Here is a 56,861-nt window from a genome sequence, read left to right as displayed (position 1 = left end):
GACACGCGATGCCACTCGGTCAACTCCTTCATCTCGCCGGAGGACTTGTCCTTGTAACGGTCGGTCGTTGCCAGTCGGATATTGGCCACCGCGTCGCCGCTCGGCAGGTAGCGCGTTTCGGGATCAGCCCCGAGGTTGCCCACGAGAATGACCTTGTTTACTGATGCCATGAGAGGCTCCTTAAGATTTTTTGATGGACCACAGCCACTTGTCCCACAGCACTTGCGCGCCGCTGGAATCGAGCTTCGGTCTTCCACGTTTATCAACAGCGGGCACCTTGGTTTTGCCAACGCGCCTGACTTCTACACGATCACCGACTCTGCAATTCGCTTCCGCGATCGCGTCGCGAAGGCCCTCGCCTTGCACGACATCAGTTCCGCCGCGGTGCTGAAGCGTGATGCAGAACGACTCGTAGGTTTTCCCGGGGCGCTTGCCATCGGGAAACTCCTTTTCGCCCCACTCTTTCAACACGCCGTATCGGGGGCGCTCGGTCCGTTTAGGTGCTCCGCTGTGTGCTTCGCTTGCCTGGGCGGCTGGAGCCGATACGACAGCGTCCACGATCGCATCGTCGCGCTGGCGTAATTGTTGGGACGCCGGCTCGGACCGCTTGCGCGCAGACAAGGCTGCCCCCGCTTCAAACTCAGTTGGCTGAGCTTCCCTGATCGCTGTGGCGATCGCATCCGTCAGCGTGCCGGTGTGCTCACGCAGTACTTCCCAGTGCGGCGCGAGTGATGGCATCAACTTCATGCCGACGGCGGTTTGCTTGAGTTCGAAGTCGAATGCCGGGAGGAACTGGACAACCACGCCTCCCTCATCGCGAAAGAGCATGGCTTGGCCGGCAACGTTGACGTGACGCTCATTGCGCGCACCTTGCCCAACGACAACGGGAGCCGGTTGCGCACTCGAGCGTGCATCCGGTCGTGGTTGCGCCGGGGACGCGGTGCCGAAGAGACTGCCGAGCATCCGCCCGAAGGTAAATGTGCTCATGCTGGTCTCCTACAACAGGGTGCCGAAACTGTCGCGACGAACCTCTTCCATGTCGCGCTTGAGCAGCGGGTTACTCAATATTACGTCTTGCAGGATTTCAGGATCGACGCCGTTGATCTGGCAGACGAATCGGTACGGCACTGCGCCGTTCCAGAACTCCATGACCCACCCGAGCGTCGCCCGGTAGTCTTCGAGATCGAGTTTCTTTCTGTTTTTGAGTCGCTCGCTGAACAATGCGGCGCAGTCCATCAGCGACTCGGGCATGTTGTCGCCGCGCCGGCTGTCGGTCGCCAGACTGATCAGCGCGTCGACCATCTTGTTTGTCACCGCCTCACTCCAGAACTGCGGATCGGGCAAGGGATCTGGCTTGGCCTGAACACGGGTGACCGGCGCCGGGGGCGCGTCGAACATGTCCAGTTGCCATGCTGCGACTTCCGTATGCATGGGAATCTCCGAATGAACGGGAAACCCATGCCCGCAACGGGAGGATTTCCCGTTGGGGGTGAGGATCAAGACCGCCCGTGAGGGGCGGTCTTGACGTTCAGGCGTAGCGACTAGTCGTCGGTGCCTGTCTTGAGTGGAATGACCACTGCGGATTTCGCGTACTGACGCTTGATAGGCGTGACCTTCTCTTCTGCCGGAACCGGCGAAGCAGTAGCAGTCGGTGACGCTTTCGCTTCTTCCACTCTGTCTTCCTTCAACGAGGCCTTGATGAATCGGTTGATCCATGTGGCAACGGCGAAGGAGACGAACAGAAACGCAAAGAAGGAGTGCGCCGCGAACCACAACGCAAAACACACAGCGACCAACCAAGCGGGCGATTTGATCGCCTTGAAGACCAACTGCTTCGGCATTTTTCTCTCCAGAAAAACTGACGCACAAGGGGGATGTCCAGCCAGTAAAGCGCTGGATGGTTTTCGATGCTCGATTGAGCAGGGAAAAACGGCGCGCGGAGAGACGCTTTCGTCACGGCTCGATAAAGCGTGGCGGGAGCAGCTCTATGCGGAAGAAAGGGAGATTGAGCGGTCGCAATACCTATCGCGATGCTTTTCGTCGATGCGTCCAGGACGCGGGGATGAAATTGAATGTACGCGAAGCGGGCAAGCCCGTGCAGGCGAAAGCTCGCAAAAACAGACCGCCTTTCGAGACGGCATTCTGTTTATCGCGCTTTTTCGCGCCTTGACAATGCGATGCGGGTGTCATGCTGGTTACAGATCAACCCAACCGAGCAACCATGCTTGTCGAAATCACCGTCGCCATCGGGGCCTATTGTGTCGACCGAGGCCGCGAGAAAATCCGTAAGCAAGATGCCGTCTCGCGCCCCCACCTCTTCAATCGACGTTCCGACGCGATCGGAGCAGCCGGTGAATCTGCGGCGCAGGCAGAGCTCCGAAAAACGCTGTACAGGCTTTGCGGCAACGAGTTCTATCTCCATGACGGGCCGCTCGTGATCGAGCATGCGCCGGGCACAGACTATCCGACCGCCGAGATCGACCACCTCGCCGTGACGCCCTTTGGCATCTTCATCTTCGAGACGAAACACTGGCCGGGCCACGTCGCCCCGTCCACTCGCGCGGGAAAGCTGACGCGTTCAGCGTCGAGCGGGCAGACGGACGAGCGGCGCTCGCCCATTGAGCAGCACCGCAGCAAGCTGCGATTTCTCCGCGACCAATTGCCCCCGATCTGGCCCGTGCGCGGCGCTGGGTTATTCACATCGGCCGAGGCCGTGCTCGATCCCGATCTACCAACCGATCTGCTGGCTCCGGCCGACTTGCGACAGTGGCTCCGCATGCAACGAGACGCCTTCGCAGGTGCCAAGCCCATCTGCGTGGAAGTGGCGAAAAAAGCAGTGCTCCTGCTGGCGGACGACTCTCAAATGGCACTGCAAAAGCACAAAGCGATGACAATTAGGGCCGGATTGAGGATGTCCCATTGGTCATAAGATTTCATTAGACGCAAGCTTCGAATTACATTTCTTGTGTCCAATTGTTACTAAAGTGTTTCACGAATGGACCGTTAAACGTTTGCGAACACGCAGCAGCGACGCCCCTCTTCCATATCTGGATTGAAAGAGGGGGTGAAAAGAGCGTCTTTCGGTCAAAAACTCCCGAAGGCGGTCGTTACGATTGGTTACTTGCACGAAATACGAGGTTGAGATGTACGAATCGGAGAACAAAAAGTTCTTGGATGTGGCGCAAGAGGTGATGGGTGAAGCGCACACCCCCGAGACAATCACGGCACTGGCTAAACACGCTGCTGAACTGGTTGCGCTCAGGGGTTCATCCGCAGGTGCGCCTGACCTGGTGTCGATCGGGACGCGCATTTCCGAATGCCTCTACCTGATTAAAGACGCGGTGGTGGCGACCGCCGGCGACACGTTGGAATCACGCAAGGAAGCCGCCGCCATGTGCTTCTCTTTCCTTGCGAAAGCAGTTGAGATGCCTCGCTCCGTCGCGCGGCAGTACATGCGCATCGCAGAACGATTCAAGGACACCGACCTCGACCTGAGCGCCATGACCGTCCTTGACCTGTTGTCCCGCCCCTAACTAAATAGCTTAACTGCGAGCGCGTCGAAAGAGCCCTTGCGGTGTGATGAGCAGCGCCGGGTGGTGCTGCTGCAAAATCTGGAGAGAAGAAATGCCGAACGGCGAGACGTCCAAGAACACCCAACTGAGCAAAGTCCAGCACCCGCTCCTCAATCCCCCCGGGGAATTCAATGATGCGCTGGACGACATCTTCACGAAGCACGATCCCAAGTGGTCCTATCGCGACACTATCGCACGTGCCGTCAAGAAGGCACTAGGCGACGATCCAGCATTCGAAGAACTGGCGGTACAGATTATTGAAAGCCTGATGGCCGTTGCGGAAGCGCGGGCTCGCATTAAGGCCGACCTGGAAACGATCGGCGCCCATCTGCTCAATACGATGTACTCGCTCAAGAATGTGATGATCGCGAAGGCCGGTGACACCATCGCAATCAAGCGCAAAGCTGCGTCACTGGGTTTCGTGATTTTCGATAGTGCGCTTGGGCTTAAGCGCTCCGTGGCGCGTCAATACATGCGCTGCTACGAAGCGTTCGCAGACAACGCCGAAGCCATCCGCACGTTCAATGTCGGCGAACTGGACATCCTTGCAGCGGAACACGTCACAGACGAGCAGGTTGCGGAGATTCTTGCTAAGAAGAAAGAGGATCCAGACATGACCCGCATGGACGTCAAGCGAATGCTCGTCGAACTGCAGAAGAAGGACGCGGCGCTCGAGGACGGACGCATCCAACTCTTGAACGTTCACTCGCAACTCCAGGACGCAAAAACAGCGCTCTCAGTGTCCGAAAGCGAGGCCAAGCACCTACGCACTGAACTGGCTGCGAGCGCTCGTAAGATCTCCGACCGCGAGGCAGACCTTGCGCGAATGGACGATCACTACAAGCGCAAGCAAGCCGGTCTGAGCAACATGGAAAAGGACCTTGCCGACAAGGACAAGGAAATCGGGCGGCTCACCCGCGAAGCCAACGAGTTGCGCAATCGCAAGCCCGATGTGCAGTACGTCGACAAGCCGACGGCCCCCGCTGGCTACACAAGCATCGCCGAATCCATTCAGAAGAGCAATGACGAGCTCGCTGAAATCGAGAAAAGGATCGCCGCGGAACAAGCCGCCCTCGAGGCGCTCGAGGCGGAACGCAAAAAACAGGCGGCAGCAATCGAGGCGGCGAACAAGGTTCAAGCCTCCCTGCAGGACGTCTCAGCCTCCTTCGAAGTTTTTGCCGCAAAACTCATGGGCGCCCAACTCGCGGTACAGGCGTGTGAGACGCCCGCGCAGCATGAGCCGCTTCTGGAAGCACTGGCCGCGATGCTGCGCAAGACCGTGTCTGAGCTGGACGCTGCGCTCGGCAGGTAAGGTAAGAATCAACGAGAAAAGCTACGGGCCGGGCGCGCTCTATCGCGTCCGACGAAGCTAAAAAAAGCCACAAACAAGAACTATGTCAACGAACACCCTAGATGCTGTCGAGACCACGATCTCGCTTCCGAAATTCATCGCCGAAAAGATTCAGCGAGCCAACTACGCACTGACGGATGTCATTCACAACGTGCTCGTCCGTTATCGGGACGCTGAAAACTTCTTCGGCGTCTCCCGCGACAACATGGACACGTTCAAAGCCCGCGCGCTCCCGAAGGCGATGCTGATGAACATGCCGTTTCTCGCACTTGCTCCCGCTTTGCAAGATCCTCGCGACTGGGAAACGTTCGTCGATGGTGTTCTCCTCTCCCCCACTGTCGAAGAGTTGACCAAAGCGATGCCCGCTGTCGACGCCCTGACCGCGCGCGATATCTTTCACTACAACTGTACCTACGTTTCCCTGCTCAAAGACGTACTCCACATGAGCGTCCTGGCCGCGCCCTTGCTTGGCATTTCCTTCAAGCTCGCCGAGTACCTTATGGAATTGCCGATCGGCCGGCTCGAAGCGGCGATTGGCGCGATCACCTTCCCGCTTTTCAGATGGCGGTTCGACGAGCAACTTTTTTGGACCGAATACAGTGCCGGATGGCTCACACACGAATCTGTCGCCCATTACCTGATGAGCACGTCGAACCTCAAATCGACCGCTCTGCCCTACACGCATCTCTGGTCGGACCTCCGTTTGGATCGCGCCCAGCGAGATGTCTACGCTCGCATGCTGATGACGCAAGGCGTTCGCGCATCGACCGCGACCAATCTGTTTGGCCTGAACCAGACGAGAGCGCGTAACACATACAAGCAGATCCACGGTGTGAGCTCGCCCTGCGGCTGCAACCCTAGCTCGCTCACGTGGTACGTTGACTATCCGGCGCATCGCTTGCAAGGCACGCTGTTGGTCTGGCTGTACCGATGCGCGCTCGAAAATAAGGCGAGCATTCCTGAGGCGCTGATCGCAGCCAACGACATCGTCGCGAAAATGTTCGGTGAAAAGCTCGTCATCACGGCCGATCGTGCAAATCACCTGACGCGCTCGATGGCGATGGACTCGCGCCTGACAATGGCGCCCTGCCGAAGCTGCGGCACGGACTACATCCTGTCCAACGGTGAAGGAAAGATCGAGTTGGCCAAGGACTTCGTCTGTCCCGGCTGCAGCTACGCCTTCAAACCCCGCTTCGATCTGAAGAAGAAAAAAGGTCGATCGAAAGCCTAATTTAACGGATCTGGAGGTCCAATCGATGTCGCATGAATTTACCGTTGACGCCGGACTGGTCATCTTCTCGCGTGACGGACGCGCTCAGTTCGGTTGGCACGATCGGGAGACCGGCGCGTTCTATGCCGAGGCCGATGGTCGCTGCATTCCCGACGCGGTAGGTGCAGTCGAGTTTCAGTCGGACGTGATGCACTAGATCATGCAGGACTTCGCCTTCCTCTTTTCCGATAGCGTCTCCGCGTGGCTTCGGGGCCGCGGCGACGGGCGGTTTCAACGATACGAACGGCACTATCGCAGCGATCGCGCCAGTGCCCCCTCTCCCGACGCCTTTGATCTCGAAAAGAGCAACGTGCTCTTCTCTCGACGGTCTCGTCGCGGAAAAGGGCGAATCGCTTCGGTTCTGAAGAGTAAGCCATTCGCCGCCCTCGCCACATTCCTTATTTTCCTGTGGGGCGGCTCGTTGCTGCTTTCAACGATCGGCACATCACAGCCCGTGACCGCCGGCGTCGCGCTTTGCGTCGCATTCGTTGTCTTGCGCGCGAGCAAGCTCAGGAAGCGCGCGCAGCGTTGATGGCAAACGGTTGCGAGGCCGCAACGGTGGCAGATCCGCATTTCTTACGAAGTATTAAAATGCCTGCGCCGCCCATTGGCCAAAGGCACTTTCCAACGAGGATCGCGGTAACGGGGCGGATTCCGGGACGACTTGACTTCGAACACCGCTCGATAACATGAAAGTAAGCAGATCGCACGGGCGACTGCATCAACTAGGTCGGAACAACAAATGACGATTAAAAGCAACTTCAAACTTCCGATGGCCGCGATCGCTGCTTCGCTCTTGGTGGGCGCGTGTGGTGGCGGCGGTGGCGGCGACAATGCAAGCTCCGGCGCAGCGCCTGCCTCTGGCGCAAGCGCACCAACCGGCAGCCAAACGACCTCGGGCGTCGCTCCGCGCACGTCGGTGGCAACGCCGACCTATGCGGCCGGCTCGTTCCAGATCGTGGCGTTCAATCAGATCAACGCCTATCGCAATGCGATGGGCGTCGGCATGCTCAGCCAAGATCCAATTCTTGATACGTCCGCGCAGGCACACTCGCTGTATCTCTCCGGCAACCTAAGCACCGGTGCCATCAACTCCCTGCCGCACGATGAAATTACTGGCAATGCGAATTATTATGCCGATACGCCTCTTGCCCGGGCGCGCAAAACAGGCGCTCCGACAACTGAATACGTCGGGGAGAACGTAGCGGCGGGATTCGCTACGACCGCAATTGCCGATGCAGCCGACTGCGTTGGTCAGGCATTGGCATCCGTCTATCACTTGGTCAGCTTGACCTACACGCAGGAGACTATCGGACTCGGCTACGGTCCGGGGTCTACGGGGTACCCAAACTACACCTGCGTGAGCGATTTCGGAACGTCGACTGGCGTCACCGGCACGCCGACAGGTAACAGCTTGACATCCGTTGGAGGCCAGCAGATCGCTTCGACAGCGGTTGTGCACTCCCCGTATGCGAGTGAAATCGGTGTTGCCCTGTCGATGCGTCCCGAGGCGTCCAATCCGGCTCCGGACGTTTCTGCCCCGGGCCGTCCAATCCTGGTTCGCGTTAGTGCTGCTCAAGGTATCGACACATTGACGGTAAGCCAGTATGCGTTGACAGACAGCAGCGGCTCCTTGGTAGCGACGCGTATCCTGGTTCCGTCGGCCGCCGTTGCCGGGTCGACCGCCACCACTATTGCAGATCCGAACAATCTCCTGCCGAGTGGGACAGCTGTTCTGCTCCCACTGTCCGCCCTAAAGGCGAACACCACCTACACCGTGGCGTTTGTGGGTGCCCGGGACGGCGCGCCGGTTTCCGCTACTTGGAGCTTCACAACGGCTTCCAAGTAAGACCGTAGAGGCTAACGGCAGTTTTCTCTCCATCGAAAGGCGCCCCGATCCGTACAATCGAGGCGTTTTTCAGTCTCAACGTGTCGTAGGTCGATTAGGTTCCGCCGCCGCAGGCCGTACCACCGCAATCGCCGTATTCACCGGATTTGAAGTATGCCTGATTGACATTCGCCCAAGACCCGTCATCCATCGTCGCGCAGGCTACAGTCCATAAGTTGCTCGTATAACCACTCGACAAGTCGTAGGCCGGGCCGGGCGAATGATCGTAGTAGGTCGACCAGTACCAGACTCCGTTGGACTTGAGGTGATACTGCCGCGTCTGTGGTCCAATCGTGATTCCATCTTGCAGAGCTCGCGCCGCGCAATTGGCCTTCGCCTGATCAGCCGGATTCACCGGTGGATCATTCTGCGGCGGCGGGGGCGGCGGTGCGTTGCATGAATAGATCCACGTAGCGCCGCTCCACGCCGGACCGCTTGCGAAGCCGTATGCGCACGTCGGTTGGGGCGTCGCGCACTGATAGCGCACACCCAACTTCTGCCATGAGTAACCCGGATCGCAACTTGGGGCACGCGGCACGCCAATAGGATTCTGCACCCACTCCGCGTTCGACCGTGTCGGGACAGTCAGCACCGCACCAAGCGTCGCCAACATCGTCAGCGAAAGCGCTGCCCTTATTTTCATAGTTTTCCTTATTGATTGGCGTAGGTGCAACCGACGTCGATCTGCGCTTGCAGTCCCAGTTGATCTGGGACGAGCGTGTTCGCGCCATCCGCTAGCACGTTGTAGATCTGAAGGATCCACTGAGACCCGTTCCAACCCATCGTATAGCGCGCGCCTGAAAGAGGTGGATTGCGGTTTGCGTAATCGGTTGTGATCGACTGTGTGTGATCCTGTACCATGCCGAGCCACCAGGTCCGCAGGTGGGAGGGTAGACGCCCCATCCGTTGTACCACCCGCTGTATTGAGCATCGGCGGACTGATTGCTGACCAAGGTGCTCGCGCCGATCCAGTTGCCCCATTTGTTGCAAACAAATAATTGGTTGTTTCGGATCGTGACACCATTCCATGAGCAGTTTGAGGCCACCGAGTTGATGTTCGCTACGGTGGCGTTTACCGTAGTCCCGGATACCGTAACCGCGCTCACCGTTCCGCTCGAGGACACATTTCCCACGCTGATTGGAGCCGGACCCGAGCCCGCGTAGTTCTGGATATAGAGCGTGCCTTTGGTGCGAATCGCGGCGTTTGTGTCGTCACCGTAGTAGATCGTTCCGTTCGCCATCTGCAAACTATTTCCGGCTTGCAACTTGAGCGTCTTCCCGGACATGTTTCCGATGTTCTGGATGTCCTGGTCGTTCGCGTTCATCGTCCCAGTAAGCGGCAACGCGCCGTCGCGTCGGTAATACGGGGAATTCCCGTCTGCCCCGAATCCATTGATTGCGAGGACGATCCCTGCCTTGTTGCCCGCGGGGTTCGGCAGCGTCCATTGCCCCTGATTGCCCGTGATGACAGTCGGCGTGCGGTTGCTCGAGAACCCGAACTGACTGCCCCCCGTTGCAATCAAAGTTCCAGCGCCCGCGATGTCCGTCGTGCCCTTTTTAAGCAAGGGCTGCGACGGATAGATTTGCGACGCAATATGGCAGTTCCCCAAAGCGGTCGAGCAGTTGTCCGGCACGATCGACAAGCTAATCTGGTAGGCGCCCCCCCAGAACGGACCGCTCTTGAATGCGATCTTGCTATTGCTTTGCGCGCTCAACTGCGCAAGCGTCGGTACATTGCCCGGAGCGACCAGACTGGCCGTCGTTTGCGAGTAGCCCGCCGGAACGAGCGTCGCATAGTTGTTGGTGATATAGCTGCCAAGCGCCGCGTTGATCGAAGCCATGTTCTGGCCTTCGATCTGCAACAGGTTCTGCCGCTTGGCCGCAATGTCCTCCGTGATCCCTTGCGCAGTCAGCAAGGCCGCGCCGACCAGGACGATCAACATCTCCAATATGCTTCCCATGTCGGCGTCCCTGCTTTATGTACGCGTGGTCCACAAGGCCAACGACGCGGTCGCGCCCGCCGATGCGCATGCAGTCGCCGCTGCCGAGGCGCTGAACGGCGTGGTCGGTGCCGAAATCGTAGTGCCGTTCACGACGACTTGCGTGTAGACCGTCGACAGCGCCGCGATGCTCATCGAACACACCGAGGCCGTCACCGGATAGGTCAACACAAGCGAGTCGTTCGCCGTGACGAGCGTGCTCACCGTCGTCGTCAACGTGCCGTTGAACATGCCCTTCACCGACGAGTAGTCGGTCGCCACGCGTGCGCCTGCCGAGTCGAACGCATGGTTTTGCGCGAGGATCTTCAGCGTCTCTGCGGAGAAGTCCGCATCAGCCTGGGTGGCGTTCAGAATGCCCGTGTGGAACATCTGCGCTTCGCTCTTGAACTGCGACGAGCGGATCAAGTCGAGCACATATTTGCCGCCGGCATACACCGCCAGCGCGAGCAGCGCCGCACCGGCCATCACCGCGCCGGCTTCGATCATCGAGAGCTCGCCCGACTGGCGCTTGGCGCGAGCGATTTTCAGGATACGTGCGCGGCGCGTCTTCACATCGTCCGCGTGCACAGCCTGAGTTTGATCCTTGGTCATTTGAAGTCCTTTTAGTAGGTGGAAACCGCGGGATTGCCCGAAGTCAGGTTGACGGCGCCGGTCACGATGTACGAACCAATTCCGAGAGTCAGAAAGAACGCGGCAGCGATGCCGAGCAGCATGAAGTGCGTCAGCCGCGCGTTACGCTTGACTGCCTCAACCACGCGATCAAGCGATTCACGCCCGAGGCTCTTGATCGCCAGTTCGAATTGATCGCGCCCTGCCGCATCGGTGATCGTGTCGACGATCGTCGTGGAGAAGATTCCGGTGTCGAGCGCACGCATCGGCTCATCCGCCCGCGCGGTAAGCCGCCGGTTCATCGTCATCAGGTGCCAACGCATCCACGGGTCGGCGGTCTTCAACAGCCTCTCCAGCGCGGCGCGCAGTGTGAGGTTCGAATCGAACAGGCCTGCCAACGAGACGATCAGTAGCGCGGCACGCAAGTCGCGTCGATTGCGCCAGAGCAGCGGCATGCGATCGAATTTGTCCCGCAGCGGTCCCGCCCAGCGCTTCAGGCTTGAGAAGTAAGCGAAGACAAGACCGATCACGACCGTAAGCGTGAGCCACCAGTACTCAAAGCAGAACGTGTCGACGTGATAGAGGAAGCGCCCGAGGTCGGGCCACTGTTCCAATGGCCGAACATCCTTGACCTGTGGAAAGATGACGCCACCAAACAGCATGCAGTACGCGTACATATAGACGAGCAGCAGGGCTGGATAAGCCATCTGGACCGACGTCGTCGACGACAAGACGCGTTTCGCCTTCGCGGCCATCTCGGCGAGCTCGAAGCCGCGCACGACCGCATCCTCGCGCGCCGACTCATCCGCGATGTCGAGCAACGCGTACTCATCGCCGGGAATGAATGGCTTTATCGCGTGCGCGAAGCTCTCGCCGCGCTGCATGGTCTCGCGAATACGGGCGAACACATGCCACTCAATGCGGCCGCGTGCGCGATTGCGCTTCTCGTAGGTCTCCAGCCGGTCGAATAGCGTCTCGGTGTTACGCAGGCCTTTGGCTGCGATATCGAGCCGTGTCTCGCGGTAGAAGTCCTCGCGCACTTTCTGGAAACGCCAGCGCGCAGTGGCGACTTGCTGCCGCTTGGGAAGCATTTTTGCAAAGGTATTGAGCATGACCGACCCGGTTTAGAGCATCCGACCGTCGACGCCCGGCATCACGCGGTATTGCGCGAACGACTGCATCGACCGATTGATGAATTGTGGGTCAATCAAACCGCGCGAAGACTTGAAAAGAGCGTGTTCATAGAGCGTCTTTCCAGTCATGTCGGCATTATCGAATCCTGTACGGCGCTCGCCGCGCCAGATTCGACGCGCACCGGCCCAGTCACGCTCTCCTACACGCTCGAGGAATTCGGGGGTCGGACGGTAGAGTTCCGCCGCAACGGAAGGACGTTTGGTGCCGCCGGCGACCTTGCCATTGCGCGTGAACAGGCCGTCCAGACGACAGTGCTGGCAACCGTCGTAGTTGCGACAAGCCATCCGAGTGGTGTCGACGCCGAATTTGTTCCGCAGGATTTCCAGATCCATCGCAGGCATCACATCTTCAGCCGGGAGCTTGCAGTGATCGCACAGCGCCGGGATGAGCTTCTGGTTGCCCACCGCGTTGATGAAGCCCTCGGACGCGAGTTCGTCAATCGGCAACTGAAGGCGACCACCGGCCATACGCATCACCGCGGCAATCACGTCACTCGCGTGAAGCGAGAAGCGAACCGGGTGACCCGTCAGCGCGAGTTCGGCAACCAGCCCCATCACCACACGATCTCGCACTTCGCCGATCGTCAGATCGTCCGGGTCCTGACGCATGAGCGTGCGGATCACCTCCGCGTATTTTCGGTTTGCCTCGTCGTCGGTTTCGTCCGGCCGGCGGATGATCGAGTAGTCCGAAAGCCAAGGCATCGGATATTCGGAAGGTTCATTCACCGCGAACTGCTTCTTCAGCTCCCGGTCCGGCAGCATATACGAGAGGGCGCGCAGCGTCGTCGTCTTGCCCGAGCCCGTCTCGCCTGTCAGGGCGGTGATGCCGCCGCTCACATAGTTCAAGGTGTCGATCAAGTCGAGTTGGCTTTGCTCGAAGCCCATGTCCTTTGGTAGCAAGACGTTGAAGTTCTTGAAGTTGCCATCGAGCAAACGCAGCGTCACGTCGTACCCGCCGACGAGCGGAGACGACTGCCACCGAAGGTTCACGGTGTCGGTCTTCACCACCAACGGAATCATGGCGGACTGGGGTGCGGTGGGCTGAAAGCTGTTACCCGAATTTGTGTTGCGCTGGACGAGATCGCTATAGGCCGCGAACAACGCGCGACGCACGATCGCCTTGGGCATGTGGCGAAAGGTGTACATATCGCCATTCACGCGAAACCGCACTTCGACTTCGTTGTGGAACTCGCGCGGTTCGAAGTGAATATCGCTCGCGCCATACGCATGGGCTGCTTCGACGATGTCACGGAAGTTGCCGATCGCTCGACTGGCTTCGCGCACGCCCGCATTGTTCGGCGAAACCGCCTTGCCGGTATAGATCGCCGCGATGACTGCCTCACTCGCGACCATCTCTTCGCGCACCAGGATGTCGTTGTTGCCAAGATCCTTGATGAACGATGCGTATTGTGCCTTCTCGCAGAAGCGAGCCGTTGCGACCGTGATTGCGATGCCAGGCTGCAGTTCGACCGCCACGAATTCCTTGCGTGCATTCGCCGGAATACGCAACGCGGCGTCGTCATCCGATACGGTCAGGATGCGCTTGAACTCGGGCAGCGACTCGGGGGAGACAAGTTCGGGACGCCCGGACATCAATCCCACCGTGCCTGCGCTCTCCCCCTCTTCGTCCGCGTCTTCCGCGAAGAAGCCTTTCGATGCCTTCGGCGCTGACACGGGCTGCTCATCTGACACGCGTGGATGTTCGATTGCTGCGCGCTCGAGCGTGGCTACAGATGGTGTCTGCGTCGCAAGGCCTGTCGCGACGATGGAAATCGGAGCGTCGGGTGACTCGTCGGTCGAAACGCCGGTGGGTGCATTCGTCGCCATACCGGCCGGCGCGGCAGCGTCGGCCATAGGTGAATCGAGCGACGGCTCGACGCGCTGCGCGCTCGAACTGCGCTGTTCAGCCGATTTCATTGCAGCCGCCAGACTTTCAAACGTGGGCCGCTCGAAGACGGGCGGCACAAATGGATGAAAGGCCGGTTCTTCTTCCCTGCCCGAAGCATTCAGGTCGGGAACGCTCGGCGTCGACTCGGTGCCGATTACTGCCGCATCTTCGATCGTCGTGCTCTCGACGTCCTCGATATCGCCGCCTGAGAGCGCCCGTCCAAGAAACATGACTTGCGGGTTCGTCGCCCGCGATGTTGTCTCAGCCGACGGCGCTGGACGGCGCGACTCCGTGCTCGTCGACGCGGGCTCCTTCCGTTCGCGCTCGCGCTTGGGCTCGGCGCTGCTGGCCCCTTCCACGAAACCGGCACGAGGCGCACGCAAGCGCTTGAAGAAGCCTCCGCGCAGCTCGGGCGCGTCCTGATCCTCTTGATTGAACAGACCCATGATTATTTTCCGAAGGGAACAAAGGTGGACGCGGTCGCCGTCGGCAGGCCACCGGGAGGAAGGGGAGAACCGAGGTCATTGATTGCCCGGATGGCCGGACCATCGGGCGCGGCGAGCGGAAGGTCGGAGGGTGCAGAGATCGTCTCAGTCCATTTGCGCTTGCCATCGACGAGCGTGACGGTGAAGCCCTCGACCGACGCCACCGTCCATCCGTTGAGCAGGCGCGACCCTTGCCGCGCCGTGTAGGTAGCACCTTGAAAGTCATAGAGGACATACGCCCCAGACATATCGGAATAGGCGCCCACGAAGGTCGCTGGCACAACGCGCTTCGGCGGAAGCAGAGGCTTATGCTCGACGAACTTGGGAGCGGCCGGCGCACTTGCCGCCGCTGGTGCTACCGGCGCGGGTGCCCCGAGCGGCGAGCCAAGCCCGACGCCCTGCATGCCGTTGTTCGAACCATCGCTCTTGCGCATCGAATCGACGATCTTCTGCCGCGCGAGCTTGTCGATATCGTCAAGCGTCAGGTGACTTTCCTGTGCGATCGCGCCGCTCGCGGCGAGCATGAGCGCGCCAATCACCGCAGAGTGCAAGGCGGACTGAGGGGGGAATTTAGTTGAGAACATAGTATTTGCCCTTCGCGGTGAAATGCACGCCGGTGCCGTCATCTTTCAACTGGATGTCGAGCGACTCCAGCGCCATGTTGTCCGGCAGCCGCGTCAGCAAAGCGCTCTGCCATTTGTAGCCATCGATCTGCCATGCGCCCCGTTGCACGAGCGGACCTTGCACCTCGCCCGCCATCGGCTGACGAGATATCAATCGTTCGGCAGGCTTGATGTCCACCACGTAGCCGTGGCTGCTGAGGGTCTCCGGGGTCGTAGAGAGTTTCTGCGGTTCGGTCTGCAACGCCTTGATGAGCGCCTGCTGCGTCGGCCACGACTTGGCATCGGCGAGCGCCACGCGCTGCACGATGTCCGCTTCCGGCCCTTTCGTAGTCAGGTGCCAGCCATCTGGATTGAAGACCACCGGACGAATCGATTCGGGCGCGCGGGCGTCGAACTCCTTGAACGTGCCGCCTTGCCGTTTGTAGGTGGTCACACAAGGCCCGGTCGCATTGCAGGTCGCCTTCTCGAACTGCCAGCCGGCGAAGTTACTTTCCTCGCCACCGAATTTCGCGAGCAGTTGAGGCGCGAAGAGCTTTGCGAGCGGCGCGGGTGCGGCGAGCGTGCGCAACACGGCCGCCTGATATTCCTGCATGAAGGTAGGCGGAGGCGCGGGCGGGGGCGGAGGTGGATTGAGGATCTCCACCGCCTGCTTGCCGACGAAGAGAAGCGCCGCCAGGATCACGAACAACGGCACGACCGTCGGCACTGCGACGGGCATTTTCTTAATCAGACCAACCTTGCGGTCGACTAACAACTCGCGCAGTTGGAACATCTCGTCGACGGCGTGAAGTTGCGCGCCGAAACCGAGCGTCGCGAGCGCGAGACCCGCTTTCTCGCACTGGTCCTCGATTTCCTCGCGTCGATCCGCGAGTGCGATGAGCGCCACCTCTTCATCGGCTGTAACCGCGCCGCGCTGCACCAGCACCAGATGCACACGCTCTTCATTCTGGATCAGCACCAGCACGGCGGGCCGGCGCCGAACCCGGTCCAGCATAGCAATACGTGCGGCTGCGGAATACAGCTTGCTGCCCTTTCGTTGCTCGGCCTCGAGCGTGCAGAAGCCCGCGATTGTTTCGTCGTTTGCCTTGATCTCGGCGTAATGCGTCGCGGCAAGTCCCTGGGCGTAATGCCGACGCTCGGCCCGCGCGCCTTTGGGCGAGTACGCCCGCCATTCAAGCCCGAAGACCAGCTTCGCGCCCTTCTCCCCCGGAATCGATTCGAAGTGCATTCTTGTGCTCACCTCGTGCTCACATCGACGGCACGACAGTAGCCGTGAGCATGATCACCTGGAAGGTCCGGCCCTTGTTCCAGTTGCCGGACATACCGGCAATACCGTTGTTGCTGGAGCCGTCATAACGGTTCGTCACCGCGCCGTACAGGACCACGGTCTGACCGTCCGACAGCGCGATGGTCTGATCATCCTTGCTGCCGAGAATGTCGGGCAACTGGATCTGCTGGAGCGTGGCCCCGGAGCCCGTGCTGATCGTGGTGAACGGCCCATTGAGCTTCGAACTGTCACTCCAGTACGACAGGATGATCTGGTTGTGGTCGTTGACCGACGGCAGGATGTTCACGAAGTCACCGACCGTGACCGACCCAGGCTGCAGGCCAGGCACGCCCGCCGTGCCACCGGTGAGCGACCCGACACTTGGGGTGGTCGCGGCGAGATATCCCTTGGTCTCGAACGAACCAATCGACACCGGCAAGCCATTGAGCGTCAGCTTCGTCTGCGTGTTGTCCTGCACCGTCTTGCCGAAGCTGTTCAAGCCGCTGATGATGGCGTTCGTGCCTTCGAACGGCGAGCCGGGCTTGAGCACCGAAAGGCCAACGCTGCCACCCGCGGCGGTCGCAAGCGAGATAGGAGACGTGAACGCGATCGCGTATTTCTTCAATCCATCGGAGATGCGGTTGAAGACAATGTCTGTGCTCACGCCCGCTTGCGAACCGTTGTTCATATCGATCTGCAGCGTGCGCACACGCAATGCGACCTGACGGGTCGAGATCGCATTTTCGCGAGCGAGCAGCACGCCCATCCGGTCCACCGCCTCCTTGGTATCGCGCACCATCACCAGTCGGCTCTGCGGATTGACGACCACCTCGCCCAACGGCGATTTCAATTTCTCGAGTTCCGACTGAATGATCGCGATCTGATCGAAGGTGCCGTCACGGCCGGTGGAAGTGACCGACGAGAACGAACCGGTATTGCCCACAGTGCCGCCGGTCGCCCCGCCCGCCTGACCGCCGGTCGAGGTGTCGGTGCCCTTAGACATGGTCGACTTGATCGACACTTTGCCCGGGATCGCTGCGATCGTGAACGTCTTCGTCACGAGGCGGCTGATGGAAATGGTCGTTCCATCGAACGACCAGTCGAGGCCGAGATTTTCAGTCACGCCACGAAGGTACTGGCCGACTTTGCAGTTGCACGGCTGCGCATAGACCGGTTCAACGTTCGCCTTCGCGAGCGACGATGTCATCGGACCCGGTTGCGACGGAGCAGCGACATTGGTCTTCGGGATGAACGCATCGCGCGGAATGAACACGTCCGGGCTCAGGTGCACCGGGTAGCCGGTCGCACTGGACACGAGCGTCGCAATCTTCGAGAGCGGCAAATTGCCAGGGAACACCACCGTCTTCTCGCGGAAGATCGCGGGCAGCGTCGCTTCATAGGCGACCGGCACGAGGCGATCACCGAGAAACGCGGTCGGCACATCCTCAACGAGCGCCATCGACTCGGGGCCATTGCCCATCGCCTTTGCGCCCTCCGCGTTGAGCGCATCGTATGCGTGGTTGACGTCCCATTGCGACACCGCGCAGCCGGTGAGCGAGATCGCCACAAGCATGGCGACGGCGGATTTGATTTTCGTATGACGCATGGCGATTACTCTTGGCAGTTTGCCGCGCGCGCGACCACGCGGATAACGTTGTTGGTGTGCTTGCACACGCGCGTGGGCGTACGCATATGATTAGTGGCCTGCATGAGTTGCGTCAGCACCGATTTGAAATCGCCCAAGAAGGTCGCATTGAATTCGAGCGGCAGATCGTCATCGATCTTCCATGCGAGTTGCCAGCCTTGCTGCTGCAGCCAGCGATCGAGCGCGTTGCGCAAGTTGATGTCTTGCGGCGTGATGGTGAGCGACAGCACTCCGCCCGGTGTACTTGATGCGGTACCCGACGGAACAACGACAGGCGCGACGTCGAGCGAGGCACTCACGGGTGTCGGTGCGCCAGCACCGGGCAATCCAGTCGGAGCCGGAGTGCCGGGTACTGCCCGAGGCGCGGCGGGCGGCGCACCCGTTGAGGCGACCGGCGTTCCAGCCGGAGCTGCCATCGCCAGTTGCACGGGCGCAGGACGAGCGCTCGGCGCCGCGAGCATCTGCCATCCGTCTCCCGGCGGCGGAGGGAGGCGCGACTGATCGGGGTCGGCCGCCGCTAGCGTCGAGACTGTGGTCAGGGCCAGACAAGCGAACAGTTGAGCGGACAACTGGGCGAACAGGCGCGCGATGCGATGCGTTTGAAGAGAAAGAATGGGCGTCATGTTGGTCAGTTCGCGCGCTGCAGGCGACGGTAAATGTTGTTGGCGTAGACGAGTTGTTTGCTCGACGAGACGGCGTTATAGGCACCGACGGCCCGCCACGTCGCGCCGAACTGCTTGATGTTCGATGCAAGAATCCACGTCCCGACGTAGGCGTTCACGCAGGCATCGAATAGGTGCTGGCGCGATATCCCAAAGCGCGAAAGCTTCGGGAACCAGGTCGAATTGATCTGCATGAGGCCAATGTCTTCGCTGCCATCGCTGTTGCGATTCGTGACGTAGGGGCGCATGCCGGATTCTTGCTGCGCGATTGCGCGCACCAGTTGAACGCTCACACGGTGATAGCTCGCGGCGTCATCGATGCAATCGGCATGTGCCAACATCGGTCCGGCGGCGGCAAGCAGAATCGAGATCTGGAGCAACCGATTCATGACGCAGGCCGGTCGAAGAACCGCACGTCATGCTTGCGAAGAACGTTCACGACGTTGCCATCGGCATTGACAATGAATTGATCAGCGGTGCCATTGAACTTGTAGAAACGTCCCTTCTGTTCACCTGAACCCATATGCGCGACGTCCGCGACCGTGACCTTGCCGACCGTGTCAGCGAACTTGAAGAAGGTCGAGCCGTTCTGATCGAACACGCTTTGCAGGGCCGCCTTGTTCGCCGGGTCGAACTCGTACACTGTCCCTGCCACGCGCGCGACTTCCACCTTATCGGCGGCGTTCGAGATGGAGAAGCGTTCGGAGCGGTTGAACGTGAGGACATTCGTCGCGTCATCCCATTTAGGACGCAGCGATTTGCCGTCAGCATCGACGACTTTGAGTTCGTTCGAAGGCTTCGTGGAGAACTTGACTTGAATGTGGCTGTCGTCGCTGTCGCGGATCGCGACAGCACCCAGTTTCGCCGCAAGCACGGAGTCAGCCGGCGCAGCGACATTTGCGCCGCTCTGCTTGGCGATCTCGGCGATCGGATCTGCGGCGGACGAGGCAGTCTGTGCTGCTGCCGTCGAGGGCGTCGCCGGTGCGTCGTAGTTCACCGCGACCGACTGTGGCGCCGAACGACGAAGCGCCACGTGATGCGCGTTGAAATCGACGTCCGCGTAGAGATCGGAGGCCGCGACGAGCCGATCCAGCGACTGCATCCAGTTCTCACCGTCGCGTGTGGCGAAGCTCATCGACGACGTCAGGTCGATATCCTTCTGTGCTGAGCCGGTCCACCCTTGCGGAACGAGCGCCTTCACCAGCTGCGACAGCGGCAGTGTCGCGCTCAACGCGCGCGTGCTCTCGAGGCTGGTGCGCGAGCCAATCAACGCGAGACGGCCCGAGAAACCGGCAAACGCCGGCGGGGCATCGGAACGGGCCTTGTCGCCAATAAAGCGATTGGCCTTTTTCCAGTAGGCCGTCGCGGTCGAGCCACCCACCGTGTAGTGAATCACCTCCGGCGTGCCCGCGACGACGACGTACGGACCCTGGCTGTGTCCGCCATCGACGCGCAGCGCCTGTCCCGCGCGCGGCTGAAAGTAGGTATCGCTTCCATCGTTGAAAACGAGCGCTGGTCGCTCGAGCACGTTGCCCGCAATCTCATAATCGAAATCGAGCGGGTCCGTGCCTGCAGCGCTCGCATTGAGCGTGAACGCGGCAAGCGCCAGTGTGAGAAGGGAAAGCGTATGCTTCATAGACCGCGTTCGATTTGAGAGAGGTGCTTGACGAAGCGCGCGAGATACTCGCGCCCAGGTGCAGGATTCGCGCTGTGGTAGTACGCAACCGCCTTCGCGGCGGAGTGAGTCAACCGAAAGTTCTCGTTGAGAATGTCTTCAGCGACACGGATATTCGTCGCCGGCGCGAGCGCGTCCCAGGGGCTTGCGAAACGCTTGGAGTGGTACCCCCAGTTGATTTGCAAGAGACCTATGTCGAAGTCCGATCTGCCATGGCTGATGAGATAGCGAATAGCGCGATAGGCGTCCTCTCGGGTGCGGAAGAAGAAGCCGCGACCGGCCACGTTGAGCGTCCATGGCCAAGGTCGGCCGTTATAGGCCGACTCGTTGAGCGCAATCCCTGCGAGAATTTTGGGATCGACCGAGGTATGCATGGCGTCAAACGGCGCTTGCGCCGAAGCGCATGCCCAACCGCCTCGCCGCTCGGTCATGCTGGCCTGCGCGTCGTCGGTCAACGCAGCCGGACGCAGCCACCCTGCGCGCACGAACAACGTGGCGAGACTGACCGGCGCGCCGTCGATCGCGACAGCAACGGATCCATCGGCGGCCGACTCAATCGCCTGCCCTTCGAAACGGGTTGCCCACGACTGGAACGGCTTCAATCCGCACGCGTACACGGGCTCCCCAGGCAACTCGACAATCGCGCGTTTCGTGCCGTCATCGAGCACCACGCGCGTCGGGCTGATGATCGAATCGATCGTCGCCGCGTGAGCGGTAAGTGTGCAAACCGCAGCGCAAGCCGTGACGAGTGCCTTAATCATGGTATGGCTCCATCACGATGTCCTGCGTGACCTGAACCAGAAACTTCTGGCCAGGGTCGACCGTGATCGTCGGCGGGATGTTCTGATTGCGTTGCAGGACAGTCTGGGCGGTCGCGGCCGCGACCTGCCCCGCCGTGCTGCCGTAAGTTGTCACGCCGTTCGGGGTCGCGGTCGTTGCAGTCTGCGCGCCGTTGTCAAAGGCCTTCAGCAAGATCGCCGTGATGAACCCCGCGCCGAAGATCTTGAGGAAGTGGTTGTTCACGTCGCCGGAGAAGCCCGCATAGCCGTTTTGATCAGCGCCTTGCATGCCGTTGAGTGGCACGTTTTTGCCGTTCGGCAGACGCAGACTGGTCGATGCGACCAACAGGCGTTCCTGTCCCACCTTGACGTCGGCACTGTACATACCGTTGATGAACGACCCCTTTGGGATCATCAGACAGTCACCCCGCAAGCTGTCCCACACATCCTCATCGACCATGAGCGCGACGCGGCCCGGCTTGTCTGAGTTCAGCCCCTCGACGGTCTTGACGTGAATCGTATGCGGCGGCGTCAGCGTGCAGCCCGTCGAACGTCCATTGAACGTCGTTCGCTCGATGCCGCCGCGCGCGGCCGCATCATTCAGGAAGGCGCGATCGCGATCTTCAGGCGCCTGACCTTGCTTGGCAAGCGCGAGCGCAAGGGCATCCGCGCCTGCACTGCCCGCTGCCGCGCGAGCGGCGCGAACCTCTTCCAACGACGGGACACCGGCAGGCAACACGCCGGCGGCTTGCGTCGCGTTGCGCGAGGAACCGGCTTGCTTGAAAACTGACGCTGTGTAGATCGCATCCTGAGCGGCGCGGCGCGACAGGTCTCGCGTATCGCCGCCCTTGTCGACCTCATCCTTAAAGTCTGCGCCAGTGAGCATCGGCTTGACCGGTGGCTTCTTCGCAGCTGCTGCGTCGGATGCCGCGCGAGCGGCCGCCTCAGCGGCTGCGGCTTCGCGCTGCTGACGGATCATCTGATCGATGTCATTGCTGTTGGCAGCAGGCGCCTCAGTGCTGCTCTTCAGCGCCGTCGCCTTTTTGAGTCGAGCCTCTTCATCCGCCTTGCTGGTCGCCTGCAGCTCGTAGTAAAAGCCCAGGCCACCGATCACGACTGCGGCAAGAATGCCGATGCTCATGATCGCATTTCGCGGCGTCTTACCTTTGACGAGCGCCTCTTGCTCGGCGGTGGGGGCGGCGGAATCTGGTTTCTTCGCCACGGTCAGAACACTTCGAAGATCCGGCGGCGGCCGCGCGTCACCGTGACTTCATCCTTGCCCGAACGCAACACGATCTCATCAGCCAAACGCTGAAGAACGAGGAAATCGCCACGACGGATAAAGTTCGCTACAACGCGATCGCCGTGATCGAGGATGAACGGCACGGGCCACTCTTGTGCCTTCCCGGGCATGCGCAACCAGACCGCGTGACCGTCATCGAATACGGTCTCCGGCGTGAATTCGGCCCCGCCGTCCACGCTGTAGTCCCAGTTCAGCTTGTCTGGAGCCACACTGATGCTGCCGGAATCGACGCCGCCACGACCGCCATTGCCGACGGTGCCGCTGGCATCGTCGCGCGCGCCAGCCCGGGCCATCGGGGCGCGGGGATATTGAAAACGCACGGTCTGATAGAACATGCCCCCCGCCGGCGAGGCGATGAGCGTGAAGTCGTATTCGCGCAGGTTCGTCGTCAGATGCAGGGTGTTGACCAGATCCGCCTTGTGCGGCTTGATGAACACATGGTTCATCTTGTCGTCGTCGATTTCCCACTGAACGCTGTCGCCCATCGCGGGATCGGCAATCAGCTTCTCGCCCTTCTCCAGTTCGATGGTCGTGAGTTTCAGGGGCGCGGTGAGCACACGATAGATCTGGTCGCGGCTATACGGAAACACGCCAATGCGAGCATCGCCCGGCATCGTCAGCGGATCAGCACCACCATTGAAAGGATTGATCGGGCTCATCGGGTCGCCAGCGACCATTGCGGTGTTGAATCCGCTGCCCTCGCTCGACGGCTTTTTCGCCTCGGCTGCCGGTGTAGCGAACACGGCCCACGCAGCGAGGACGCACAAGCCGATAACCGGCCCTTTGTTGAACTTGGTAGCGGTCATGCTTATGCGGTCCGCTCGAGGCGGAAGAACGGAATGTAAATGCCGAAGGGGTTCGCCGTGAGCGCTTGGTCAGCTGTAGGCACGACGATCTGATAGCGCAAGGTCAACGCAAACTGCTTGACCTCGGGTTTGCCTACGGAGCCTGCCTGTGAGGTGGTCGTGGTGAACTCCACGAGCACCGTCGAGTCCTCCAGCAATGCGATGTTGCGAACGTCCACTTCGCGGATCAGCTTCGGATTGGCTGTGATCGCCTGAAACGGCGCGTCCAGCTTGAGCCAGTCGCGGAACTGGCCCGTCGCGGCGCCGATCATCTGCGCCTTCACGGAATTGATGTTGGCGGTCATCCGTGAGGTCTCGAGCCGATCGGTCAGTACGGGCTCGATCGTGAACCAGCGCACCGCCATGTCCTTGACGGTCGTGCGGATCGCCTGCGAGTCAGGCTTGTAGGCCACGAGCTCGGTGACGATAGGATGGCCGCCGACGTCCGCCGAGACTCCAACGACGCGGGTCACCGACGGCGGCGGCTGGCGCGTCCAAACAGCCCCTGCCGCCACGAACGCGAGACCGAACGCAATGAGCATCCAGCGGTTTGCTTCGAGCTTGAGTCGGGTACTCGTCTCGAAGATGACCTTGCTCGGATCTTCCTCCGCGAACATGCCCGGAGCCGTAGAAAGCGCGGTGCGACGTTTGTTTTTAAAAAGACGCATGGCAACCCTTGTTGAATGGCTACCATTGAAACAGCGCGAACGTCCTTTTTTTCCCTGAAAGACGATGTGTTTTATGCGCCTTTACACGACACGACGTGGCGAAGCGCATTGCTGCGATAAGAGCTACCCGGATAGCTCTCTCGGCGAACAAATACGCAGTTTTTTGCGAGCTTTTCCAGACCAAGGCGAGATTCGGCTGTGCTCTAACCATGACCGGTACGGAAGGCCACCGTAGCCGGAAAAGCGCGGTTTCGTGTGCCGATTTGGGGGGTTGCGCTAAATGTCACATTTGTCGCACGCGAATTTACTAATACAAATCATATAGTTAGTGAACTTTACACTTTGGCATCCGAGCTACCCAGATAGCTCTGTGGTGGTTTTGATGCTCATCGGGCGCAAGCCGCGGTAGCGTTTCCTTCAAGGCGCCGAGGGCGAACTCTGCGTGGTCAACACACGATCGCGGAGTAAGGTCGGGCGAAGGTGGTACGGCGCGTAGTCGTCGCGAGTGATTACCTTGCGCAGTTGGCCGCAAAGATCCGTGAACGCTTGATGCAACGATTTCGAGCGCTTTGTGGAACGGAACGACCTTGATGACCGTCCGGCGCCAAGGCCACCAGTCCGAGTTCTTCAACTGGTCCGAACGTTGGCGCTGTCGAACTGGAAGCTTCTTCCTACAACGCTCGAACTTTCTCCCTAACGCGTGTTCCTCTGCGGCTTAATGCACGCGCGCTCAGTAGCAGCTAGGGGCTCCGTCTCACGTTCGCTTTTCAAGCACGCGAAATCGATGGTCCCATGCCACAGCGCACGCAAATAGGCGAGCGGGTTGATCGTCTTTCCTGATTTCATTGAGGGGATACATGCACCACACCGTCGGAGAGTTTGTACCGCTTCCCCGGGGCAATGCCATGCCAACAAATGTCGATTGGAGTAATCAACCCAGCGGTTGCAAGCCAAGGTAACTCGCGCGGAAGCGCGCTTCCTTCGAAGAGCCCCAGCGGTTGTCTCGTTGAAAAAGATCGCTTAGGTTCACTATTTACCTATCGCACGGATGCAACGCCGTTCCGCCCCCCAGGACTTCTGACGATTCCGCCTCGGTTCTGACAGAGGTCAGTCCCAGCGTATCTAGACCCCGGCGCGTGAAAGTGGACATTGAAACTGTCTCGGCCCGCTCGGGCTCGCTCGCAAGGACGTCATCCCGGAACTTGTTGGTCCCTTCGGCGGGTAATTAGCTTCATACGAACGGCATGGGCCGAAGGCTGCCGATTTAGAGCATGACGAAGTCGGAGTCGTTGTCGGATTTAGCCGTTCGTCGCCCCCAACCGCTCGAGCAGCGCGCCTGCAACGGCTGTGAGTTCCACTTGAAGACTATCGAGCTTGGAAAGAACGGATGGGAGATCGGTCTCGGCGTTCAAAGCTTTCGGAAAGTCCTCATTTCGGCGAACCATTTCCGCTAGTCGCAAAAAACCTAACAAACAAGAGAGCGGATGACAGAAACACAACGTTTCGGCGAGTAGCACCTCCCGTTTTGCACGGTAACGACGCTCGAAAAGCCGGGGAAAAAGGCGCTCTTTCGCGGGATTGCCACGCGCCGCGATCTGGGAGAATGAAAACGAACAAACCATGGAGCGTAAGTCTTGCAGACCGTAGAAGGACGTCCGATCGCGCGAAATCCGCTGCTGCTCGCTGAACTCTATTTCTCCGGTCTTGCGAAGGAGAAGTGGACTTCTCAGAAAGAAGCTCTCGCCGCACTAGGCCATCTGACGCCGAGTGTGAGCCGTGAAGAGTTGAGCCGGGCCATTGGCGTGTCGAAACTGCCGCCACCTGTGCTCTCACTTTTTCAAGCCGCGGGAATATGGAGCAGCACGGCGCGAGAACTCGTGAGCCTTGCGAGAAAATACGGACCCCATGCGCTTGAGGAGCGCGCCCGGCTCATTGATGCTCGCGGCCTGACGTGGCATCAAATCGTCAAGCTGCTGGACGGCCAGGAGCCTGTTGCGCCGAAACGTCGGTCGAAAGCCAGCTCCCCTCTTGTGCTGGCGGCTATGTACGAAAACGGAGTCGCCGATGGCCGGTGGGATTCAATAACCGAAGCGGCCGAATTGCTGGGCTGGAGTAAATCCCACCTCAAGTGGGCAGTGGCAGTGTCGCGGCTCCCTGCACAAGTGTTGCAGCTTTTTGACGGAAAAATACTCATTAACGCAATTGGCGATGTTCTTCTCCATGTCCACGAGGTCATCGGCACGGCCGAGATGATCCGTCGCGCGGACGAATTGCTGCAAAAGCCAAAAAGACGCACCGTGGAGAAGATCGTCGCACATCTCGTAGGGACCAAAGAGGAATCGCAGGTCAGCCTAAAGGTGCGCAAAAGCCGGAGCCAGCGCGTCAGCCGCTTTGTTTTCGAGTTCTCAGTTGAAGCCTCTGACGCCGACGAAATCATTACGGCCGGACAGGATTTTGCGCCGGTCGTCCAACTCGTGCTGTCAATGCTCCGGGTGCGAAACGCACAAGGGTCAAAATAAAAATTTCGTGTAAAGGGTGCACGAGGTCGGCAGCGTCATTGCGATGGTTTACGTCGACGAGGGCCCGCGATGCCGGAAGCAACCTGGCACATCTCGCGCCGACTATCGCAAGACGATTTCGGCCGCGTGATTAGGCAGCTTCGACGCTTCACGACCAACTCGGCCTTTTGGACGTCGATCGCGGCATCCAGGTTAGGCAGGCGCACTCAGCGACCCCTTCTGCCTCGGGTCAAGGATTGTTTCACGTCGACGCTCTTGTTCCACACTTAACGTCTTTTCGCGAAATCCTCCCTGCATGTCCACAGGACAACGCGCTCCGCGATTCGAACGGCGCAAAGTTAACTTGCGTTTACCACACGAGACGTCTAAAGTTCCTCTTGATTCTATCCGTTGGATCGAAATCTCGCATATCGATAGAATAATTCCAAACGATGGAAAGTGGACCATGGACTTAGACCTCGCCAACCCGGGTAAGACTACGCCAGAAGATCTTATAAGGCTCGCTGGACTGTCCGACTTCATGTTGCAGAAGATCCGCGACGAGTTACTCGAACCTTTTCCAAGGAAGGTTCCGCCGATGCTCAGCTCGGCGCGGGTCCAGGAAATGTGCGGGATCGACGTCCAACGGATGGCCTATATGCTCAAAAAAGGTGAGCTGCCTCAAGGTAAACAAACGCGTCGAGGCTCGCCGCGTCAGTTCACTGTGGAAGAGGCTGTTCAATGGGTTAGGGCCGAGCTTGTTCCAACACCTCGATCGGGTCCCGGCAAAATTATTGCGGTCGCCAACTTCAAAGGTGGTGTGACCAAAACCACGATGTCGACAGTCCTTGCACAGGGGCTGGCGATGCGTCGTGGTCGGCGTGTTTGCCACATAGATCTTGACCCGCAAGGAAGTGCGACTACGCTGTACGGGATCAACCCGCACGCAGAAGTCGACGCTTCGCAGACGATCATGCCTTTGATCGAGGCGTACTTGAAGGGTGACGAGTTTGATATGCGTACCCTTCCTCAAGAGACCTACTGGCCCAACTTGGACCTGATCCCTTCGTCCACTGAGCTCTTTAATGCTGAGTTCATGCTGCCCGCGCGCGCATCGGCGGGCGCCCGCGGCGAGCGGTTCGAAAATGTACTTCACGCGGGAACTGAAGCTCTGCGCGACAGGTACGACTACATCATTTTGGATACGGCTCCGACGCTAAGCTATTTGACCATCAATGCAATCTTTGCAGCAGACGGGGTAATTGTGCCTGTAGTGCCTGACGTTTTATCGTTCGCGTCGATGGTGCAGTTTTGGCACCTGTTTTCGGATCTGGTGACAGGCATGGCAGCACGCGGAGAACAGTCGCGCAAAGAATTCGACTTCCTCGACATTCTTATCACGCGCATGACACCGAAGCCAGCGGCCAAGGCCGTCCAATCGTGGATTAGCCAACTCTACGGTAACCGGGTCATCCCTGTCGAAATTCCAGAAACAGATGTGGCGCGCAATACGAATATGCGGTTCGCGACCGTCTATGACATTAGCACGTATGAAGGCGGCGCCGAGACACTGCGACGGATTCGGACGCCCTGTGACCAGTTTGTCGATCGCGTTGATGATCGCGTCTCGGCTCTATGGCAGAAAGGGGGTAACGCATCATGAGCATGAAGAATTTTGCCTCCAAGGCCGCGAATATACGCCTCACAGATGAGGAGGCAGACGAGGCACAGAATCGAGCGGCGACGACACCTCGTACCGCCCCCGGTCAATTGATGCACCTCCAAGCGAAGTCGGAGCAACAGCAGGATGAGATCGACCGCCTCAAGAAGGAGCTGCAGGAAGCCAAGCAGATGGGCGGCGCCGTAGATGTGCCTCTTTCCGATCTGCATGAGGTCCCGGGCCGGCGCAGATACATGGCTCCAGAGAAGTATGCCGAACTGCGCGACAACCTGCGGCACAACAAGCTCATCCATCCAGTAGTTGTCCTGCCTCGCGCAGAAGGCGGATTCGAAATTATCTCGGGACACCATCGAAGCGATGCGTATCGGGAGCTAGGCCGCGAAACCATTCGTTGTGTGCTGGGAGAGGCAACAGCTGAAGAGGCCGATGAAGGAGCCTTCTTCGCAAATTTGATGCAGTCGGACCTTACTGACTATGAGAAGTACATTGGATTGAAGCGATTCCAGACGGAGCATCCAGAACTGAGCAAGGCATCTGTTGCCGAGCATGTGGGGATCAGTCCGTCTCATATCAGCGCTCTTTTGTCCTTCGAACGTCTCCCGCAGGAGGTTCGAAAGATTCTTGAAGCGAACATGGCGCTGTTGGGAGCGAACGCCGCGGCCGAGTTGGCGGTCCTCGCTGAGGCGGGCAAGAGCGACCGAGTGCTAGAAGCCGTCCAGCGTCTTGCGGATAGGAAGCTTGACCAATCGCAGGCGGTCAAATTCGCACGCGCTTCCGTCGAACCCAAGAAAGCAGCGACAGCAACAACGAACTTCAAGATCCGCTCGGGGAAGACAACCTGGTGCGACGTCCGCAGTGCAAAAAATGTCATGCGGATCGAATTCCAATCAGAGGAGATCGCGAACTCTGTCCGTGACGCGATCCGCAAACACCTTGAGCAGCTAGCACAGGCTCAAAAAACGTAAATTATTGATTTTTAAGATCTTCGTACTACGCAGCCGCTAACGGAGAAGGAAATGAAGAAAGTTTGAGGCTAGAAAGACAAAGGCCCGCAGCTGGAAACTGAGGGCCTTTGCGATTGTGGGCTTGGCTGGAAACCTTGCCGCACTACTCCCCAGCTGGAAACTGGAAAGGGACTACAGACACCCCGGAGTGTAGCGCAACAAGATCGACAGTCAAGCAAAACCCATCCATTTACCGTAATGGACCGCTCGACATGTCTATCGCGCAACGCTTCGTTGCTGGCGAGGGTGAAGCACACCCCGAAGATTCGGCCGCCCTCACCGCTTTTCGCTGTGACTCGACCAACCTGCCCTGGATCATCTTCCGGGCGGCGTTTCGCGCCGCGCACATCGAACAGATTCCGCCGCGCGCTCGCGCTGTGCTCTCTGCCCTCGCTCGTACCGTCGACGCTGCCAAACCGTTCGGTGCCATCTTTGCGCGCCGTGAACTGCTCACGGGCCGCGCCCTGCAATCCATGCGGACGTTCTACCGGAGTCTCGACGATCTCGAGGTCGCCGGACTCATCGAGCGTCGCCCGCAGGGCCGCTATGTCGAAGCCGGGTTGTTCGGTCGCGCTTACCTTCATCTCACCGAGCATGCCGCAGCTCTCCTCGGCCTCATTGAGCCTTCACGCGCGCACGAGAACGAAGCCGGCCAGACGCCCTTTTCAACCGCACCCGCATCGGCCGAGCCTTCTTTGTCTGTACCGTCTGCCAATGTGGCAGACGGTGGAATATATAAGGATCTAAGCCCTTCTGTTTTTCAAAAGAGACAACCGGGCCAACTGCCTGCGGACCTTCAGCGCCTGCGCGCCCTGGGTTTTTTTGATTTCTTGATTTTCAAACTCATGCGCGAGGCACGTGAGCACGGCAAGCGCCTCTCCGATGTCGTGGAAGCTACCTGGGATCATCTGAAGCTCGCCAAGGCGCCAATCAACTACCTTCGCGCCCTGCTCCGCAATCCGGTCGATTTCGCCCTGCTGGTGCGTCGTCGGAACGCCGACCACCATGCCGAGCAAGCGCGCGCGCAGCAGCACGTGGACGCCCAGGCCGTTGCCCTCCAACATGCCGGCCGCACGTTCATTGACGCGGACGATGCGCGCCAGTTCGTGATCGGGGCCGGTGGTGACTCGTTGACGATCTTTAGCCTCACGGAGCGCATTGGTCGGCAGGCCGCCGGATGGATGCCGTCGTTTGCGACGGCGCTCGCGTCCGGGAAACTTCGCCCAGCCACCGCGCTCGATCTCGAGCGCTTCGCCCACGCGCAACGCGAGGCGCTCGGCAAAACACAGCCTTGCACGGCACCGCTGACTCACCCAAAGCCGCCGGTGACGGGTGCGGTGCGGGCGCACATCGCCGGCCTGCGTGAGCTCCTGAAAGTGCGGGCAGCGGGCGCGTGACGTGGCGTACGCGACCGCCGTCTGAGTATCCGCATGAATCGCCCCGGCGTCGCGCGAGATCAACGAACGCACGGCCGAGCACGGCACTTGGACGGGGCCGACTCGCTTGCTCCAATAGAAAGATCATGTCCACAAAACTCCGCACATTGCCCGCATGCGCAGGTGCGACGGGCGCTCGAAAACCCGCTCTCAAGACGGCGATCGAGGCGCCGGGACGGCACAATCTGAGCGAGACGACGGGGTGAGACGACGGGGTGAGACGACGGGGTGAGACGGGCGGTACGCCAACATCGAGCGCACGGGCAATGCAGGCGAAGCGAGCCGCCGACGCGGAGCACCGGGTCGGGCGGTGAACAACGCTAAGGACCCGAAGCGAATGCTCATCGACGATCGCTGCGCCGGTAGGCGTGCCGGTCTCAAGATGTCCGCGGTCCCCGCGCCGATCATTCGTGCCGCGCACCTATTCGCTAGAGTCCGCAGGCAGACGAGGAAGTGCCAGGCGTCACGCGAGCGAAATGCCGGGGCGAACCCCAAGCGGCTCACGGTCCTGGCCAGTCCGACTACGCGAATTGTCCGCGCCGTTCACTCGTAGAGTGCCGACGTGCGGACGACCTCTGCAGCCGTCCCCAGACGACCAACAATGGTCCATAGCGCCGCACAAGAACCGACGCTGTCGGACGATCGGTACGGCGCTTAGCGGCAACCTTGGCGTGCAACATCGCCTGCCGCGAGTACGGAAAGTCCACGCTTTCAGACGAAACGTGGCAGCGCCGGTGTGGCGTTCTGGAAGCTTTGCCGGCCGGAACTGGGATCGCGAAACTGGACTCGGTGGAACGGACGGTGGGCCGTCCGTTGATGTCTGCTGGCCGGTTCAGATCTCGTGAGCCGACGATAAGCGGCCACGCACGACGGCGCGGCCAATGACCGATCGAATCGCGTGAGCAGCGCGTTTCGTGCCGCGGAGACGTCGGACCGGTCGTGACATTCAGCCCCGCGCCGGCAGCGCGTCGCGAGGCGCGAGGCTGGTAGCCTCGGGCACCGAATTGGCGCCGGATTCGACGCGGACGCCGCAACCAAGTGAAGGGTCTCAGAACGGCCTCTGGCGCCTGGACGCCGGACACGGCGCCGCCACCCACTCATTGGCAGGTCATTAAACGGACCGAAGGACAGCGGTCGAGTCGACGTCATCACACGCGCATCTGGGCCCTCCGTGCTCGGTTCATTCGCGCCGACCGGTGGGGGAGAGGCGTCGCCTGCGCGTCGCGGTGGGTCCAACCATCGATCCAGGCGCGCATCGAGTGGTCGATCGAAGGCTGCGCACGGCAGCCGTTTGTACCGTTTTCGCGCGCCATGGGGCGATGCAGGGAAGGGCGAGCGAGTTCACCCAAGGCGCACGCAATGGCATTCAGACTGATTATTCGGAAGGGGGCCGCGTCATGATCTTCTCGGTTGCCTAGTGCGTGCGAGCAGGTCAAGATAGCGTCCGGCGCTCGCGAGGGCGGGGCCGTCTTCAACTTTTTAGGTCAACAAAAATGGCAACTGGTACGGTCAAGTGGTTCAAGGACGACAAGGGTTTTGGCTTCATTACGCCTGATGGCGGGGGTGACGATTTGTTCGCCCATTTCTCGGAAATCCGCGCCGAAGGTTTTAAGACACTCAAGGAAGGGCAGAAGGTGACGTTCGACGAGAAGATGGGTCCGAAGGGCAAGCAGGCAGCGAATATCAAGCCGGCGTAAGCACTCGCGGAAAAATGGGCAGTCATCGTCCGGCAGGCGCCGACGATGTCCGCCCATCGAACCGTCTCCGGACCCGCACATCGCGCTCTCGTTCGCGTGCGTCCTTCACCGGTCGAGCCGCGCGCGCAGCGAGACAGTCCGCCCGATGCAACCAGACGCTTCACCACACAAACCGCTCAATGATCGCAGAAGAATCATACGGAGTCCTACATTCCTCGTGGATTCACGCGATCCTAGGGATTAACTCGGTGTGAAACATTGCTGCGAAAATGGCGTTCGAGCCTAACCGGTTGTTATAAAACAGATTTTCGACGAAATCGCGGCGAAATCGCGCATTGTTTCACGCGACCATGGGTCGGCACGCAACTTACATCACCATTTTGCGGCCCGTATTGCCTCAATATCCCTGTTGGGCGTTCGTGCGTATCAAACGAAACGAATTCCGTGCGCATTGATACCTTGGGCAAAAATCGGTTTCCCGGCGTGGTAAGCACCGTCCCAAGGCCGGCTCAGTGCCGGCTTAGTGGCCAGCTGAGTGGCTGGTCGCCGCGGCACGCAGCGGGGAGGTTCGATTGCTGGCAGCGAAACAGTCGAGTCGGTGGCGGGCGCCAAGATGAACGTGCCTTGGTGCGTTTGCGAGCTGACGATCCGATTGGCGCAGCACTGCCTCGAAAAGCGGGATGTCGTTGGCGTCGAGTGTCCAAGCCCGCGCGTGTTCGGCGCGTTGCAAAACGCGCTCCATGGCCGCCTCTGCGCACGCGTAGATGATCAAGTCGGTGTCGCCAAAGCCCGCGTCCTGAATATAGTAGGCGAGATAGATCATCCGGATTAGTTCATTGAACAAATACGCAGAGCCGGAGCCACTTCGACATGCGACAAAGGTCAGATGATTCACCAGGGAGATTTCTCGCGCCGCGGTCTCTGGCATCGGCAGCAACATGGCTTTGTTGAGGGGCTTGCGCGAGGACGCACGGGAAGGTCGAGAATGTGGGCGGCGAGAAGGCATGCGGCAAAAAAACATCGAAGAGAGTTCCGCGTCATGCGGAGTTCTGCGAATCCTACCCGTGCTTCAAGGCGACGTCTGTGGCTCTTCCCGCGCCGGCAGCCGACGACCCGGTCTGAATGGATTGCGTCATTTCTGTTTGGCGAGCCCCGATCCATGCGTGAACTGTGGCGCTCGGGAGACGGGGCCGCCGGATGCCTATTCGAGATGCAGTCGGGGATCATGTTCGACGGTCCCGGCGCCTGCGTATTCGATGAGCGCAAAAAAACGGTGCGCGTCTTGGCGCGGCGTTTTCAAGAGCCTTCGACTGCAGCTTGCGATGTGAAACCCTGAGGACACGATGGTCAGGATTGAGTTGGAACTGGACGATAGCGTGCATGCCGCCCTGCGCTCGGTGGTCGCCCGCTGCAACGCGGCGCACAAAAGCAGCGGCGGGGCGAACACGCACGGCGAGCTGAATGTGAAGAAACTGCTGACGCTTTTGGCGGAAGACGCCGCGATGATGCAGAGTCGGCCGGGCTCGTGGGAGGCATTCGACAATGCAGCAGGTGCTCGACGCGCACGGCTATCCGTCCTGCAGCGAGTCGTGAGATGCAGACCGAAGCGGGGAGGGCGCAGGCGGGCCGGGACTTTCGCGGGTAGAACCGACAACACCAGAAGTCGGAGCGTCGACAACCTTCGCTTCCGTGACTGCGCTCGCTGCTGTGTCTTCGCGGGGCGCTTGGAACACCGGATGCCGCACCTCATCTGAACGCCCCCGCCGAACGCCTGTCGCAAGTTGCATTTGAGCTTTTATCCAATGGGTCGATCGCCCCGAGCGGTATTGCGCATTGACCCGCCTGGTGCCGTCTTTGGCGTCTGAACCCGCGCGGTACCTGAAACACTCCAGCGACCCATCTCACTCGCCCGGTCGCGCCGGCCGCGGCGCGTCATTCTCATCGTCGCCCTGCGAACGTTCGATGGGCGCACGCAACGGCTGCGTCGTGTCGATGCCGGCCATCTGAAGTGCGGCGTCGATGCGCTTCAAGGGCGAGCGGAAATCCAGCACCCAAGGGCGGCGAACATTCGTCGTCGCTGAGCACAGCGATGCCGTGGTGAACCGTGAACGCCCCCTCTATTTGGTGCGGCGCAGCAATTCGTGCTATAATTTTAGGCAGTGCTCACATCGCACTGACTCTTGATGCGCCATTTCATCCGGCCCGCTCGTATCAGCGGGCCGCGTCCCCCGCTCGTTGCGATATCACAAGCCGCGTCCGCCTTCAGCCCTTGAATGTCTTTGACGCGCCGGCCGCGATGTTCTCAGCCGCCGGACTCGCCGTCGCCGAGCACACCTGCCAAGGAGAATGCATGACAAGCTTTGATCGTGAGGTTTTTGGGTCCGCTACAACCGCCTTCGTGTCTAAGGCCCCGGGCCGACGTGGGTCCAAGGCCAAGGCTGCTGCACTTTTGCTGCCGATGGACACAATGTCCTCGGCTCTGCAGGATGAAGAGCGGCAACGCCAGATGCGCGCGCTGATCCAGTTAGGCAAGTCGCGCGGCTACCTGACTCACGCGGAGATCAACGATCACTTGCCCGACAACTTCGCGCAGACCGCTGCAATCGAAACTATCGTCAGCACCTTTAACGACATGGGCGTGGCGGTCTACGAGCAGACGCCGGATGCTGAGACGCTGCTCCTGAACGGCGTTACGCCGGCCGCCATCTCGGACGATCAGACCGACGAGGAAGCGGAAGTCACCCTCGCCACGGTGGATTCTGAATTCGGCCGCACCACCGATCCCGTGCGGATGTACATGCGTGAAATGGGCGGGACGGAATTGCTGACGCGCGCGGGTGAAGTTGAGATTTCGAAACGCATCGAAGACGGCCTTCACCAAATGATCCACGCGATTGCGGCCTGTCCGGCAACGGTCTCCGCAATCCTCTCAAGCGTGGAGCAAATTGAGGCGGGCGAATTGCGCATTGACGAATTGGTTGACGGACTCAATGAAGACGCCGCAGCGGCGGATGCGGGGGTCTCGGACTCATCTGATTCGGCTGAGCTCACGGCGGCCGCCGCCGACGGCGATGACGGCAATGACGGCAATGAGGAGAAAGGGGACGAAGAGGGCGACGAGCTGGTCGACGAATGCGGCGCGACCGAGCAACAGGATTCGGCGAAGGCAGACGCAGCTCGCCTGAAACAGCTCACGAACGACAGCCTTGCCATTTTTGCGCGCGTACGCGAGTTGTTCGCTCAACTTCCGCGCGCCGACGCGACCCAGGGCGCGGACATAATTGGCTTTGCACACGTGTGTGAAGCGATGCAGCGCGAGCTGGCGCCCATTCGCTTTAGGGCACGAACGATCGATCGGCTGTGCGCGCACGTGCAGCAGCAGGTCGCGCAGGTGCGCGCGATCGAGCGCCGTGTTTTGCAGATTGCCGTCGACCGGTGCGGGATGCCGCGCGAGAACTTTGTCGAGTCCTTTCCGGGACACGAAACCGATCTTGGCTGGACCGAACGCATGGTTACGGCGTCGAGCAAGTATGGCGCCGCACTGGAGCGCAACCTGCCGGCGATTCAGGCGGAGCAGGAAAAGCTGATCGAGATCGAAGCCGCCGCCGCTCTGCCGCTGCAGCAACTGAAGAAAATCAACCGGCAGATGATGGCGGCCGAGTCGAAAATGCGCCAGGCCAAGGGCGAGATGATCGAAGCCAACCTGCGCCTCGTGATCTCGATCGCAAAGAAGTACGTGAACCGCGGTATGCACTTCCTGGATCTGATTCAGGAAGGCAATATCGGCCTGATGAAAGCCGTCGACAAATTCGAATATCGCCGCGGCTGGAAATTTTCCACCTACGCGACATGGTGGGTGCGTCAAGCGGTGACGCGTTCGCTTGCGGATCAGGCGCGCACGATTCGTGTGCCGGTGCATATGATCGAATCGATCAACAAGCTCAATCGGATTTCGCGCGAGATTCTCCAACAGACCGGCCAGGACGCGCATCCTGCATTACTGGCCGAGCGCATGGGATTGACCGAAGAAAAGGTTCGCGGCATGTTGAAGGTCGGCAAGCAACCGGTGTCACTCGAGATGCCGGTGGGCGAAGACGCGGATGCGACGCTTGGCGACATGATCGAAGATCCGATGGCGGCATCACCCGCGGACGCGGCCGTGCATGCCAACCTGCGCGATGCGATCGATGAGGCGCTCGATGCGCTGTCGCCGCGTGAAGCGAAGGTACTGAGGATGCGTTTTGACATCGATACCGCGTCCGACTTCACGCTCGAAGAACTGGCTAAGCAATTCGACGTGACGCGCGAACGGATCCGGCAGATCGAAAGCAAGGCGATGCGAAAACTGATGCATCCGAGTCGGGCAGACAAGCTCCGGCAATTTCTTGACCATTGACGATGCGACAACTCGACCACCGGTCAGCGCCACGGGAGCAAGCGACGCGGGCCGGACGGGACTGACACGCGCCCTTTCCGTATCGTCGCTTGAAACGAGAAGGTCACTCGCGCTGAGCGTCGCTCGCCAGAACTGGCATTACAGCACGATGGCGGTCGGCAGTGGCGCCGGCGTTATAGCAATATCGCTTGCTGCAAAAGCTCCAGCGCTTTCAACTCGTCCAATCGACCCGTGCGTGCTTTGCCCGCTAGCGTCTTGATCAAGGCTTCCGCGATCGGCTCGATACCGTGAAGATTGTCCAGGCTCGTCACGGAAGGGGTGGGGAGCGATGCGGCTTTTCGCTCGGGTAGCGTGGAGGCCGGTGCCGGCTCAATCGTTACCGGTGCGACGGACGAGACCGGTGGGACATGCTGCTCGGTATCGTCGAGCGAGCGAACAGGCGATTCACCAGAAGCAGCACCGACCTGATCTAACGGGACGGGGATCGTCTCTTTCGCGCGCTGGACATTTGCTGACCTTAAGCTTTGCGCAGCACCCTGGCCGTCCAGATGAGAATCACCTTGGCGCGCCTTTGCTGCGGCACGCTTACTTTGCGCGCTGTTCTGAGTTGCGAGCGCAGGCGGCTCGTCGTGTTGAACGGACGCGCGACCCCGCGCAGCAGGGGTCAGCAAACGTGACACCGACTCCGGAATCTCGGCTTCAGAGCGCGGTGTATCGAGCCAGCCGGCTGGCAAGCCAAGGCGCTCCGTGAAACGGCTCGCTTCGGCATCGTCCATGCGCTTCTTGCCGTGCAGTCGATGTGCCATGTTCGACCCGCTCAACGCCATGACCACGCCGAGTCTTACTTTCGATCCGTTTCGAGTCGTCAGAACGTGCAGGTTCGCGCGTCGAATGCTTTCAACAGCGGCGCCGTTATTCAAAGGCAGCGGGTGTTGCTCCGATGCTTTGAGCGACGTCTTGGACTTCGCGGCGACTTCTTTACGGGCAGCACGCTGTCGAGGCTGCTTGGCCGTTTCGCTTGCGCTGTTCGTGGCGGCGGCCTTGGGCGAACCGTCCGTTGTTTTTTTTCGCATTTGACCTTCCTCGAACACACTATCCTCAAGAAACGATTGCTGGCCGACGGGTACAGCGCCAGCAGGCTCAGGTGCTTGAAACTCGGCTTCCGGCTCCTCGTCGCCTTGAGCGAAGTCGAGCGGTGATTTCAGCCGCGCGATGGTTTCTGGCGTAAGCGCAGGATAAGGTTGATCAAAAAAGCCATGCGGTAACCCGAGCGTCGTTTCCATGTGAAAAGCGGTCTCAGGCGTAAATCGCTCGCCTTTCATCAACTCGGCGACCCGCGTCATGCTCGAATCGAGGCCTAACGCGATATTCTCTGCGCCCACTGCATTGACCAAAAACTGAAACGAACGCGTCTTGAAAATCGAGGCTGCTTGGGCTGGGTCAGGAGCAGGCGGTTTCGCGTACGATTGCCGCTGACGATTCGGCGACGACTGTTCTATGGGACGAGGTCGACGTTCACCGCTTTTTCGAGATCCCGCATATCGCCCGCGGGTTTGACTCATAGGGTAGTGCTCCCGCAGTCGTTGACATATTAACGACTCGATTATAGACGAGGCGATATGAGCGCCTCATCGAAAAGCTCCGCGAATATGCACGTTCGTCGACTAAGAGCGGCGCGGCTATAGCACGCTGCGAAATCGGTAGCAGACGGTTTAGCCAGGGAAGGGGAAGGGCGATCCCCTAACACTGTAAGGTCGCGCTCCGCGCCATGCTTGGCATTTCATCCGAAGTCACCGATCTCTGTCCCATTTGTTGCGTGATGGGAGCCGCTCGGGCTGCGGAATAAGCTGTGTCGATCTGAGACAGGGTCGCTGACGTGACGCAACGCCGTTTCGACAAGACAGCGGGCGCGAGCAGGCGAGTGCGTTGAGAGCCAGATGGTACCCGCACGGCCACGTGCACGCCGAATGCTATGTAACGCAGGACGATGTGCGACACCCACGCACCCACGACGAAGAGGGGCACTCTCATGGGCCAAATTTGTGAAGCTTGTGGCATCCAGTATCCTGAAACGGACGAGTGGAAGCGTTGCCTCATCTGCGACGACGTGCGGCAATTCGTGCCGCCGGCGGGACAGAAATGGACTACGTTGCGTGTGTTGGGCGAGAGTCATGCGAACGCATGGCGCACATTGCGTGATGATCTCCTCGAGATACGGACCGAGCCGACCTTCGCCATCGGACAGCGTGCGCTGCTTGCGCGAACCGCGGACGGGAACGTTTTGTGGGACTGCATTACGCTGCTGGACCGCGCGACCGTCGCGATCATCGAGGCGCTCGGCGGCCTGAAGGCGATCGCGATCTCACATCCACATTACTATTCGACAATGACGGAGTGTGCTCGCGAATTCAACTGTCCTGTGTGGATCCATCAGGCAGACAAGCAGTGGGTGGTCTCTCCCTCAAGTGCCGTGCAATTTTGGTCAGGCGATAAGCTGTCGCTCACATCGGATATGACGCTGTTGCGCCTGGGCGGACATTTTCCTGGAGGCGCAGTACTTCATTGGGACACTGGAGCAGGCACTCTTCTGTCGGGCGACATTTTGCAGGTAACGCCGGATCGGGCGCACGTGTCGTTCATGTATAGTTACCCGAACTATCTGCCCCTGTCCGCGACCAAAGTTCGAGCGATGGCAGCGCTCCTCGAGGACTTCTCGTACGAGAGCGTCTACGGCAGCTTCCGACATGCCGAAATCGTGTCAAACGGAAAAGCCGCGGTCGAAGCGTCGGTTCAGCGATACATCGATCTACTTGCGGACCAATTTGACACGCGTTACTAGGCACCAGGACGCTTCCTCGCCGGCGTTAGCGCGGACGCGGATCGATGGCGAAGAAAGTCTGCATCGCTCATCGTGCATGGAGCCACGCGGGGGAATGCATGCCGATCGGGCAGGGCAGTCAATGCATCGAATTGGGCTTGGCGACGCAGTCGTTCCTAAGACCGAATCAATTCGGTGACGTCACTGAAAACCATGACAAGACGGGGGTACCCCTGCTCCGTCAGCAGAGATGGGCGATATATGAAGCTGGACCCAGAAAGGCTTCCCGTCGTCCTTGTAAGCCAACAGTTGGCCCGCAAATTGGGACCCTTGCGCGAGAGCGCGCCGCCGCGACCCGTTCTCCCCCACGGATCCACGACCGCTGAAAACGAGTGGGAATTCCTTCCCAAGCGTTTCGGACGCACCATATCCAGCAATACGTTCGAACGCCGCGTTGACGTATTCGACAACTTGCTGTTCACCGTCACGGCGCGTACGACTACGCTGTTCGCAGCGCTGAACACATTGCTACCGGTGAAGTGATCGCCGAGGTCCATCGGCGCCATCGCAGCAGCGAACTCCTGCGCTTTCTGCGAACCATCGAAGCCAGCGTGCCCTCGTACCGGGATGTACGTCTGGTGATGGATAACTATGACACGCACAAAACGCCCTCGGTCAAAGCCTGCTTCGCTCGTCATTCTCGCTTCCACGTTCACTTCACACCCGCATCGGCGTCGTGGCTTAACCAGGTCGAACGCTGGTTTGCCGCGCTCACTGAAATATCTCCGACGCGGCACGCATCGGTCGACACGCCAACTCGAAGACTCGATCTGTCATTACCTGGACATTTATAACGCCAGTCCCCGACCGTTCATCTAGACCAAGTCGGCTGATGAAATCCTGGCCAGCCTCGAACGGTTTTGTGCGCGGGTCAGAAGCGCTACGGCGGGAGCATCATGAACATCAATACCGATGCAATCAATGAAGTGTCTAGCTGACCCTGCACGACCGATACCGCGGATGGAAGGGGTTGGACTGGGATGTACTGAACCGGCTCCACGAGCGAGCCTTCATCGAAGATCCAGTCAACAAGACGAAGTCCGTGATCTTCCGTAAAGGATTGCGCGAATCCAAACGGCTCTTTATCGAGTGTTTCGTCATTCCGGAGATAACAGGATATTGATTCAACGAACTTCTAACTCACGACACTAGGCTCACGTCTACCGGAACTTGACCCAACAAACACTCGCCGGGGCTGTCAACCAATTGGACGTACCAGACGTTTTCTCGTCGTTTGACATAACGACGCGCCGATTTGCCGGGCAAGTGTTCGCCGGAATCGGGCGCGGCAAATTGTAAGCTCGGTTTGCGCGGGAAATGGTGATAGATGGATCATATCAATGACGCTTGGCTGATCAATGAAAGGACAAACGGAGACTGGGTTCTTTTCGGGTACAGGGCAGGGCATCGGGAAAAAGTCGGAACGCTCACGGACGCGGCGCTCGTTGAGCTCTTTCTGAAGGCCGGCGATGGCGCAGACGAAGCGACGTTGCGAGCATTGCTGCTGCGGGCGTTGCGAAACCATCTTTGCGGGCGGCCGGTGGAGGAAATACCTGTGCTGGACACGCCCCTCGATTTCGATTGACGCCGGACTTAGTCGGCGCGGCGAGAGGCGGCGGGCGTCACGTCTGTCGAACCGTCGCTCAAAGGCTCGGGCTTTCAGCCGCGTGATCGTCGATGCCCGCTCTACTGGCCGAAATTAGAGTCCGGTTTTTTGCAAATCGGAAGGATGCACACGCACGGTGGGGTTGCCACAGATGCCGCCTGACCTCCGCCTTTCTCGCCGGTGATCACGTTCGTGCGTCTTCGTGGACGTTGTTCCTGAGACCGCTCCTGCACCCTTGCCACTTGCGATTGCGGCCATGGTTCGACCAGTAATCGGCTCTTTCACCGACCGGCTCTTTTCGGCCGGCTCTCGCGCTGCAAACGGTCGCAGGCGCTTAAACGCGCAGTGTCAAACCGCTTGATGACGCTACCAGTGTGCGGCGAGAAGAGCTTGCAGGCGGTCAATGCATAACGGCTTAACGAAGCATCCGTCGAAAATTTCTAGATCGTCGGCAGCCTTCGTTTCGGTGTAGCCAGTAAGTGCATAAATCTTTGCAACTTTCAAATCGCGCATCTGCCTGCAAACGGTTCGCCCGTCAGCATCCGGCAGCGATAAATCAAGAAAGACGAGGTCAAACCGGGCCGACGAAGCAACTTGCAATGCACACGCGCCAGTATAGGCAACGGAGGGACGGTGTCCCAGTGCTGCAGCGATGTCCGATAACGCGTCAGCCGTGTTGCGATCGTCATCAACAAACAGTACCTTCGTCATCAATCCTTTCCGTGGGTGGGGCCGAAAAAGCCGGCTTGCTGGAACGCTTGAGATGAAGTCACCGCGAAGAACTGCAATGTCGGCAACGTTTCGGGAGTTCAACTATCTGCGCTGTGAAGGATCTCTCTGCCAGCGATGGCGGCGAGCGACGCGCCGATCAGCATGGCCACCAAGGCGACCGACTCGTCAAACTCGCCGTCCATCTCATCCGTCGCACACCACCACAAACCCGCGCCGGCCACCGTCAAGATTGCGCCAAAACAGACGCCCCAGACAGGTCCGTTGGACTCGGATCTTAAACGAGCGAAGATTCTCATTTCCGGTTCCTAGCGACGACTCGCCATCCTATGCTACCAGTTTTGCGCTGTCCCGCACCGGCTGAGTAGCTTAGCTGTCGAGAACGAGAGGCACACGTGCGCTCCGGTCTGATCTTTGCTGCGGGTATACAACGGCAACCTGTCGGATCGCGGAGGCGAGACGGACATTCCTGAGGATGTGGTCGCATTTCTTACCTCACGCGGGTTGAAGCTCGCAACCGCGGAGTCTTGCACTGCTGGTTATATTGCCTCTCTGATCTCATCCGTGAAGGGAAGTGGAAGTTGTCTCGACGTTGGCTTCGTGACGTACTCTCCGAGCGGCAAGGCCGGTTTCCTCGGCGTGAAGGAAGAAACAATGAAGCGCTTTAGCCTAACAAGCGAGGAAGTGTTGCGCGAGATGTCGGAAGGAGCACTCGCACAAGAAGCATGTTGTGCAGATTTGACTGTCTCGAATACAGGCGTCGCTGACGGCTCTGCCGATGACGGCCCTCCCGCAGGGACGCAGTGCTTCGCCTGGTCGTTAAAGCAGCGCGACGACATGATCACGTTCAGCGAAACGCAGAAATTCGAGGGTGAGCGTAACGAGATCCGCAGCGCCGCCGCGATATGCTCTTTCATGCATACCGCACTACTTTGAGAAAGCAACGCATTCTTAATGGATAGAGGGGGTCGATATGGACCAGGACGACGTCGAATACCGGCAGTGGCAAGCGAAAGTGATACGAGAGCTTGGCGTTCGCCAGCGTTTCGATCCCGATGCGGAACGCGAGGAACGAATCGGCTTCTTATCTGATTATCTCCGTTCCCAAGGGTTGAGGACGTACGTGCTCGGAATCAGCGGTGGCGCGGACTCTTCTACTGCAGGACGTCTCGCGCAGTTAAGCGTTGAGCGACTCCGTGCGCGCGGATACGAAGCGCAATTCGTTGCTGTCCGTCTGCCGTATGGTCGGCAGCGAGACGACAAGACGCACAACTTGCCCTGCAGTTCATTCAACCCGATGAGACGTTGACCGTCAACATACAACAACCGTCGGACGACATGTTATTGGCGCTCAAGGAGGGAGGAGCTCAATACGCCGACGACTTCGAAGAAGACTTCGTACTTGGGAACATCAAGGCCCGTCAGCGCATGATTGCACAGTACGCAATCGCGGGAGCGAGGCGGGGTCTTGTGATCGGCACGGATCACGCCGCCGAGTCATTGATGGGCTTCTTTACCAAGTTTGGCGACGGTGGGGCTGACGTTTTGCCGCTTTCGGGACTTACGAAACGTCGCGTGCGGGGCCTCGCGCAGTCGTTGGGTGCGGAAGACCGTCTCGTGGTGAAAGTGCCAACAGCGGATCTCGAGTCGCTCACTCCACAGCGGCCGGACGAAGATAGTTATGGCATCAGCTACGAGAATATCGACGACTTTCTGGAAGGAAAGGAGGTAAGCGAGGAGGTCGTGACCACAATTCGCCGTTTCTACGCGGCAACTCAACATAAGCGTTCGCTACCGGTCGAAGTGCCGCGGGATTGACGGGCCGATGCCTTGCTAATAATGACGAAAGAGGCGGCGCAGTTCAGCAACCGAGGTTTGCTGAGGAGGGGGCGGCCCGCCAGGCGGCAATGCCTCGCATCGTTGCCACGTTTTCCGCGGGTGCAAGCTCCCCGCGATGGTCCAGGACGGCTGGGACTTTTCCCGTGCATTGACATTATCCAAACCGGGGACCAAGAACGCTCACGCGGACTGAGCCTGCTCGAGGAAGCGCTCGACGCGGATCTGGCGGCAATCGGGCTCGAGCTGCAGGGGCTGAAGTCCGGCAAGCAAACTGGGACGCCACGTCAACAGCCAAAGCGGGCGCCGCTTCCTCCCGAATTGCCACGTATCGACTTTCATCACGAGCCGGACAGCTCGATCTGTACGTGCGGCTGCGAACGCGTTCGTGTCGGCGAGGACATCAGCGAGAAGCTGGATTACACGCCCGGCGTGTTCACGGTAGAGCGGCATATCCGGGGAAAATGGGCGTGCAAAACATGCGAGACGCTGGTGCAGGCTGCGGTGCCGCCTCATGTGATCGACAAGGGCATTCCGACCACCGGCCTGCTGGCTCAGGTGCTGGTCGCCAAGTACAGCGATCACCTGCCGTTGTATCGACAGGAGCGCATCTTTGCGCGGGCGGGTCTGGCGATCGCGCAATCGACGCTCGGCGCCTGGGTTGGCGCGTGTGGCGTGCGCCTGCAGCCCCTGGTCGATGCACTTCGCGAAGAAGTGTTGCAGCAGGCGGTACTGCATGCCGACGAGACGCCGGTACAGATGCTTGCGCCGGGAAAGGGCAAGACCCATCGAGCCTATCTGTGGGCGTACAGTACTACGCAGTTCTCCGATCTGAAGGCGGTGATCTACGACTTCGCCCAGAGCCGCGCTGGCGAACATGCACGCGCATTTCTGGGCGAGTGGCGCGGCAAGCTGACGTGTGACGACTATGGAGGCTATAAGGCTAGCTTCCAGAACGGCGTGACCGAAACCGGGTGCCTGGCCCAGTATCCTGAGTCTCGTTTTATGTCGAGAACTGCGCGTTTGGCCTTGTACGAGTAAGCGCGCACATCCCTGCATGGCCACATAAATTCCTTGGCTTACAGCGAATTCAGAAACGTGAGCAGGTCTGGTTTCGGTTTCCATGACTTCGCGCTTGCGGGCTCAATTCCCGCATGCCGCCAAAACATTTCCAGGGCATCGCGCTTCATTTGAAGGTTTGTCTCGATATAGCGTCCGGTTGTCGCAACGCTTGCATGACCGAGATAGTCCCGAATCACGGGCACAGAGTTACCCGATTGCAGCAATCCGACAGCAAAACTGTGCCTCATGACGTGCGGTGTAACCCGCTTGTGAGCGAGCGCCGGTAGTTCCTCGGTTGCAGCTTGTACGTGCTTGTGCAGAATATAGGCAATCCCGTCACGGCTCAATGCTTCTCCATTTCGATTTAGAAAAACGTGCGACTCACGCTGAGTGTCAGTCCGATTGATCGTTCCAAGCCGGCGAAGCGCATCGGCAGTTTCGCGCCACAGTGGCAGCAGCCGATCCTTTCGACCTTTACCATGCAGTCTCACCTGCCGCGGAGAAGCAAGTTGCAAGTCACCCCAGCAAAGGCCCGCAGCTTCGCTAACACGGGCACCGGTATTGTAGAGAAACAGCAGTAACGTGTAGTCGCGCCAACCACCGACCGTCTTCGTGTCGGGCTTTGCGAGAATCGAGCGGACTTCATTGGCTTCAAGATAGGTTGCCGGCCGATGCCGCGCCTTCTTTGCCGGAATGGCGAGCGCTTCGGCATATTGTTGCGAGTGAGCGATATCTGTACGCAACAGATGTTTGAAGAAGCTTCGAATCGCGGTGCGGCGGCAGTTGCGCGTTGCCACCGAGTTTGACCGATCCGTCTCGAGATGAAGGAGGAATCTGGCAACAGATTCGGCCTTCATGTCGCCGAGATCAAGACCCGAAACGCTGCACCTCTTGTTCGCGGCGACGAATTCAAAGAAGAGCTTCAAGGCATCGCGATAAGCGCGCACCGTATGGAAACTGGCACCGCGCATGCGTTGCAGGTACTCAGTGAAGAACGATTCGACCCGAATGAACAAGGCTGTGGATGACGCGGACTTCATTCCGGGGCATCTGCATGGCGCAGGTGGTTGTGGAGCCGTCTGCTGGCCAGAGCCAGCAGTTGTGGCGTCGCCTTAAGGTAGATCTCTGTACCGAGCAAGTCCTGATGACCGAGATAGGCAGACAGTGACGGTAGCTTTGCATGAATATCAACTCGGGCAGAGGCCCATGCCATGAGACGGTGAACCGCGAACGCGTGACGGAACTCATACGGTCTCGGGCCGACCCTGCCTGTGGGTGGTTTGATCTCCAGTTGACGAAGCAGGTGCCGAATCGCATCTGAGGCTGACTTTACCGTGAGCGGAGTGCAGTCGAGTCGAATGAACAGTGCTTGTGGATCTTCGACGCAGCGAGTCCGAATGAGCTGGCGACGTGCTTCGAGATATTGATGCAACTCACCGGCGAGGTCCGAGCGGAACGCGACCTTGCGTGATCTTCCCTTGCTGTGCGATATAAAAAATGTGTTGCGGCGAAAATCCACGTCTTCCATATGCAATCGCACTGCTTCTCCCAGCCGCAGGCCAGTGCAGTAAAGCACCAGTATCAATGCCCGAAACATTGCTGCCCAGATCCAGCGACCATGATGTTCGCTCGCCGCATGCAGAAGCTTATGTACCTCCTTCTGCGAGAAGATGTATGGAAGAAACGGCGATTCCTTGACTGGCGCGAGCGCATGCTCGGGAACATATCCGGAAGGATGGTTGCGGCGCCTGTAGAGGCACAACTGACGAACCACCCCGAACTCCTGGCTTACTGTGACCGCCTTGCGTCCGGCGACACGTGACGCCCATCGCCGGACGGCCTCATCAAGTGCCACAGGCTGTTCGCCCCATTGATTGGCCATGAATCGCACGAAGCCGTCGAGTACAAATTCACCGCGGAAATATTGCACGCCCATGGCACGTCGGAATCTGAGAAAGTCCGCGACATCACGCGCGATACCTTCCGCTGTCACAATCGTTCTCATGTTGGCACCGGCAGTGAAACATCGCGCAACGTCTCCGTTGCAATGCGCACGTACGCAGAAATGGAGTCAGGATCACGATGGCCAAGAATATCCGAGATTACTTGCGGGTTCGCACCAAGGTCGATCTGACGGGAAGCGTTCGAGTGACGCAGCACGTGGCTACCCAGGAAGGGCGCTGCCACGCCGGCCGCGGTGGCGTGCCTGACGACCATGTATCTGATTGCTGCCCCAGTTAAACAGCCGAATGGCAACTTGGACTGAAGAAACAGATACCGGGTCGTTACATGCGGTGGTCTTCCGTCGCGAAGATAGCGAGCCACTGCCCTCGCGACGGCAGGTAACAGCGGTAATGTAAAGGCGACCTTGGTCTTCGGCCGAATCACGCGCAATGTCGCAGCATCCCAGTTGATATCGTCCAGTTTCAGCCCGATCACTTCTCCTGCGCCGAAGCCATAGGTGCTCATCATCAGCAGCATCGCGTAGTCGCGAAGGCCACATGGATTTGACCGGTTCACGGCATGGAGTAGCCGCTGCACGTCCTCCCACGCCAATGCCCGACGTGGACGATAGTACTTTAGCTGAACCGGGGCAATCACTGAATCGGCCAAGTTGTGTCGGCTGCGGCCGCTGGAAAACAGAAAGCGCGAAAAAGACCGAATACTACTGGCAATATCGGCTGTCGTGGTTCGGGCGTATCGTTGACTACAGTCAATGAGAAACGAATCGATATCAGCCAGGCTCATGGAGCGCCACGTGTGACCGTTCTTGCGAAGGTGCTCGTGAAAATAACCTATGTGAGTCAGCTTCTTGTGCACAGTAGTTGGCGGGCTGCCTCGATGGGCCACGAGGTAATTCCTGTATGCACGCAGCACCGCCGTCGAGGGGGATCTGGTTACCGGAGCAACCCGCCAGGGCGGCACTTCCCTTCCGAGCACACAATAGACACGATTCAGTTCATGAACCGCAGTCCTGGCGTTCATTGTTGCATCGGGGTCTAAAGCATGCCGGTGGCAATACCAATTGGCAAATCGACGCGCACCATCAAGGGTCAGCTGGGCCTGCTCATCCAGGCCGTGCTGTTCACAATACGCCCTGAAGTGTCCGATCCATCGGAGATACACGCTAGCGCTGGCGTCCTTTACGGAGCGGTCGTGACGCCACGCATCAATGATCTCGGCCGTCGTCGGACACGGTCCGGGTCGATCTGAAACGTGTGGTTCAAGCTGCATACTGGTTGCTCGCAGATGACGGTCGCATCATAAATCGGTTGATGCCGACCGCCAGGCCCCATGTCTTGTTGGTCAAGCGCACAATGAGCAGATACGCCTCGCTGCAGTCGTAGAAAGCCCAGTGGCGCCGGCAGTTCGCTCAGTGTCTGATAAGAGAGCGTACGCCTTAACTCCAGAAGCGTACATCGCGCGCCGGGTTCTGCTGGCGTGCCGGAAGGCGGTGGTGGTTGCAGTGAAGCTACTGCATGCAGCGCCGCTTGAACTCCACGCAACCGGCGGCGCAACCAACGCATAGCCGCAGGTAGGCTCACGTCGTCCTGCCGCAGCACATCGGCAGCGGCTTCCATGCTACGCATACGCGGCACCCTTGCGACGACAGCATCGATTGTGGCAAGCAGCCCAGGCAGCCTTGCCGCGAGAAAATCCGGCAATAGGCTGAAAGTTCGGTGTCCTTCCGGGCAGTACCACCTGGCAATGCGTATCCCCGATGGCGTCGCGCGCGCATAGGTGCCGTGACGGGCGAATGAGCAACCACCAGAGGGGTGTAACGGACAACGTTCCAAACGCACCGCGAGCCATTCGTGCTTCGCGATGTAGCTCTCGACATTCGATTGCGTTCGTAGCGGGATCTGCACGTTCGCAGCCCTTACAGGAATAGCGTCCGGATAGATAATATGCCGAGCTGTCCAGCCCTTCAAGCACGGGTGTAGGCCCGCGGCCAGCCGCCGCTCGACATAAAACGAAACTCAGGATACTGCGCCATGCATCCGAAGTGCGCTGCCTTTTTAAGCGTGCGCCAGGCACTGTAGCCGTCGCTCATCAGCATGCCGCTGTAGTCGCCCAGAAACTTCTGCGGATGCTCCTGGCCGCGTCCCGGCTGATACTCGAACAACACCACGGGCTCAGCGCAGTCCTGCGCGCTGCGGTAGCACCACATGTAACTGGGATGCTGTCTATTGCATCGGCTCAGGCGCTAGGGTGCTTCAGACCATATGGTTATACACAAGTTGACGTTAGGAGAGGAATAGCAAAGCAGTCAGAGGGGGGTTGTTAACAATGCGGATTTCGCGCTTACTCTCGGATTTTCGGCATGAAGATCCAGGACGACGCGGGGGCATGGGTGGACGAGGAATTCGAAACGCTGGATCTGGGTGATCCGCGGCGAGACCGGCGCGCGAAGGAGCTGGTCAAACGGTTTGCCAGCCGGCCGACGGCCAGTATCCCGGGCGCGTGCGAAGGCTGGGCCGAGACGATGGCTGCCTATCGCTTTCTGGGTAATGAGCGCATCGACTGGCGCGACATGGTGCAGCCGCATTGGGATCGCACCACTGCGCGCATGGGGCAGTTGCCGGTGGTGCTGTGCGTTGCCGATACGACAGAGCTGAACTTTAACGGCCAGGATATCGAGGGGGCTGGCCCGCTCAGTTATGAAGCGCAGGTGGGCATGTACCTTCACGCGACCTATGCGGTGACACCGGATCGGGAGCCACTGGGTGTCATCAATTCCTGGATGTGGGCGCGCGAGCCACGCGATGCAAACGGCAGGCGTGGTGGTGTCAGGGAAAGTACACGGTGGATTGAAAGTTATGAGATCGTGGCCGAACAGGCACAGGCCCTGCCTGACACACGGCTGGTGTACGTGGCCGACCGCGAAGGCGATATCGCCGCGCTCATGCAGCGTGCGCAGGAACTGGGTAATCCGGCTGACTGGCTGATCCGCTCCCAGCACAATCGTGCCCTGAAGGACGAAGAAAAGCTGTGGGACAAGGTGCACGCGAGTAACGTGCTCGGCCATATCGGCTTCGTGTTGCCCGGGCGCAGTGGCCAAAAGGCGCGTGAAGTGAAGCAGGAACTGCGTAGCCAGCGCATCACGCTGCCCGGGCGGGCCGGTGTCACGCTCACCTGCGTCGAGGCGTGCGAGGTGGATGCGCCAGCGGGCGTAAAGCCCGTCATCTGGCGTCTTGTGACCAACCGCGAAGCCGCTGATGCGGATGCGCTCATCGAACTCGTTGACTGGTACCGCGCGAGGTGGGAGATCGAAATGTACTTCAATGTCCTGAAGAACGCCTGCCGGGTTGAGGCGCTGCAACTCTCGCAGATGGAGCGGGTCGAGAAGGCACTCGCGCTGTACATGGTCGTATCGTGGCGTATTGCACGGCTCATGCGTCTGGGCAGGACGTGTCCGGAGTTGGAAGCGTCACTCTTCTTTGCGGCTGACGAGATACATGGCGCTCATGTACTTTCAAAAAAGCCACGCCCGAAAAAGACTCCAACGCTCAACCAGATGATACGGATGATCGCATCACTAGGCGGATTCCTCGGGCGTAAGAGCGACGGTGAACCGGGCGCGAAGACGCTGTGGATCGGTATGCAGCGGGTCATGGATGCCGTGATCACCATCCAGATCTTGCGCGACGGCTACGACACTTCCGTATAAGGGGATGGCTTCAGACAGGTTGAAAATCCGATAGCTTGAAGGTTTGTTGTTGAGGGCTCCCCCCCGGCGTCAGAATAGTTGTCGTGTTATCTGATTCTTATAGACATGGTCCGGGGGCGGTAAAATCGGAATGAATGAAGCCCTACTCAGCAGAAAGAAAAGAAGCGCTGGTGCGCCGCATGATGCCGCCAGAGAATGCGCTGGTTTCGGCGCTGGCCAGAGAAACGGGGATTACAGAACAGACGTTGTACACGTGGCGCCGACAGGCCAAAGGACAAGGAGTCGCAGTGCCGGGCGATGGGAAGAATCCCGAAGGATGGTCTTCGGAACACAAGTTTGCGGTAGTGCTGGAAACCGCGCCGCTCAATGCAGCGGAGCTGGCCGAGTATTGCCGCCGCAAAGGTCTTTATCCCGAACAGATAGCGGCGTGGCGAGCCGCTTGCCAGACGGCCAACGCGAATGCTGCCGAGCAGGCGCGCGAGCAGCGCCATCAGTCGAAAGACGACAAGAAGCGCATCCAGCAGCTCGAGAAGGAATTGCAGCGCAAGGAGAAGGCGCTGGCGGAAGCGGCTGCGTTGCTGATTCTGAGAAAAAAAGCCCAGGCGATCTGGGGAGACAAAGAGGACGATTGATCAACGTCCCTATAAGGACTTTCCTTTTTTTCAAGCTCGGGGTTCATTCATTCATTCGATTGACCTCCCATGTGATCTGGGGGACACATTCAGCATTGAGCGGCGAGACAGACTGCGCACCTATAAGCGGCCTTGTTGGACACGATGGTTGCTGTGCCCGGGCCCGGATAGTAACCGCGCAGCAGGACTCCATCCGGATCACGGCGAATACACGATGTGTAGCGCCTGGGACGTTGTCGAGTTCGCCTGCTGCCGGTCTGACCTGTCGCTATCCATGCCTGTTGAGTCCTTGCATGCAGAGTTTCCGACTTTGGGGTTGCGGGGCGCTATGCTGCCTCAATTCGATCATGCGGTTGCGGCCTCGCGACCAGCAGGGGGCGGGCGGGTCGGCACATACGACGGATCGAACCGCTCGCCCTTGGCGAGAATCGCCCACAGGATGCGCGCGTGCTTGTTGGCGACGGCCACCAGCGTTCGATACCAGCCCACGCGTGCCTGGAGCTGAACGATCCAGCGCGACAGCCGGTCGGTTCGTCGATGGGCGCTCGTTACGGCCGAGCGCGCGCCCTGGAACAGCAGCGTGCGCAGATACGTGTTGCCCTGTTTCGTGATGCGGCCCAGCCGGGTCTTGCCGCCGCTGCTCTTCTGTTTGGGTACCGTGCCGATCCAGGCAGCAAATTGGCGGCCATTCTTGAACAGGTGAGCGTCGCCGACGGTCGCCACCGCGGCCGATGCGGTGAGCGGCCCGATGCCGATGACCGCCATGACGCGCTGCGCGTCGCTGTCGTGCTTTACGTGCGTGGCGACCTGCGCGTCGCACCGGGTGATTTGCTGGTCGAGGGCCTGCAGATGGTCCCAGCCTCGCAGCAGCGCAGTGCGCGCGACACCGTTCAGTTCAGTAGCCCCGTCCTCCAGTGCGTCGACGAAGTGGGCACGAAATGCGTCGATGCCTTGCGGCAGGAACACGCCGAATTCGACCAGCTCACCGCGCAGCCGGTTGACGAGCGCGGTACGCTCCTCAACGAAACCGTCCCGCATCCGGTGCACCAGCAGCACGTTTTGCTGGTCTGCCGTTTTGATGGGCACAAAGCGCATATGCGGCCGACCGGCGGCCTCGCAGATGGCCTCGGCATCCAGCCTGTCGTTCTTCACATGCTTGCCGCCCTTGCGGTAGGGCGCGGCGAACTGCGGCGCGATCAGGCGAACCTCGTGGCCGAGCGCGCGCAGCTTGCGCGCCCAGTAGTGAGCTGCGCTGCACGCTTCCATTGCGACCAGGCACGGCGCGAGGTTGGCAAACCATTCGAGAAACTTCTGCCGTGAGAGGGCTTTCCTGACCACCACGTGTTCCATGCTGTCCACGCCGTGTACCTGGATGACGTTCTTCGCCAGATCCACGCCGATGCGAGTCATCTTGTCCATGACATTCCTCTCCTCAGATGGGTTGCCCAGTACCAATCATCCTGGCATATCGCTATGCCACGAGATCGGGAAAGTCCTTACTAATTCGGATCGCCTGCTATGTATATCGTTGATTCGCGAGGCAACAGAGGCGGGCTGCCGCCTGGAGAAGGCCTGTAACGAGCTGGGCGTGAGCGTGCGCACATTCCAGCGCTGGGTGCGTGACGGCGACGCGGTGTGCGCGGATGGCCGCACCACGACCGTGCGGCCGCAGCCTCCCCACAAACTGAGTGAGGCCGAACGACAACAGATTCTTGAGGTCGCCAATAGTGCGGAATTCGCCAGCCTGCCGCCCAGCCAGATCGTGCCAAGGCTGGCGGATCGTGGCGTGTACCTCGCGTCGGAGTCGAGCTTTTACCGTGTGCTGCGTAGCGCCTCGCAGCAGCACCACCGGGGTCGTGCGCGCAAGCCCTCAGCCCGGGTCGTGACCAGTCATTGTGCTACCGGTCCGAATCAGGTCTGGTCGTGGGACATCACCTGGATGCCGGCGGCGGTTAAGGGACAGTATTACTACTGGTACATGATGCTGGACGTGTTCAGCCGCAAGATAGTCGGTCACGAAGTGCATGATGCGGAGTCGGCGGAACTGGCTGCATTGCTGATGCGACGCGCCAGTCTGGCGGAGGGCCTGGCAGGACGTCGGCTGGTGCTGCACTCCGATAACGGCAGCCCGATGAAGGGCGCGACGATGCTCGCCACCCTGGAGAACCTGGGGGTCATGGCCTCGTTCAGCCGGCCGCGTGTGAGTAACGACAACCCGTTCGCGGAATCGTTGTTCCGCACCTGCAAGTACCGGCCCGACTACCCGCGCAGGCCGTTCGGCAGCATTGATGAAGCGCGGGCCTGGACGCAGCAGTTCGTGCGTTGGTACAACCATGAGCACAAACACAGCGGCCTGAAATTCGTCACGCCGGCGCAGCGCCACAACGGCGTAGCCGCCACAGTGCTCGCGCAACGTGAAGCCGTTTACGCAGAGGCCAGGCAGCGCAATCCACGGCGTTGGTCCCGATCGACGCGCAATTGGGAATTGAAGGATGAAGTCTGGCTCAATCCGGAGCGCATGCAGCCAGGAGAACTAAAGCAGGTTGCTTGAAGTGACGCGACAACTACGTTGACAACCGCCGTATACGGGGAAGGAGGCGGGTACTGAGCGCGCTGAACACACCGCCTTCAGTGTCCTTATTGCGGCTGCGAACCTTTCACCCTTTCGAACGTCAAGATGCCTACGCCCTCTCGTCCGTCCACCGGGCTCTTGTTTGGTTCCGTCTTAATCGAAAGCGTGTCGCCATCGATGGCGTAAAACCGCACTTGATCGGTTCCGATGCGCCTGCCGTCCCATTCGATGTCGATGTGATGCACGACCCTGTCGGGCAACACGCTATACGTCCCGCCGTAAGCGAGCATCGATTTATGGAGTGTGACTCGCTCTTCGTCGGAGGGCTCATTGCGCGGTCGTGGCTGATTGCCCGACACAAAGAACGCGATCATCCGGCCATCCGACGAGTAGGTGAGGTAGCCGTCGGGATGATCACCGAGTTGGTTGTACCGCTCGCCTGTGGCGGTGACCTCTCGCACAAACGATTTCAGGCGCCATGTTCCGAGTAACGGATTTGCGTCGGCCCGGGCAAGCGTGGACAGGCACAGCATGATCAATGTGAACGCAACAGCGACTATTCTCTTGTGCATGGAACGCCTCTCCACGAATGAGCGCCTCTGATGCTTCGGGAAGATTTCAGCATCGATGCAACTATAAACGAATGCGCGTGACGACCGCGTGGAGTCCGCCCGGTCGACGACAGTGTCGGCTCCCCTAACATCTAACGTTGCGAATGGCTGGGCCGATCGCAGCGCTGACCCAATTCCAGGAAGATGAGTTTTTGCTCCGGCGTAGATTGCAACGTGACAGTCCACACTTGCTCGCCAAGTCGATAATTCAGATAATTCCATGCTGGGGACTGTGCCTCAGTATCCTTAGTGGAGAAGCGCGATGAAACAGGCGATCCTTTTTAGAAGTTCTACTATTCTCTTGTTGTCGGGCACGCTGATTTCATGCTCGCACGTGCCGTCCAACCGGATACGCTGAAGGAGCAGGTCGTCGGAACGTGGGCGTACGTATCGGTCGATACAGTGCGCCCCGACGGTTCCCGGCAACCCATGTACGGAACTAGCCCGCAGGGCCTCGCTGTCTTCGACGGGGCCGGTCACTACATCCTGATGACCTCTCGCGCCGATATTCCAAAGTTCAGGGTGGCTAATCGACTGGGGGGCACGGCGGAAGAAAATAGAATCGTTGTGCAAGGCATGATCGCTCACTTCGGCACCTATACAGTGAACGAGACTGACAATACAATCACGTTCCATGTCACCGCCAGTTCATTTCCCAACTGGAACGGTGTCGAGCAGAAGCGGCCATTTATTGTGAACGCGGAACAACTCACGTGGACGACGCCGGCCTCGGGCGGCGGCACGGCTGAAGTAATCCTGCATCGGCTGAAGTGAACCCTGCACGATCGATGGCACGCGCGAAGCCAAAGCACCGTACAAGCCGATCTGCGTCGTCGGTCCGGCTGACGCTTATGCTCATGGGGAGGAACATCTGCTGTCCTTGAAGTGACCTGTGTCGCTTGCGTTCCGTCCTGTCATTGGGCAGTGATGCGTTCACATGTGTGCTTCGGCGTCCAGTCGTCTGCAGGCGATCCGCGAGGCATCGTCGCGTCCATTAGGATGAGCACTAGCCAGTGTGCTTGCTTCTCGCCTATTCCGGTGAGAAGCATCGGTTCTCCCGGAGGAACGATTACCGGTGGCGCGCCCGGCCTGCCGATCTGTTCGCCGTGCGGCGTCTCGAGACACTGTGCGCCGCTAAGAACAAACCACGCTTCGGTACCGGGATGTCGATGGATCGTTGATTGCATGCCGGGTTTGAAGTTTCCCTCCATGTAGGTGGCCATCAAGGAACTTGCCTGGGGAAGCGTCAAAGGGCCGACATCGGCAATGCGTTCTCCGGTCGATCTCGGCCAGGACTTGCCCGCGATCGTAAAGAGCCAGATTTGTCCGAGAATCTCGACGACTGTTCCATTCATGCTCTTGGCCGCTTCCGCCGATGAGCGGTCCGGAAATCGATCGATATGCCAATAGATCGGACCGGCTGCAAGCTTTTGCAGATGCTGTTCCGCATGCACGAAGCATCCGAATTCAGTCGTTCGTTCGCTCACGGGAATGCAGGCGCCGCCTGTTTGCGCCAGCAAGTCACCCGACGCTGCCAGCCCTATCAGTGCGACGCCTACGGCACCCAATACCTTGGCAGCCGCCCTGACGATTCCTTCCGGGAGTGACAAAAATGATTTCACCGCGTCCTCCACCGAATAATCTCGTGGCTGCCTACCCGTCTCAATATAGACGGGACGCTTGCTTCCGCAAGGACCTTCAGCCGAGGCGGGGTGTATCGGCAAGGCCACAGAGTTGTCGACACGGATCGCCACGACACGCCAGAATCAACATCGAGCGCAACTTGAATCGATGCGGCGACTTTTGCGGACACGCGTTCGAAGGTTGCACCGAGGCGCTTTTGCAGAGCGTCTCAGACTGGATTCGCTCAGGGTAGACAAGGCGAGCCACGGTGCTCCGTGCGACGAGGACGGCGCGAATGCCAGCGACTTGAAATTATCGTTAAGTCTCAATGGGGTAGGCTTCGAGCACAGGCGTTATCTACACGCTTGTCCACTGAATCTGTGGATAACTTTTCCGCAGGCAGTTGCGTTTCGGAGGCGATTTATGCATTCGACTAGCCGCGGCCGGTCGTCGTTAGGCCACCGGTGGACGCATAGTGCAGCCCTAAATTGCCGCAACTGCGAAGATGTTTGCGGCGACAAGGTCCGTCCATAGAATCGTGGGACAAATGCTTTCAAGCGAAACCAGGACGAGTCGCACTCCGGCTTGCGGCTGCAGCAGTCCGCAGGAAGCCATCGCGACAACGGAATCGTTGCCCGCCATCGAAGATCTTCTTGAAGTTCGCTCGATGCGTAAAGTAAGGAGTTGACCGCGCGGGACGGAAAGAGCGACACAAGAACTCGGTCGCAATTCGTGAGCCTTTCGGTCGGGCCGCCTCGGAGGTTGGCGTCGGCCGTTTCGGCAAGCGCCACGATCCGCCTCTCGAGATTCGCTTGCCGTCGCCGTCCGCCTCATCGAAGCGCGCTGCGCACCGCTGCCGCGGGAACCGAGCATTGCATGCGGAGATGCAATTCGGGATACTAATTGAAATGCGTTAATGGGAGGCAAGCGGAGCCAGATTGTCCCACCGAACCGTCGCTATTGGCAGCAAGAGCCGCAGCGACGCGTGAGCAAAGGGAGTTCCAACATGATCGAACTTCGGGAGAAAAATGCCCTTATGCAGTGGCTTGGACACCTTGTGCGGTGCCCCTAACGAAGTGCAGCCGCCACCGCCTCGTCAATCTGCAGTGCAAAGCGCGCTTCAACATCGGGCACCGTGTAGCCAATCGACAGTTCCAAATACGCGTCGCCTAGCACCAACTGAACGAAAGTCGCTGCTCGCAATGC

51 protein-coding genes and 7 pseudogenes (2 of these 58 cut by a window edge) are annotated in these 56,861 nt (G+C 59.6%); 25 read left to right on the top strand and 33 right to left on the bottom strand.

The window, feature by feature from the left end; genetic code table 11:
* From AWB76_RS12010 to AWB76_RS11995, 4 genes are all read right to left on the bottom strand, one after another.
* Positions 1–170 carry the 5' end (the start) of a single-stranded DNA-binding protein gene (locus AWB76_RS12010; RefSeq protein ID WP_061127951.1) on the bottom strand. The gene continues 361 nt to the left of window position 1, outside the view, so 170 of the gene's 531 nt are visible here — the first part of the coding sequence; it begins with the start codon at positions 168–170; its stop codon lies off the left edge, out of view.
* Positions 171–180: 10 nt separating this feature from the next.
* A complete protein-coding gene (locus tag AWB76_RS12005; protein WP_061160346.1) occupies positions 181–987 on the bottom strand; it encodes a hypothetical protein in 807 nt (268 codons plus the stop codon).
* Positions 988–996: 9 nt separating this feature from the next.
* Positions 997–1,431, bottom strand: coding sequence for a hypothetical protein (locus AWB76_RS12000; protein ID WP_061127949.1), 435 nt, complete (start codon positions 1,429–1,431; stop codon positions 997–999).
* A 110-nt stretch (positions 1,432–1,541) separates the two neighbouring features.
* Positions 1,542–1,841 carry a hypothetical protein gene (locus AWB76_RS11995; RefSeq protein WP_061160345.1) on the bottom strand — a complete coding sequence of 100 codons (300 nt, stop codon included), beginning with the start codon at positions 1,839–1,841 and terminating at the stop codon, positions 1,542–1,544.
* 380 nt (positions 1,842–2,221) lie between these two features.
* On the opposite strand from AWB76_RS11995, the gene AWB76_RS11990 reads away from it, so the two are divergent.
* The 7 genes from AWB76_RS11990 (at position 2,222) to AWB76_RS11965 (ending at position 8,042) form a co-directional block, all read left to right on the top strand.
* On the top strand, positions 2,222–2,929 hold the full coding sequence (locus AWB76_RS11990; RefSeq protein ID WP_061160401.1) for a nuclease-related domain-containing protein: 708 nt from the start codon (positions 2,222–2,224) through the stop codon (positions 2,927–2,929).
* Between the two features lie 214 nt (positions 2,930–3,143).
* Entirely contained in the window at positions 3,144–3,533 is a 390-nt protein-coding gene (locus AWB76_RS11985) for a hypothetical protein (RefSeq protein WP_157696109.1), read from the top strand.
* A gap of 91 nt (positions 3,534–3,624) precedes the next feature.
* A complete protein-coding gene (locus AWB76_RS11980) occupies positions 3,625–4,884 on the top strand; it encodes a coiled-coil domain-containing protein (protein WP_061127946.1) in 1,260 nt (419 codons plus the stop codon).
* Positions 4,885–4,966: 82 nt separating this feature from the next.
* Entirely contained in the window at positions 4,967–6,154 is a 1,188-nt protein-coding gene (locus AWB76_RS11975) for a FlhC family transcriptional regulator (protein ID WP_061160343.1), read from the top strand.
* 25 nt (positions 6,155–6,179) lie between these two features.
* Positions 6,180–6,350, top strand: coding sequence for a hypothetical protein (locus AWB76_RS41580; protein WP_167357749.1), 171 nt, complete (start codon positions 6,180–6,182; stop codon positions 6,348–6,350).
* Between the two features lie 3 nt (positions 6,351–6,353).
* Positions 6,354–6,725 carry a hypothetical protein gene (locus AWB76_RS11970; protein WP_061127944.1) on the top strand — a complete coding sequence of 124 codons (372 nt, stop codon included), beginning with the start codon at positions 6,354–6,356 and terminating at the stop codon, positions 6,723–6,725.
* A gap of 210 nt (positions 6,726–6,935) precedes the next feature.
* Complete coding sequence (locus tag AWB76_RS11965; RefSeq protein ID WP_061160342.1) at positions 6,936–8,042, top strand: CAP domain-containing protein; 1,107 nt, start codon at positions 6,936–6,938, stop codon at positions 8,040–8,042.
* A gap of 773 nt (positions 8,043–8,815) precedes the next feature.
* Here the strand turns inward: AWB76_RS11965 and AWB76_RS11960 are convergent.
* From AWB76_RS11960 to AWB76_RS11915, 10 genes are read right to left on the bottom strand one after another with little or no spacing between them, the layout of a single operon-like run.
* A complete protein-coding gene (locus AWB76_RS11960) occupies positions 8,816–10,042 on the bottom strand; it encodes a hypothetical protein (RefSeq protein ID WP_167357748.1) in 1,227 nt (408 codons plus the stop codon).
* 15 nt (positions 10,043–10,057) lie between these two features.
* Positions 10,058–10,672 carry a hypothetical protein gene (locus tag AWB76_RS11955; RefSeq protein WP_061127941.1) on the bottom strand — a complete coding sequence of 205 codons (615 nt, stop codon included), beginning with the start codon at positions 10,670–10,672 and terminating at the stop codon, positions 10,058–10,060.
* Positions 10,673–10,683: 11 nt separating this feature from the next.
* A complete protein-coding gene (locus AWB76_RS11950; RefSeq protein ID WP_061160340.1) occupies positions 10,684–11,802 on the bottom strand; it encodes a type II secretion system F family protein in 1,119 nt (372 codons plus the stop codon).
* A gap of 12 nt (positions 11,803–11,814) precedes the next feature.
* A complete protein-coding gene (locus tag AWB76_RS11945; RefSeq protein WP_061160339.1) occupies positions 11,815–14,217 on the bottom strand; it encodes an ATPase, T2SS/T4P/T4SS family in 2,403 nt (800 codons plus the stop codon).
* 2 nt (positions 14,218–14,219) lie between these two features.
* Positions 14,220–14,780 carry a hypothetical protein gene (locus AWB76_RS11940; RefSeq protein ID WP_157696108.1) on the bottom strand — a complete coding sequence of 187 codons (561 nt, stop codon included), beginning with the start codon at positions 14,778–14,780 and terminating at the stop codon, positions 14,220–14,222.
* Positions 14,781–14,826: 46 nt separating this feature from the next.
* Positions 14,827–16,107: a type IV pilus inner membrane component PilO gene (locus AWB76_RS11935; RefSeq protein WP_061127937.1), complete on the bottom strand. Its 1,281-nt coding sequence runs from the start codon at positions 16,105–16,107 to the stop codon at positions 14,827–14,829.
* Positions 16,108–16,126: 19 nt separating this feature from the next.
* Entirely contained in the window at positions 16,127–17,752 is a 1,626-nt protein-coding gene (locus tag AWB76_RS11930; protein ID WP_061160337.1) for a hypothetical protein, read from the bottom strand.
* 5 nt (positions 17,753–17,757) lie between these two features.
* A complete protein-coding gene (locus AWB76_RS11925; RefSeq protein WP_061160336.1) occupies positions 17,758–18,414 on the bottom strand; it encodes a toxin co-regulated pilus biosynthesis Q family protein in 657 nt (218 codons plus the stop codon).
* A gap of 5 nt (positions 18,415–18,419) precedes the next feature.
* The gene (locus AWB76_RS11920) at positions 18,420–18,842 is read right to left on the bottom strand and encodes a lytic transglycosylase domain-containing protein (RefSeq protein WP_061127934.1); all 423 of its coding nucleotides are present in this window, start codon (positions 18,840–18,842) and stop codon (positions 18,420–18,422) included.
* The gene (locus AWB76_RS11915) at positions 18,839–19,849 is read right to left on the bottom strand and encodes a hypothetical protein (protein WP_244173325.1); all 1,011 of its coding nucleotides are present in this window, start codon (positions 19,847–19,849) and stop codon (positions 18,839–18,841) included. Before AWB76_RS11915 ends, AWB76_RS11920 begins: the two co-directional genes overlap by 4 nt.
* A 39-nt stretch (positions 19,850–19,888) precedes the next feature.
* On the opposite strand from AWB76_RS11915, the gene AWB76_RS42140 reads away from it, so the two are divergent.
* Complete coding sequence (locus AWB76_RS42140; protein WP_244173324.1) at positions 19,889–20,107, top strand: hypothetical protein; 219 nt, start codon at positions 19,889–19,891, stop codon at positions 20,105–20,107.
* On the opposite strand, the gene AWB76_RS11910 is transcribed toward AWB76_RS42140, so the two are convergent.
* The 5 genes from AWB76_RS11910 to AWB76_RS40850 form a co-directional block, all read right to left on the bottom strand.
* Positions 20,086–20,889, bottom strand: coding sequence for a transglycosylase SLT domain-containing protein (locus AWB76_RS11910; RefSeq protein WP_061127932.1), 804 nt, complete (start codon positions 20,887–20,889; stop codon positions 20,086–20,088). The two genes, AWB76_RS42140 and AWB76_RS11910, sit on opposite strands and share 22 nt — an antisense overlap.
* Entirely contained in the window at positions 20,882–22,129 is a 1,248-nt protein-coding gene (locus tag AWB76_RS11905) for a TraB/TrbI/VirB10 family type IV secretion system protein (RefSeq protein WP_061160334.1), read from the bottom strand. Before AWB76_RS11905 ends, AWB76_RS11910 begins: the two co-directional genes overlap by 8 nt.
* 2 nt (positions 22,130–22,131) lie before the next feature.
* Entirely contained in the window at positions 22,132–23,016 is an 885-nt protein-coding gene (locus tag AWB76_RS11900; RefSeq protein WP_061160333.1) for a TrbG/VirB9 family P-type conjugative transfer protein, read from the bottom strand.
* A gap of 2 nt (positions 23,017–23,018) precedes the next feature.
* Positions 23,019–23,723, bottom strand: a complete 705-nt coding sequence (locus tag AWB76_RS11895; protein ID WP_061160332.1) for a VirB8 family type IV secretion system protein — start codon at positions 23,721–23,723, stop codon at positions 23,019–23,021.
* 1,298 nt (positions 23,724–25,021) lie between these two features.
* Positions 25,022–25,345, bottom strand: a complete 324-nt coding sequence (locus AWB76_RS40850) for a hypothetical protein (protein ID WP_143746570.1) — start codon at positions 25,343–25,345, stop codon at positions 25,022–25,024.
* 12 nt (positions 25,346–25,357) lie between these two features.
* On the opposite strand from AWB76_RS40850, the gene AWB76_RS11890 reads away from it, so the two are divergent.
* From AWB76_RS11890 to AWB76_RS11870, 5 genes are all read left to right on the top strand, one after another.
* Positions 25,358–26,242 carry a ParB/RepB/Spo0J family partition protein gene (locus AWB76_RS11890; protein WP_157696107.1) on the top strand — a complete coding sequence of 295 codons (885 nt, stop codon included), beginning with the start codon at positions 25,358–25,360 and terminating at the stop codon, positions 26,240–26,242.
* Between the two features lie 445 nt (positions 26,243–26,687).
* A complete protein-coding gene (locus tag AWB76_RS11885) occupies positions 26,688–27,884 on the top strand; it encodes a ParA family protein (protein WP_061160330.1) in 1,197 nt (398 codons plus the stop codon).
* On the top strand, positions 27,881–28,867 hold the full coding sequence (locus tag AWB76_RS11880) for a ParB/RepB/Spo0J family partition protein (RefSeq protein WP_061127925.1): 987 nt from the start codon (positions 27,881–27,883) through the stop codon (positions 28,865–28,867). The genes AWB76_RS11885 and AWB76_RS11880 overlap by 4 nt, the downstream gene beginning before the upstream one ends.
* Positions 28,868–29,118: 251 nt before the next feature.
* Positions 29,119–30,303 carry a hypothetical protein gene (locus AWB76_RS11875; protein ID WP_061160329.1) on the top strand — a complete coding sequence of 395 codons (1,185 nt, stop codon included), beginning with the start codon at positions 29,119–29,121 and terminating at the stop codon, positions 30,301–30,303.
* Between the two features lie 1,532 nt (positions 30,304–31,835).
* Positions 31,836–32,039: a cold-shock protein gene (locus AWB76_RS11870; protein WP_061127923.1), complete on the top strand. Its 204-nt coding sequence runs from the start codon at positions 31,836–31,838 to the stop codon at positions 32,037–32,039.
* 520 nt (positions 32,040–32,559) lie between these two features.
* Here AWB76_RS11870 and AWB76_RS11865 read toward each other — a convergent pair.
* Positions 32,560–32,979, bottom strand: coding sequence for a hypothetical protein (locus tag AWB76_RS11865; RefSeq protein WP_061160328.1), 420 nt, complete (start codon positions 32,977–32,979; stop codon positions 32,560–32,562).
* Between the two features lie 961 nt (positions 32,980–33,940).
* Positions 33,941–34,069, bottom strand: a complete 129-nt coding sequence (locus AWB76_RS42680) for a hypothetical protein (RefSeq protein ID WP_268807888.1) — start codon at positions 34,067–34,069, stop codon at positions 33,941–33,943.
* 320 nt (positions 34,070–34,389) lie between these two features.
* Between AWB76_RS42680 and rpoD the strand changes: the two genes are divergently transcribed.
* Positions 34,390–36,435 (top strand): RNA polymerase sigma factor RpoD, encoded by a 2,046-nt coding sequence (rpoD, locus tag AWB76_RS11855; RefSeq protein WP_061160400.1) that lies wholly within the window; start codon positions 34,390–34,392, stop codon positions 36,433–36,435.
* A 173-nt stretch (positions 36,436–36,608) separates the two neighbouring features.
* Here rpoD and AWB76_RS11850 read toward each other — a convergent pair whose 3' ends face one another.
* Positions 36,609–37,997 carry a hypothetical protein gene (locus tag AWB76_RS11850; protein ID WP_061160326.1) on the bottom strand — a complete coding sequence of 463 codons (1,389 nt, stop codon included), beginning with the start codon at positions 37,995–37,997 and terminating at the stop codon, positions 36,609–36,611.
* Between the two features lie 467 nt (positions 37,998–38,464).
* Between AWB76_RS11850 and AWB76_RS11845 the strand changes: the two genes are divergently transcribed.
* On the top strand, positions 38,465–39,274 hold the full coding sequence (locus AWB76_RS11845; protein ID WP_061160399.1) for an MBL fold metallo-hydrolase: 810 nt from the start codon (positions 38,465–38,467) through the stop codon (positions 39,272–39,274).
* Positions 39,275–39,454: 180 nt separating this feature from the next.
* On the opposite strand, the gene AWB76_RS43040 is transcribed toward AWB76_RS11845, so the two are convergent.
* Entirely contained in the window at positions 39,455–39,691 is a 237-nt protein-coding gene (locus AWB76_RS43040) for a PAS domain-containing protein (protein ID WP_082864426.1), read from the bottom strand.
* Positions 39,692–39,748: 57 nt separating this feature from the next.
* On the opposite strand from AWB76_RS43040, the pseudogene AWB76_RS39120 reads away from it, so the two are divergent.
* The 3 genes and pseudogenes from AWB76_RS39120 to AWB76_RS11835 all read left to right on the top strand — a co-directional run.
* Positions 39,749–40,213, top strand: a pseudogene (locus tag AWB76_RS39120) (IS630 family transposase); the annotation flags it as partial.
* Positions 40,210–40,436: pseudogene (locus AWB76_RS42130) on the top strand (DUF6429 family protein). The pseudogenes AWB76_RS39120 and AWB76_RS42130, both read left to right, overlap by 4 nt.
* Before the next feature lie 204 nt (positions 40,437–40,640).
* A complete protein-coding gene (locus AWB76_RS11835) occupies positions 40,641–40,898 on the top strand; it encodes a hypothetical protein (protein ID WP_061160324.1) in 258 nt (85 codons plus the stop codon).
* Between the two features lie 387 nt (positions 40,899–41,285).
* On the opposite strand, the gene AWB76_RS11830 is transcribed toward AWB76_RS11835, so the two are convergent.
* Positions 41,286–41,630, bottom strand: a complete 345-nt coding sequence (locus AWB76_RS11830; RefSeq protein WP_061160323.1) for a response regulator — start codon at positions 41,628–41,630, stop codon at positions 41,286–41,288.
* Between the two features lie 98 nt (positions 41,631–41,728).
* On the bottom strand, positions 41,729–41,947 hold the full coding sequence (locus AWB76_RS11825) for a hypothetical protein (protein ID WP_061160322.1): 219 nt from the start codon (positions 41,945–41,947) through the stop codon (positions 41,729–41,731).
* Positions 41,948–42,086: 139 nt separating this feature from the next.
* Between AWB76_RS11825 and AWB76_RS11820 the strand changes: the two are divergent.
* From AWB76_RS11820 to tnpC, 3 pseudogenes are all read left to right on the top strand, one after another.
* A pseudogene (locus AWB76_RS11820) lies at positions 42,087–42,603 on the top strand (CinA family protein).
* Between the two features lie 18 nt (positions 42,604–42,621).
* A pseudogene (gene nadE / locus AWB76_RS11815) lies at positions 42,622–43,466 on the top strand (NAD(+) synthase).
* A 213-nt stretch (positions 43,467–43,679) separates the two neighbouring features.
* Positions 43,680–44,468, top strand: a pseudogene (gene tnpC, locus AWB76_RS11810) (IS66 family transposase); the annotation flags it as partial.
* Positions 44,469–44,563: 95 nt separating this feature from the next.
* On the opposite strand, the gene AWB76_RS11805 reads toward tnpC, so the two are convergent.
* The 4 genes and pseudogenes from AWB76_RS11805 to AWB76_RS11790 form a co-directional block, all read right to left on the bottom strand.
* A complete protein-coding gene (locus AWB76_RS11805) occupies positions 44,564–45,586 on the bottom strand; it encodes a site-specific integrase (RefSeq protein WP_061160321.1) in 1,023 nt (340 codons plus the stop codon).
* Complete coding sequence (locus AWB76_RS11800) at positions 45,583–46,551, bottom strand: tyrosine-type recombinase/integrase (RefSeq protein WP_061160320.1); 969 nt, start codon at positions 46,549–46,551, stop codon at positions 45,583–45,585. Before AWB76_RS11800 ends, AWB76_RS11805 begins: the two co-directional genes overlap by 4 nt.
* Positions 46,548–47,531, bottom strand: coding sequence for a site-specific integrase (locus tag AWB76_RS11795; RefSeq protein WP_244173321.1), 984 nt, complete (start codon positions 47,529–47,531; stop codon positions 46,548–46,550). The genes AWB76_RS11800 and AWB76_RS11795 overlap by 4 nt, the downstream gene beginning before the upstream one ends.
* Before the next feature lie 1,006 nt (positions 47,532–48,537).
* Positions 48,538–48,723, bottom strand: a pseudogene (locus AWB76_RS11790) (IS66 family transposase); the annotation flags it as partial.
* A gap of 147 nt (positions 48,724–48,870) precedes the next feature.
* Between AWB76_RS11790 and AWB76_RS11785 the strand changes: the two are divergent.
* Together AWB76_RS11785 and AWB76_RS11780 are read left to right on the top strand one after the other, a co-directional pair.
* Positions 48,871–50,217 (top strand): IS4 family transposase, encoded by a 1,347-nt coding sequence (locus AWB76_RS11785; protein ID WP_061160317.1) that lies wholly within the window; start codon positions 48,871–48,873, stop codon positions 50,215–50,217.
* A gap of 134 nt (positions 50,218–50,351) precedes the next feature.
* Positions 50,352–50,866: pseudogene (locus AWB76_RS11780) on the top strand (transposase); the annotation flags it as partial.
* 328 nt (positions 50,867–51,194) lie between these two features.
* Here the strand turns inward: AWB76_RS11780 and AWB76_RS11775 are convergent.
* Positions 51,195–52,268 (bottom strand): IS110 family RNA-guided transposase, encoded by a 1,074-nt coding sequence (locus tag AWB76_RS11775; RefSeq protein WP_061160316.1) that lies wholly within the window; start codon positions 52,266–52,268, stop codon positions 51,195–51,197.
* Between AWB76_RS11775 and AWB76_RS40845 the strand changes: the two genes are divergently transcribed.
* Positions 52,198–53,400 carry an IS3 family transposase gene (locus tag AWB76_RS40845; protein WP_374729924.1) on the top strand — a complete coding sequence of 401 codons (1,203 nt, stop codon included), beginning with the start codon at positions 52,198–52,200 and terminating at the stop codon, positions 53,398–53,400. The two genes, AWB76_RS11775 and AWB76_RS40845, sit on opposite strands and share 71 nt — an antisense overlap.
* Positions 53,401–53,486: 86 nt before the next feature.
* Here the strand turns inward: AWB76_RS40845 and AWB76_RS40115 are convergent, their stop codons facing one another.
* Positions 53,487–53,993, bottom strand: a complete 507-nt coding sequence (locus tag AWB76_RS40115) for a lipocalin-like domain-containing protein (protein ID WP_061160315.1) — start codon at positions 53,991–53,993, stop codon at positions 53,487–53,489.
* Positions 53,994–54,356: 363 nt separating this feature from the next.
* On the opposite strand from AWB76_RS40115, the gene AWB76_RS11760 reads away from it, so the two are divergent.
* Positions 54,357–54,806: a lipocalin-like domain-containing protein gene (locus AWB76_RS11760; RefSeq protein ID WP_082864421.1), complete on the top strand. Its 450-nt coding sequence runs from the start codon at positions 54,357–54,359 to the stop codon at positions 54,804–54,806.
* A 140-nt stretch (positions 54,807–54,946) separates the two neighbouring features.
* On the opposite strand, the gene AWB76_RS11755 is transcribed toward AWB76_RS11760, so the two are convergent.
* A complete protein-coding gene (locus AWB76_RS11755) occupies positions 54,947–55,654 on the bottom strand; it encodes a cupin domain-containing protein (RefSeq protein ID WP_157696105.1) in 708 nt (235 codons plus the stop codon).
* 1,069 nt (positions 55,655–56,723) lie between these two features.
* Positions 56,724–56,861: the end of a TetR/AcrR family transcriptional regulator gene (locus AWB76_RS11750; protein ID WP_061160313.1), read on the bottom strand. Its footprint extends 468 nt past the window's final position; the window shows 138 of its 606 coding nt (coding positions 469–606); the start codon falls outside the window, past its right edge — the gene reads right to left on this strand; its stop codon occupies positions 56,724–56,726.

Origin of the sequence: Caballeronia temeraria (assembly GCF_001544795.2) — a bacterium.
Classification (GTDB): Bacteria; Pseudomonadota; Gammaproteobacteria; order Burkholderiales; family Burkholderiaceae; genus Caballeronia; species Caballeronia temeraria.
The sequence above is the reverse complement of the archived record's forward strand: the minus strand, read 5'-3'. Positions and strand labels throughout refer to the sequence as shown.

Excerpts from the sequence above, each read along its gene's own strand:
- AWB76_RS12005 (WP_061160346.1), bottom strand. The coding sequence starts at position 987 with ATGAGCACATTTACCTTCGGGCGGATGCTCGGCAGTCTCTTCGGCACC.
- AWB76_RS12000 (WP_061127949.1), bottom strand. The coding sequence starts at position 1,431 with ATGCATACGGAAGTCGCAGCATGGCAACTGGACATGTTCGACGCGCCC.
- AWB76_RS11995 (WP_061160345.1), bottom strand. The coding sequence starts at position 1,841 with ATGCCGAAGCAGTTGGTCTTCAAGGCGATCAAATCGCCCGCTTGGTTG.
- AWB76_RS11990 (WP_061160401.1), top strand. The coding sequence starts at position 2,222 with ATGCTTGTCGAAATCACCGTCGCCATCGGGGCCTATTGTGTCGACCGA.
- AWB76_RS11985 (WP_157696109.1), top strand. The coding sequence starts at position 3,144 with ATGTACGAATCGGAGAACAAAAAGTTCTTGGATGTGGCGCAAGAGGTG.
- AWB76_RS11980 (WP_061127946.1), top strand. The coding sequence starts at position 3,625 with ATGCCGAACGGCGAGACGTCCAAGAACACCCAACTGAGCAAAGTCCAG.
- AWB76_RS11975 (WP_061160343.1), top strand. The coding sequence starts at position 4,967 with ATGTCAACGAACACCCTAGATGCTGTCGAGACCACGATCTCGCTTCCG.
- AWB76_RS41580 (WP_167357749.1), top strand. The coding sequence starts at position 6,180 with ATGTCGCATGAATTTACCGTTGACGCCGGACTGGTCATCTTCTCGCGT.
- AWB76_RS11970 (WP_061127944.1), top strand. The coding sequence starts at position 6,354 with ATGCAGGACTTCGCCTTCCTCTTTTCCGATAGCGTCTCCGCGTGGCTT.
- AWB76_RS11965 (WP_061160342.1), top strand. The coding sequence starts at position 6,936 with ATGACGATTAAAAGCAACTTCAAACTTCCGATGGCCGCGATCGCTGCT.
- AWB76_RS11960 (WP_167357748.1), bottom strand. The coding sequence starts at position 10,042 with ATGGGAAGCATATTGGAGATGTTGATCGTCCTGGTCGGCGCGGCCTTG.
- AWB76_RS11955 (WP_061127941.1), bottom strand. The coding sequence starts at position 10,672 with ATGACCAAGGATCAAACTCAGGCTGTGCACGCGGACGATGTGAAGACG.
- AWB76_RS11950 (WP_061160340.1), bottom strand. The coding sequence starts at position 11,802 with ATGCTCAATACCTTTGCAAAAATGCTTCCCAAGCGGCAGCAAGTCGCC.
- AWB76_RS11945 (WP_061160339.1), bottom strand. The coding sequence starts at position 14,217 with ATGGGTCTGTTCAATCAAGAGGATCAGGACGCGCCCGAGCTGCGCGGA.
- AWB76_RS11940 (WP_157696108.1), bottom strand. The coding sequence starts at position 14,780 with ATGCTCGCCGCGAGCGGCGCGATCGCACAGGAAAGTCACCTGACGCTT.
- AWB76_RS11935 (WP_061127937.1), bottom strand. The coding sequence starts at position 16,107 with ATGCACTTCGAATCGATTCCGGGGGAGAAGGGCGCGAAGCTGGTCTTC.
- AWB76_RS11930 (WP_061160337.1), bottom strand. The coding sequence starts at position 17,752 with ATGCGTCATACGAAAATCAAATCCGCCGTCGCCATGCTTGTGGCGATC.
- AWB76_RS11925 (WP_061160336.1), bottom strand. The coding sequence starts at position 18,414 with ATGACGCCCATTCTTTCTCTTCAAACGCATCGCATCGCGCGCCTGTTC.
- AWB76_RS11920 (WP_061127934.1), bottom strand. The coding sequence starts at position 18,842 with ATGAATCGGTTGCTCCAGATCTCGATTCTGCTTGCCGCCGCCGGACCG.
- AWB76_RS11910 (WP_061127932.1), bottom strand. The coding sequence starts at position 20,889 with ATGATTAAGGCACTCGTCACGGCTTGCGCTGCGGTTTGCACACTTACC.
- AWB76_RS11900 (WP_061160333.1), bottom strand. The coding sequence starts at position 23,016 with ATGACCGCTACCAAGTTCAACAAAGGGCCGGTTATCGGCTTGTGCGTC.
- AWB76_RS11895 (WP_061160332.1), bottom strand. The coding sequence starts at position 23,723 with ATGCGTCTTTTTAAAAACAAACGTCGCACCGCGCTTTCTACGGCTCCG.
- AWB76_RS40850 (WP_143746570.1), bottom strand. The coding sequence starts at position 25,345 with ATGGTTTGTTCGTTTTCATTCTCCCAGATCGCGGCGCGTGGCAATCCC.
- AWB76_RS11885 (WP_061160330.1), top strand. The coding sequence starts at position 26,688 with ATGGACTTAGACCTCGCCAACCCGGGTAAGACTACGCCAGAAGATCTT.
- AWB76_RS11880 (WP_061127925.1), top strand. The coding sequence starts at position 27,881 with ATGAGCATGAAGAATTTTGCCTCCAAGGCCGCGAATATACGCCTCACA.
- AWB76_RS11875 (WP_061160329.1), top strand. The coding sequence starts at position 29,119 with ATGTCTATCGCGCAACGCTTCGTTGCTGGCGAGGGTGAAGCACACCCC.
- AWB76_RS11870 (WP_061127923.1), top strand. The coding sequence starts at position 31,836 with ATGGCAACTGGTACGGTCAAGTGGTTCAAGGACGACAAGGGTTTTGGC.
- AWB76_RS11865 (WP_061160328.1), bottom strand. The coding sequence starts at position 32,979 with ATGTTGCTGCCGATGCCAGAGACCGCGGCGCGAGAAATCTCCCTGGTG.
- rpoD (WP_061160400.1), top strand. The coding sequence starts at position 34,390 with ATGACAAGCTTTGATCGTGAGGTTTTTGGGTCCGCTACAACCGCCTTC.
- AWB76_RS11850 (WP_061160326.1), bottom strand. The coding sequence starts at position 37,997 with ATGAGTCAAACCCGCGGGCGATATGCGGGATCTCGAAAAAGCGGTGAA.
- AWB76_RS11845 (WP_061160399.1), top strand. The coding sequence starts at position 38,465 with ATGGGCCAAATTTGTGAAGCTTGTGGCATCCAGTATCCTGAAACGGAC.
- AWB76_RS11835 (WP_061160324.1), top strand. The coding sequence starts at position 40,641 with ATGGATCATATCAATGACGCTTGGCTGATCAATGAAAGGACAAACGGA.
- AWB76_RS11830 (WP_061160323.1), bottom strand. The coding sequence starts at position 41,630 with ATGACGAAGGTACTGTTTGTTGATGACGATCGCAACACGGCTGACGCG.
- AWB76_RS11825 (WP_061160322.1), bottom strand. The coding sequence starts at position 41,947 with ATGAGAATCTTCGCTCGTTTAAGATCCGAGTCCAACGGACCTGTCTGG.
- AWB76_RS11805 (WP_061160321.1), bottom strand. The coding sequence starts at position 45,586 with ATGAAGTCCGCGTCATCCACAGCCTTGTTCATTCGGGTCGAATCGTTC.
- AWB76_RS11800 (WP_061160320.1), bottom strand. The coding sequence starts at position 46,551 with ATGAGAACGATTGTGACAGCGGAAGGTATCGCGCGTGATGTCGCGGAC.
- AWB76_RS11795 (WP_244173321.1), bottom strand. The coding sequence starts at position 47,531 with ATGAACGCCAGGACTGCGGTTCATGAACTGAATCGTGTCTATTGTGTG.
- AWB76_RS11785 (WP_061160317.1), top strand. The coding sequence starts at position 48,871 with ATGAAGATCCAGGACGACGCGGGGGCATGGGTGGACGAGGAATTCGAA.
- AWB76_RS40845 (WP_374729924.1), top strand. The coding sequence starts at position 52,198 with ATGCTGTCCACGCCGTGTACCTGGATGACGTTCTTCGCCAGATCCACG.
- AWB76_RS11775 (WP_061160316.1), bottom strand. The coding sequence starts at position 52,268 with ATGGACAAGATGACTCGCATCGGCGTGGATCTGGCGAAGAACGTCATC.
- AWB76_RS40115 (WP_061160315.1), bottom strand. The coding sequence starts at position 53,993 with ATGCACAAGAGAATAGTCGCTGTTGCGTTCACATTGATCATGCTGTGC.
- AWB76_RS11760 (WP_082864421.1), top strand. The coding sequence starts at position 54,357 with ATGCTCGCACGTGCCGTCCAACCGGATACGCTGAAGGAGCAGGTCGTC.